The following is a 46641-nucleotide window of genomic DNA, read 5'->3' on the forward strand; positions in this document are numbered from 1 at the left end:
CCGCGAGGCCGCGGAGCTGCTTGGCTGTGGCCCGGCCCGCCTCGAGGTCTTGCACCGCAATGGTGTTGTTGACCGCGTTGCGGTGGAATTTGGGTAGGTCGTTGACGGGGATGTCGGTGTTCTCTGCAACGGTGTTGAGCGGCATCCCAAGCAGCGAACCCGGCATGCCGTTGTAGACGGCGACGGTGCCTGCCGCGGGCGCGATGTAGTAGCGGGTGCTGACGAAGCGTTCCAGGCCCCAGGCTCCCACGCCGATCACCAACGCGACCGCCATGCAGATCGACAGCAGGCCGACCCACTGCCGCCCGGAGTCCTTGGGAGCATAGCGGGCGCTCTCGTCGGGCGTTTGATCAGTGGCTTCGGGCTCGGGTGCTGGCTTCGGAGCTTCCGGGTATCCGCTCGGTTTTCCGGATTTCGCGGCCAGCGCTCCGATCTTCGGCACCTCTACCTCGACGGCGGAACCGAACAGCTCGCCGGGGCGCTCGTCGAGGGCATCGTCTTGTGGCACGAGCTCGCCGATGACGATGGTGATGTTGTCGTGCCCACCGCGTTCGTTGGCGAGACGGGCGAGCTCTTCACAGGCTTCATTAACGTCGTGGTTGGCCAGCACATCGCGGATGCGGGCGTCGTCGACGAGACCGCTCAATCCGTCGGAACAAAACAGCACGCGGTCGCCCTCGGCAGCGTCGAGGAGGGTGAGGTCGGGGTCGAAGCCCTCTTGCCCATTCAGCACCTTGAGGATGAGCGAGCGATGGGGATGGGTGGCGGCCTGCTCAGGGGTGAGTCTGCCCTCGTCAATGAGCGATTGCACCCATGAGTGGTCGTGGGTGAACTGGGTGAGTTCACCGTCGCGAAGCCGGTAGCCGCGGGAGTCACCGATGTGCCCGACGGCGAACTGCTCGCCGTTAAACTTCGCTCCGCAGAAGGTGGTGCCCATGCCGTCGATGGAGGCATCCTCTTCGATGAGGTCGCTGAGTTTTAGGTTGGCCCGGTTGATGGTGCCCGCGATGGCGGCCAGCATGTCGTCGGGATCGCTGAGCCTGCGGTCGGTGCGCTTCGCTTCGGTGGCTGCGACGGCAGAGGCCAGGTCGCCGGCTGCGGCGCCGCCCATGCCGTCGCAGACGAGGAGCATCGTCGGCGACGCGTAGGCCGCGTCTTGGTTGTTCTTACGCACGCGCCCAACCTCGGAATGGGCGGCCCAGCGGATGGAGTACATGCCTCAGGCCTCCAATCGCATCAGGGTGCGGCCAATCCGGATCACATCGCCGACGGTGACGGGAACTGGCTCGTCGCCGACGCGTTTGCCGTTGACGAACGTGCCGTTGGTGGAGTTGAGGTCGCTCAAGAGCCAGGTTTCCTCATCGCGCTGCACGAGTTGGGCGTGCCGAGCGGAGGAGAACTCGTCGTCGAGTAGCAGCGTCGAATCAGCGGACCGGCCGAGGTTGATCGTCGGCTGCACCCCGACAGCCATGCCCTGCTGCGGGCCGTTGGTGATGGCGAAGCGTGTGGGCACGTGCTGGAGGCGGTGATGTTCGGGGCGTCCGCGGTCGGCTGGGATGGCGGCGAGCGATGATGCTGGCACGCGGCGTCCGAATACGTCGGAGCGGATTGTGCCTGCCACGAAGAAGATGAACAGCCACAGTAGGAGGAGGAAGACGATTTTGGTCGTCGCGACGATGAGCTCAGACACGCGGTTACATCTCCGACGGCGCGTGCACCAGCATGCGCGTGTTGCCGATCTCGATGCGTGATCCTTCTCTCAGAGCCGTTTTCGTGACTTTCGTGCCGTTGACGGTGACACCATTGGTGGAGCCCAGATCCTCAATCGTCACCACGGGGCGCTCCGGCGTGCCAGACACCGTGATGAGCGCGTGACGACGAGACACGCCCGGGTCGTTGAGACGCAGGTCGGCGTCGGTACCGCGACCCACTATCAGGCCCGGCGGAACAAGGGGATGGCGCACGCCATGCACTTCGACGACGAGCCGCCCGCCCGATGCAGTGGTGTCGGATTTCCCTTCGACGGCCTCGCTGCGGATGGTGAACTGCCCTGTGGGGAGGTGTTCTTGCAGCTCGTACTCGATGACGATGGGGCCGCTGAATACGAAGTTGTTCTCCGCGGCGTGCTCGCGGATGCCGGGAAGGATTTCGGCGTTCAGCGTGCGAGCGTATGGGAAGAGCCGCTCGTAGTCGTGCTGTGACAGGCCGACGAGGAAGTGGTTGGGGACGAGACGCTTGCCCTTGCTGAGGAGCTTCGCCTCGGCTTCGAGCTCCCGCTGGATGCCTGCGGCGATCTCGACGGGCTGCACGTCACCTTTGAAGGCTCGCGCAAACACCTTGCCGACCACAGAATCGATCTTGCGTTCCGCCTTGTCGAAGACGCCCACGGGATCCTCCTCTCGCTCGCTATCGGCCAAATACCCAGCAAGTCTACCTACTTGCCACGCAAGGCTGCATTCTCGACGTCGCTGCGCGCCCAGCCAAGCGTGTCGACGGAGTTCGCGAACGCTGCCAATACCTGCTCAGCACCTTCGAGTGCGCTGAGCTCTTCCGTGGCGAGTTTGGCCTCGACCTCTGCCGCCACGGCCTGTACCGAAGGTGACGTGCGCAGAGCCTCCTCCAGCTCGCCGCGCACCATATTCCACAGCCACTCGCGCTGCTGCTCGAGGCGACGTCGGGTGAGGATGCCCTGTGCTTCCAGCTCTTCACGGTGTTTGACGACGGCGTCCCATACCTCGTCGAGGCCAGCGCCGGTGTAGCTGGAGCACGTGAGCACGGGGGCGCGTCGTTTCTCGGTGTCGCTGGTGACGAGCTTCATGGCGATGCTCAGGTCGCGAGCGGCGACGCGCGCCTCACCCTCGTTATCGCCGTCGGCCTTGGTGATGGCGATAACGTCGGCGAGCTCAAGGATGCCCCGCTTGATGCCCTGCAGCTGATCGCCTGTTCGCGCCACCTGAAGCATCAGGAAGGTATCGACCATGCCGGACACGGCCACCTCAGACTGGCCTACGCCCACCGTCTCGACGAGCACGACGTCGTAGCCGGCCGCCTCGAGCACCAGCATGGATTCGCGTGTGGCGCGAGCCACCCCGCCGAGATGCCCTGCCGACGGTGAAGGGCGGACGAAAGCGTCGTCGAGCGACGCGAACTCGCCCATGCGGGTGCGGTCGCCAAGGATGGAGCCGCCGGTGCGAGAGGAGCTTGGGTCGATGGCGAGCACGGCCACCTTATGGTGGCGCTCCTGGACGAGTTTGATGCCCATGGCGTTGATGAATGTGGATTTGCCTGCGCCGGGCACGCCTGAGATGCCCACGCGGAACGCCTTGCCCGTGTGGGGCGCGATGGTCCGCAGCAGCTCGTGGGCGAGCTGACGGTGCTCGGGGTTGGTGGACTCCACGAGGGTGATGGCGCGAGCAATGTGCCCTCGCGACCCTTCGCGGATGTGAGAAGCCAGTTCGTCGACGTTGATCTTGCGCACGTCATTAACCCTATCTCGGGGGCCTGACCATTCCGACGGTGGGTGCGGCTGGGCCAAGATAGCGCCGGGTAGACATCTCGTCGAGCCTCGCTGGCGTGCATCTCACCCCGGCTTGCTGCATCCAACCCGTGACACGTTTCTGGGGACGGCCCCGGGCGTCAGGTAACATCGAATGACGTGTGCCCTTGGAAGAAAGGTAGGTGCGCGATGCACATCGAACGTTCCAAGCAACATGTTCGGGTAGCCGCTGCGAGCGCCGGAGCGATGGCGTTGGCTCTCGCCTGCCTTCCCGTCCAGGCATCGGCGGCCGAGGCGCCCGTCGCGCAGGTCTCCGCCAAGCCCGACGTCGCGATGCACTACCAGTGGTCTATCAAGAACACCGCATCGAGGTCGTCGCTTGGAACGGTGCCGGGCGGATCCACCCTGTCCGTCGAGTACACCGTCCAGGCCACCCCCGACGAGTACGAGTACACCCGTGCCGTGATCGCGGGCAACGTTTCGATCACCAACCCCAGCCCTACCGAGGAGCTTTCCGTAGCAGTAACGGTGGCAGGCTCCGACGCTGCCTGGGCCTGTCAGGCGGCCACGCCGAAGGTCACCGTCAAGGCGGGCGAGAGCGCTACCGTCGCCTACGACTGCTTCCTGTCCGGAGACGCGGAACCGCACGAGCAAGGCAGCATCAACGCCGCGTTAGCATGGTCCAGCGCCGGCGAGCAGGGCGAGCAGGGCACCGTGAAGTCGAGCACCTCGTACCAGCTCAACCCCACGCAGACTAACCGCGAGGTGACCGTCGAAAGTGCGTTCGGCGGCGGTGCCCCCGTACAGCTCGGTACTGCTCGGTGGAGGGTAGACGGCCAGCCCGTCGTCTTCCGCGATGTTCGTGAGTTCACGGCCGCCAAGAAGCCCGGGAAGTACACCGTGACGAACCAGGCGCGCCTTGGGAACTCCGGTGCGAAGGCCGCAGCGGCGGTAACGTACACCGTCAAGGAGCAGGGCCCGAAGCCGTCCGCCCAGGCGCCATCGCCCAGTCAGAGCGCGGAAGCCCCGTCGCCCTCACCGAGGGTCACGCAGCCGGCCAACCTCACGACGCCGACGCCCGCCCCGGGCCACAGCGACGGGAAACGTCGCCCTTCTCCGGGGATGCCCCGAACGGGCGCCAATCAGTAGCGCTCGCCTGTGGTCTGGGTGGGTCAGCGGTTCTCGCCCAAGTACTTGAAGTGATACGTGGCACCGTCGGTGCACGTGACGATGTCGTGCTCGCCGTCGGTGCGCTGCCGCTGTGGGTAGAGCTGTTGGTGCGCCAGGAGTGCGTGGACATCATCGACGTACAACACTCGCCAAGGGGACTGTTTCGTGCCGTCGCCTGAGCGCACCATCGTGCCCAGTGCGTGCCACGCGAGCTGCTCCTCGTCGCGTGCCCGATCCTGGTCGCCGAGCGCCAGGAACCCACGCGCGAGGTAGGCGTGCACCACGGGGCTGAAGAACCCCGCTGGCAGGTGCTCTTCCAAGAGCCGGACGGCGTCGTGCTCCCTGCATTTCTCCAGGTAGATCTCCACCGCCGGCAGCCACAACAGGTAGCGGGTGTAGCGGGGGTCTTCGACGATGGCCTCGTGCAGCACGCTGAGTGAGGCGGCGTCGCCGACGCGCCGGTAGTCGGCGTACGCTGCTTCGATGGGTTCGGGCAGTGGGCTCACTGCACTCGACCTCGAACTGGCAGCGGCGGTACCCCGGCGCGTGCGTCAAGCCAACGGCTCGCCTCGGCGCCCGGCTGAAATGTGGGGAACGCGGCGATTGGTTCGCGGTGGCGGGCGTGCTGGAGTTCGTGGCGGAGGGCATCGAGTGCGGAAGGGTGCTCGAGCGTGTCGGGTGCGACGAGTATCTCGCCACGCTCCCAGTCGTAGCCAGCCCGAGCGTCGAGCGCAGTGATCTCGACGGCGGTGCCGGGGATGCCGAGCTGGCGTGCCTGGCGTTCGGCCGCCGCCACGATGACCTCCGCGGCGCGCGAGGGGGCGTCGTCGAAGAGTGAGCGCCAGCGCTCCTCGATGCTCAGTGCGGCGGCAGCTCCGTGCTCGGCGTGCGGGCTGAGGGCATCGGTGAGTGCTTCGACGGCGGCTTCCTCGATCAGGCTCAGTTCCTGGCGGGCGGCGGGGAGCAGTGCGGCGCACCAGCGGGCGCGCGTCGCTTCGTCGGTGCCCCCGAGGGCGTCGAGCTTTGTTTCGTAACGGGCGTCGAGCGCGTCGATGTCCTCGAGGGTTCGGGACACCACATCGGCCGCCTCAAGGTAGCTGTTGGCAACCATGCGCGCGTCGGCGGCGAGCTGGCGCAGCCTGGGCGCGCTGCCGTCGGGACGGGCGGTGTAGGCGGCGAACGCATCCGCCGTCGGGCTGATGTTGCTCTCGAGCACGGTGCGCGTGGCCGAGAGCACGTCGAAGGTAGCGGAGTCAGCTGCCTCGGCGAGAGCGAAGAGCGCGTCAGCGCGGGCATGAAACGCGTTGGGTGTGAGGCGAGGGACAGGCAGGCCGAGTTCGACGAGGGCGCTCATCAGATCTCCTCAGCCCACGCGTCGGCTGAGCGCGCTTCAATAGCTTCGTACGCGCGGGCCGTCTCCGTCATTCGGGCCGCATCCTCGCGGGCGAGCGCCGTCGCAGCATCCGTCCGCTGCGCCAAGGGGCCGAGGACGGCTGCGTCGAGGCGATGGGCCATAGCATCAACCCTTGATGCCTGGCCGACGAGTTCCAGCGCCTCGAGGTTGCCGTCGGGCAGCAGGGGATTGCGCAGCGAGCGCGCGCTGGCGTGCACCGCGTCGACGGCGTGCTCCACGGCTTCGCCGCCGCGGCGCCAGGCGGATGGTGTGAATCGGATCATCATGCCTCCTCAATCTTGCAGGCTAGATGCGTCGGGTGTCAGCGTAGCTGAGTTCTGATACTCAAACGCGGCTCAGAGAAGGCCTCACGCCTGCAACAACGCTGTGGGCCCGCTTCCCTTTTGAGAGGGAAGCGGGCCCACAGCGTTGCGATCAGCCGATCATTCGGCGTCGAGACGCGCGTTGAGCTTGGTCAGCAAGTCAACAGCGCACTCCGGAATGTTCGTGCCGGGCGGGTAGATCGCGTCGGCGCCGTGGTCGCGGAGCTCCTGGAAGTCCTGCGACGGGATCACGCCGCCCACGACGATCATGATGTCCTGACGGCCGAGCTTGTTCAGCTCCTCGCGTAGGGCCGGCACCAAGGTGAGGTGGCCGGCGGCGAGCGAGGAGGCGCCCACGACGTGCACGTCGGATTCGACGGCCTGGCGTGCGGTCTCCTCGGGGGTCTGGAACAGCGGGCCGACGTCGACGTCCATGCCGAGGTCGGCGTACGCCGTTGCGATCACCTTCTGGCCGCGGTCGTGGCCGTCCTGGCCCATCTTCGCGACGAGGATGCGCGGGCGTCGGCCTTCCTTCTTCTCGAACTCGGCGACGAGCTTGCGGGCCTCGTCAACGGCCTCACTGGATCCGGATTCTGCCTGGTACACACCGCTAATGGTACGGATCTGAGCGGTGTACCGCCCGAATACCTTCTCCAATGCGTCGGAAATCTCGCCGACGGAAGCCTGCGCGCGTGCTGCCTCGATGGACACCTGCAGCAGGTTGCGGTCGGGATCCGTCGGATCCGGGTTCGCCGCAGCCCACGTGACGCGCTCCAAGGCAGCCTGGCAGGCTTCCTCGTCGCGGTCAGCGCGCAGACGCTCGAGCTTCGCAATCTGCTGCTCGCGGACGGACTTGTTGTCCACCTTGAGCACCTCGAGCTCTTCGTCGTCCTCCACCTGGTACCTGTTCACACCGACGAGGCTCTGGCGCCCGGAGTCGATGCGGGCCTGGGTGCGGGCGGCGGCTTCCTCGATGCGCATCTTGGGGATGCCAGCCTCGATCGCCTTCGCCATACCGCCGGCTTCCTCAACCTCGCGAATGCGCTCCCATGCCTTGCCAGCGAGCTCGCGGGTGAGGCGCTCGACGTAGGCCGAGCCGGCCCACGGGTCGACGGTTTTGGTGGTGCCGGATTCCTGCTGGATGAACAGCTGGGTGTTTCGGGCGATGCGGGCCGAGAAGTCTGTCGGCAGCGCGATGGCCTCGTCGAGGGCGTTCGTGTGCAGCGACTGCGTGTGGCCCTGCGTCGCGGCCATGGCCTCGATGCAGGTACGCGCGACGTTGTTGTAGACGTCCTGCGCGGTCAGCGACCAGCCGGAGGTCTGCGAGTGCGTACGAAGGCTCATCGACTTCGGGTTCTTCGGGCCGAACTCCTTCACGAGCTTCGCCCACAGCATGCGCGCGGCGCGCATCTTGGCGACCTCCATGTAGAAGTTCATGCCGATCGCCCAGAAGAACGACAGACGCGGAGCGAACTGGTCTACGTTCAAGCCCACCGACTCGCCAGCGCGGATGTACTCCACGCCGTCGGCCAGGGTGTAAGCCATCTCGATATCCGCTGTCGCGCCGGCCTCCTGCATGTGGTAGCCGGAGATCGAAATAGAGTTGAACTTCGGCATGTTCGACGAAGTGAACGCGAAAATATCGGCGATGATGCGCATCGACGGCTGCGGCGGGTAGATGTACGTGTTGCGGACCATGAACTCCTTCAGAATGTCGTTCTGAATGGTTCCGGTCATCTTCTCGTACGGCACGCCCTGTTCCTGCGCCGCCACGATGTATAGCGCCAGGATGGGCAGCACCGCGCCGTTCATCGTCATCGACACCGACATCTGGTCGAGCGGGATGCCGTCGAACAGCTGACGCATGTCGAGGATGGAATCGACGGCCACACCGGCCATGCCGACGTCGCCGGCCACACGTGGGTGGTCGGAGTCGTAGCCGCGGTGCGTGGCCAAGTCGAAGGCAATCGACAGACCCTTCTGACCAGCGGCGAGGTTACGACGGTAGAACGCGTTCGACTCCTCCGCGGTGGAGAATCCGGCGTATTGACGGATGGTCCACGGTTGGTTGACGTACATCGTCGGGTAGGGGCCGCGCAGGAACGGCGGCATGCCCGGGTAGGTGTGCAGGAAGTCGAGATCGTTCAGATCCGTATCGCCGTAGAGCGGCGGGACGAGGATCTGCTCCGGTGTTTGCCAGCCCTCTGAGTAGCCGGCGGCGTCGAGGATCTCGTCGTACTTGTGGTGGTCCTTGCCGGGCACCGAATGGCCGAGATCAACAGTGTTGAAACGAGGGAAACTCACTTGGCTACTCCCATCAGATCGAAAGCGGACTCGAGCAGCTCCACCACGTCCATCCCGTCGAAGACGTTGCCGTCGAGGACGGACTCGGGGTTCTCAGCTCCGAGCTCCTTGAGTTGACCCGCGAGGAGGATGCGCTTCGCGCCCGCCTCCTTGAGGGCCTTGGCCACTGCCATGCCGTGCTCGGCGTACATGGCCGCGTTCGAGCACAGCACCGCGAGCTTGGCGCCCGATTCGGTGAACTGGCGCGCGAATTCCAGCGGGTCGGTGCTCTCCACAAGCTGCGTCTCGATGCCGCCGACGTGGAGCAGGTTCGACGTGAAACCCTCGCGGGGGCCGTAGTGGCGACGCTGGCCGATGCAGGCAAGGAACGCGGTGGGCGTGTTGCCAGCTTCCTTCGCCGCGGCTGCGCGGTCGCGCAGGGCTTCGAAGACCTCCGCGTCGCGCACGAGCTTCAGCCCGTGCAGCTGAGGTGCTTCGGGGCGGGGGCGCGCCGTCGTGACGTCACCTTCGAGGGGGTTGGGGAACGTCGAGGTGCCAGTGATGGGTAGCTTGCGGGTGGCAAGCAACTTTGCGCGCTTGGCGTTCAGCTCATCCAGCTGGGCCGCGACGGTGCCGTCGGTGAGCTTCTTTGCGAAGCCCTCGGCGTCGAGTTCCTGGAACACCTTCCACGCGGCCTCGCACATCTGCTCAGTCATGGATTCGACGAACCAGGATCCGCCAGCCGGGTCGTTGACGCGGCCGACGTTGGCTTCCTCCGACAGCAGTACCTGCACGTTGCGGGAGATGCGACGGGAGAACTCGCCCGGCAGCCCCCAGACGGTGTCGAAGGGGAGGACGGTCTGCACTTCCGCCATGCCTGCGGACGCCGCGAACGAGGCGGTCGTCGCGCGCAGGATGTTCACGTAGGCGTCCGAACGGGTCATCTCGCGCAGCGAGGTAACGGCGTGCTGGATCGCGCCGCGGTTGTCGTCGGAAACCCCCAGCACCTCGCCCACCCGGCTCCACAGGGTGCGCAGCGCGCGCAGCCGGGCGATGGTGAGGAACTGGTCGGTGGTTGCCGACACGCGGAACATGATCTGGCCGAACGCCTCGTCAGCGGTGAGACCGGCGTCGACGAGCGCGCGGACGTATTCGACGCCCACCGCGATGGCGTAGGCCAGTTCGTGCACGTCGCCTGCGCCGGCGTTGTTGTAGATCGTGGCGTCGACGACGATCGGGCGCACGTTGGCAAACGGCTTCGCGAGCTCGACGGCCTCCTTGAGGACGCTCAGATCAGGCTCGGTGCCGGCTAGCGCGGCGGCGCCGATTGGGTCGATGCCGAGGTTGCCGGCAACCTTGTTCGGGTCTCCCTTGGCGAACACCTCGACGAGGGCCTTGGCCGCGTCGAGCTGCTGCGTCTTCGAAGTGAGGTAGATGGGGGCGAGGTCGATCAGCACACCTTCGAGCACAGTTGCGACGTCGCTCGCTGCGATGGCGTCGGGGTCGACGCGCAGGAACACCGCGGTGCCGCCGCGCTCTAGGTCGGCGAGGATCTGCTTCTTGGTGAAGGCAGTATCGCCGTCCTCGTGGAGCTGGGCGATACCCCAGGCCCCTTCCATCTGGCCGGTGCGCACCGTCGAGCCGCGCGTGAAGGGGGCGACGCCGGGGTACCCCAGCTCTTCCACGCCATCTTCCTTCTTATACAGCGGCTTGATCTCGAGGCCATCGACCGTGTGACTCGTCAGGCGTTTGTACGCCTGCTCAATGTCCAGCTCTTTACCTTCTGGCCGCCTCCGGTTCAGCACCTTGAGCACTTGCTCTTCCCACTGTTCTTGGGTGGGGGTGTCGAAGTCGGCGGCCAGGTTGAAGTCTTGCGTCTCAGCGCTCATAGCTCTCCATCCGGGTCTCGGGCCCGGTCCGGGCCCACATACCCAACCCTAGTGGGTGCCAGTTTCACCGACGCCTTCGGGTATCGGTTGCGCCGAGGCCGGTACCCGACCAGCCCGCGGGATCCCGTCCAGCAGGTGCAACCTGTGCGGCTCTGTCCCGGAACATGTGTCACCTGCCTAGCTGCGACGAGGCGCCGCCGGGAAGCAGGTGACACTTGATCCGCTCAGTTGCCGCACAGGTTACGTGTGCCCGGGTGGTTGCCTCACCGCGCGAGGAGGAACTTCTCGTCGGGCGTCGACGACAATCGTGCGCGGTCGTGCGGTTCGGACCAACCTGAGAGATCCGGGCCCTTGGGGATGATCGCATCGGGTTCCAACGCGGCCGAAGTGTAGTAGCCCTGTTTGATGTGGTCGAAGTTGGTGGTGGAGCCGAACCCCGGCGTCTCGTACAGGTCCCTCGCATACCCCCACAGGTGCTCGAAATCGACGAGCCGCTGCCTGTTGGTCTTGAAACGTCCGTAATACGCCGCGTCGAATCTCGCGAGCGTGACCCACAGTCGGATGTCTGCGTCGGTGATGTGGTCGCCGAAGAGGAAGCGACGGGTGGCTAGGCGTTCTTCGATCGTGTCGAGGGCTTGGAAGAGTGCGTCGTAGGCCTGTTCGTAGGCCTCCTGCGTGCGAGCGAAGCCTGCTTTGTAGACGCCGTTGTTGATGTTGTGGAAGACGTAGTCGTTCAGATCGTCGATCTGCGTACGGAGTTCTTCCGGGTACAGGACTGGCGCGTTGGGCTTGTGGAATGGTGCCCACTCCACTTCCCAATAGTTCGTGAGTCGGTGGTAGTCGTTGTTCACCACGGCGCCGGATGCGATGTCGACGACGGCGGGCACCGTCGAGCGCTTGTCATAGTGCGGGTCCGCGCGTAGATAGGCATCGGTGACGTACTCATAGCCGAGCACTGGATCCCGGCCATCGGGGTCGAGAGTGAAACGCCAGCCGTTGTCAGTACGCACCGGCCCCGCAACGCCGACGCTGATGGCATCGGTGAGCCCGAGGAGGTTCAGGGCAATCAGCTGTCGGTGCGCCCACGGGCAGATGTTGGCAACGAGGAGCCGGTATCGACCTGCTTCGACGGGCAGGTCGCCCGGTCCGAAACCGAACGGCGTCGTGAATGAATTGGACTGTCTGGCGAATGCGCCGTCTTTCGTCGTTTCCTTGGTGAGCTCGCTTGCGGCAGCCATGTCAGGCCTCCTTCTTTCCGTCGTTGTGGCGGCGGAACTTCTCGTCGGGTGTCGTGCTGAGGTGTTCCCGCCCGTGCGGGGCATCCCAGGTGGCGAGGTCTGGGCCCTTGGGGGTGATCCCGAACTGCGACTTCACTACGGGGATCGAGTAGTAGTGGCGCTTGATGTGATCGAAGTTCGTGGTAGAGCCAAAACCGGGCGTCTGGAATAGATCCCGTGCGTAGCCCCAGAGCTGCTCGAACTCCGTCAGCCGTTGGCGGTTGCAATGGAACGCGCCGTGGTAAGCCGCGTCGAAGCGCACCAGAGTGACCCACAGTCGGATGTCTGCGTCGGTGATGTGGTCGCCGAAGAGGAAGCGACGGGTGGCTAGGCGTTCTTCGATCGTGTCGAGGGCTTGGAAGAGTGCGTCGTAGGCCTGTTCGTAGGCCTCCTGCGTGCGAGCGAAGCCTGCTTTGTAGACGCCGTTGTTGATGTTGTGGAAGACGTAGTCGTTCAGATCGTCGATCTGCGTACGGAGTTCTTCCGGGTACAGGACTGGCGCGTTGGGCTTGTGGAATGGTGCCCACTCCACTTCCCAATAGTTCGTGAGTCGGTGGTAGTCGTTGTTCACCACGGCGCCGGATGCGATGTCGACGACGGCGGGCACCGTCGGGCGCCCATCGAACGTCGGATCGCCCGCAAGATATGCCTCGCGCAACTCGTGGATGCCAAGAACCGGATCGACGCCACCCTCGTCGAGGTTGAATTCCCAGCCGTGTTCGCCGCGGATCGGATCGACGATGCCGACGCTGATCGAATGTTGGAGCCCGAGCACCTCGCGAACAATCAACTGGCGGTGCGCCCAGGGGCAGAGGTTTCCAACGATGAGTCGATACTTCCCCCGAACGACGGGCAGCTGGCGTTCGCCGTCGCCAAATGGGGTAGTGAAGCGGTTCTTCTGGCGATGGAACTCACCGCCGCTGCCCACCTCAGCCTGCAGATGGTCCTTGGTGCCGGTCATGCTTGTGCCTCCTCGAAGTGAGAGCGGGTGGAGGTGTTCTCCTTGAGATCCTTGCCGCGGGTCTCTGGAATGACGAGGGCCACGATGATGGAAATGAGCACTGCGATCGCCACGTAGACGCCGAAGTACTGCGGACCCCAGTTCGCGCCGATCCAGGTTTGCAACGCGCTGACGGTGCCGCCGAACACTGCTGTTGCGACGGCGTAGCTGAACCCAACGCCAATCGTGCGGATCGACGTCGGTACCAACTCCGCCATGAGCGCAGGCAAGATCGACAGCGGTGCGGCGAGCAGGACCATGGAGAGGGCCTGCGCGACGAACATCCTGCCAGCCGAGCCGTCGAGGAACTGCATCAACCCGAATGTTGTCACCGCCACTCCGGCAAGGCCGATCAGTACGACGGGCTTGCGGCCGATGCGGTCTGAGAGCGCGCCCCACAGAGGGAGAGACGCCATGGCGATGAGGTTGGAACCGACGGACGCCCACAGCGTCGATGAAGGATCCGCGTGGAAGACGGCAATGTGGTATCCGGTCATTGCGGCCCAGTTTTGGAAGGCAATCGTCACGCCGAGCGTGAGGCCGATGATCATGAGCGCGGGACGCCAGGCGCGCAGCATCTCACGGGCAATGCTTGGACGTTGGGCATGGTCTTGTGCCTCTTTGAACACCTCAGTTTCGGGAAGCCGCGAGACGAGCACGAGTGCGTAGATGGAACCGAGCGCACCGACGCCGAACGCGATGCGCCAGCCTCCCGTAATGAGCGCGTCGGCGCCAAGCACTGAAGTGAGGACAGCTCCGAGAAGGTTGCCGAGGAGCCCACCCGCAAGGATCGCGACGTAGACCCACGACGACCAGAGCCCACGGTTGTGCGGTTTGGCCATCTCCGAGACGTACGCTCCCGCGGCAGGCTGCTCGCCACCATGTGCCAGGCCCTGAATGATGCGGGCGGTGACCAACACGATGGCCGCGCCGATGCCGATCGTGTGCTGCGTTGGAGCGAGCGCAATCATTGCGGTGCCTAGCAGAGCTGCTGCCGACGTACCGAACAGTGACACCTTTCGGCCCCGGGTATCAGAAATATGGCCGAAGATCAGCGATCCAACCGGGCGGGCAATGAAGCCGACAGCAAAGACCAGATTGGCGCCCAAGAAGGCCGAAACGCCGTCCTTCGCGAAGAATGAAGTGGCGAAGAACGCTGCGAACGTGGAGTAGATGGCCCAGTCGAACACCTCGAACGTTGAGCCTGCCATGGCGCCATACAGATGCCGGAGTTTGCGAGGGTCTTGTGGGGTGAAATGGGTGGATGAGGGTGTGGTTGCCGTTGTGACGGACATGCAGGTTCCTTGGGTAGCTCGCCTGCGCGTAGGCAGGCGTAAGAGAGACGACTGCAGCACGGGATCAAGCGTGGTGACAGTCGAGAATTCTTGGGTGCGCTAGTGCGCTCAACCTCGTTCAGAGGGATGTGGTGCGGGGGAGCACAGCTCAAGCGACGATCATCGTCGCGGAATGTCGATCAGAGACAGCGCTGGGTAGCGACACGGAGCAGATCAATATGCCTGCGCTCCGTCAGCATCAAAGTCATGGGGCAACACTAACCCATCCATGAACCGACGGTCCACGGCTGCTCGAAGTGTGGGCACAGGTGGAGCCGGGCAGGTGGAACCTGTGCGGCTCTGTCCCGGAACAAGTGTCACTTGCCTAGCCGCGACGAGGCGCCGCCCAGAAGCAGGTGACACATGATCCGCTCAGTTGCCGCACAGGTTACAGGTGCCTAGCCGCGACGAGGCGTCGTCGGGAGATATCGCCTCGACAAGGTGGGGGCAAAGCGGGAAGACCGGCGGGCGCTATCGCCTCGGCGTCGAGAGACAGAGAAACCGTCGGCACAATTTTCCCCCAACGGCACGGCCTGCTACGCGTTGTCGTATACTCGAGTCACTACGAGTAGTAGTAGCCCGTTCAACCGTACCCGACGAGCAATAAGGGGGCAGACGATGGGCCGCTGGATCCAACGACGGTGGCACGACTTCACCCATGCCTTCACGGGGTGGATGGGCGTCACGCTCGCAGCATTGATCGGTGTGACGATCGGTGTCACGGGTTTTACCTTTCACTATTCCGGATTCTTCAACTACTTCGGAGACAGCTCGGAGACCTGCGTCGCCTGCCACGCGATGAACGAGCAATATGAGGGCTGGGCAAGGGGGTCGCATCGTGACGTCACCACCTGCAACTCCTGCCACACCCCGCACGATTCCATCGTGGCGAAATACATCAACAAGGCCGACAACGGCTTCTTCCACTCACTGTGGTTCACGACCGGCACTTACCCGGAGAACATCAAGATTCGTGACCACAACAGGGGAATCGTCGAGGATTCCTGCGTCTATTGCCATGGGGCGATGGTCGACGACATTGCCCACGGTTCGGCCGCTCGCGGCGAACAACTCTCCTGCATTCGATGCCACGACGGCGTGGGCCACAAGAGGTGAACAACATGACTGACAATGCAACCAAGAAACCTGAGCAGAAACTCTGGGTCGGTCCGAGGGCCCGCTGGGTGCCGATTATGGTGCTGGTGCTGGTCGCGGCATGTGCGGCTGCACTCACCTGGTTCCTCACCACCATCTTCGAAAACAAGCAGGATGCCAAGGCACCGTTCACCCACGTTGTGAACGTCGACGAGACCACCTACGACGCGGAGGTTTGGGGTAAGAACTTCCCGCGTGAGTACGAAGGGCACATCGCCACCAAGGAGATGAGCAACGATCCGCAGAAGACCGTCGAACACAAGCCCACCAAGAACGACCCCCGTACGCGCGTCGCGACGAGCAAACTCGAGCTGGATCCGCGATTGGTGACGATGTGGCAGGGCTATGCGTTCTCCGTCGACTACCGCAAGCCCCGTGGCCACGAGTACATGCTGGAGGATCAGCAGCTCACCCGTCGCGTGCGCGAATTCGAGCAGCCAGGCGCCTGTCTGAACTGCCACGCCTCGCTGCCTGAGGTCATGGACTCTCTCGGCAACGGCGACCGCGAGGCCGGCTGGGCTGCGATGAACAAGCTGCCTTACAACGAAGCCGTCCAGCACGCCAAGGCCCCGATCGCCTGCATCGACTGCCACGAACCCGGCACCATGAAACTGCGCGCCACCCGCCCCGCATTCATCGAGGGCATCGCCCGCTACATGGAAAATGTCAAGGGCATCAAGGACTACGACGTCAACCGCGACGCCAGCGTCCAGGAGATGCGCTCGTTCGTGTGTGCTCAGTGCCACGTCGAGTACTACTTCAAGGGTGAGGAGAAGACACTCACCTTCCCGTGGACCCACGGCCTTGAAGCCAACGACGCAATCAAGTACTACGACGAGGTGGGCTGGAGCGACTTCGAGCACAAGCTCACGGGCGCGAACGTGATCAAGGCGCAGCACCCCGACTTCGAGACGTGGTCGCAGGGCGCCCACGCGGCCAACGGTGTTGGTTGCGCGGACTGCCACATGGCCTACAAGCGCGACGGCGCACAGAAGATCACCGACCATCAGATCGCCAGCCCCATGCGCAGCAAGGAGTCGATCAACCAGACCTGCCTCACCTGCCACCACGCTACTGAGGATGAGATGCAGGCCCGCGTCGACAAGATTCAGGAACGCTGGCAGGGCTCGGTCGACGTTGCCTTCGACGCCCTCGACGCCCTCATCAAGGACATCGAGGCCAACAAGGACACGGCCGATCCGGCAGCCCTGACGAAGGCCCGTGACTTCCAGCGCAACGCCCAGTTCCTGATCGACATGAACGTCTCCGAGAACAGCCACGGCTTCCACGCCCCGCAGTATCAGACTTCGCTGCTCAACCAGGCCACCGACTACGCCCGCAAGGGTCAGCTTGCCCTCCACGGCATCGACGTTGGCCCGGTGACTGCGAGCGGACAGAACGGATGAGTGACCCTAGCGGCAGCGTCGATGTTCAGGCGCTCGACGAGTTCCTTGCTCAGGCGCCGCCTGAACTGAAGGATTGGGCTGACGCGCAGCGCGATGGGCTGTCGTCAGCGCCCGGATTGGCGGACCTCCAAGACGACGAAAGCATCGTCGCCGACGAGCCGACTGACCGGAAGCGGAAACGGGAGCCGGCCACCGTTGCGCAGGGCATCAACAAAGTCCTCGTCGCGCTGCTCGCAGCCGCGATCGTGTTGCTGGTACAGGCCTGGGGTCGTCCCGCGCCCGCACCTGCACCCGACGCGCCAGCCGGGGGCATGCCCTCGATGGGTGCGGGCCAGACCACCTTCAAGGAACTCGACACCAAACGTGTGGGCGAGTTGAAACAGCGGCTGGAGCAGAACGCCAAAGACGTCGAAGCGCTGCGCGAGCTCGGCACGCTCTATCAGGAAGCGGGCCAGTGGCAGGAAGCCTACGACTGCTGGGAGAAGCTGCTCGCCGTGAAGCCCGATGATGTTGATGCGCTGCTCTCGAGCGGCGTGTACCGCTTCAACACCGGCGACATCGCCGGTGCAGAACAGCGCTGGACGCAGGTCACAAAGATTGCCCCGGACAAGCCCGAGGGCTACTACAACCTGGGCTTCGTCCACATGGCCAAACAACCGGCCGACACCGCGAAGGCAAAGGCCGCGTGGGAGAAGCTGCTTGAGGTGGCGCCCGATTCGGAACTGGCCAAGACGGCCTCGCAGCACATCGACCGCATGGACAAGGAGGGGTGACCCATGTTGCAGCAGCATGCGCATCCCCAGGCCAGTGACGGGCTCGACGACGACATTCAAGTCGCGCCGAGCCATCTGCTGGCGAAGCTGTACGCCTTCTTCTACAACAAGTTGGTGGGCCTCATCCTCATTCTCGCGACGGGACTGCTCACCCTCCTTGGCGTCCTGGCCCGGCAGATGCCTGACTCCGCCCGCTTCGATCCGGCCCAGCGAGCCGCCTGGCTCGAACAGGTGCGCCCTATCTACGGTGGTTGGACGGACATCGTCGACGCGCTCGGCATTTTCCACATCTTCTCCTCGCCGATCTTCCTCACCGTCACCGCGCTGCTGGCGCTGTCGATCATTGCCTGCACCACCCATCGGCTACCACTGCTGTACCGCAAGGCCTACCGACCGCACACCCACGTGCGCCCCACCTTCTACGAGCACGCGAAGCTGGCCACAGAGATCCGCTCCCCGAAGAGCCAAGCCGACGCGTTGGCCGCCGCGACCGCCGCGCTGCGCAAATCTGGGCACCGGGTGATCGCGGACGAAGACGGGGAGACGCTCTACGTCGACCGTTTCCACTGGGCACCGTTCGGTACCGCGGCTGCGCACCTGGGCTACGTGGTTGTGATGGCGGGCTTCCTCGTGAGCTCGTTCGCAGGCTTCCGTATTGACAACTTCGAACTCACCGTCGGCATCCCCCGCGATGTGGGCCACGGCACTGGCCTCACCGCCGAGGCTAGGTCGTTCACCGATACCTACGACGATCAATGGGGCACCCCCATCGACTACGTCTCCGACCTCGTCGTCAGCCGCGACGGCGCCGAGCTCTCGCGGCAGATGGTCCGCGTCAACGATCCCCTCATCATTGACGGCATCTATTTCCACCAGGCATCCTTCGGGATCTCAGCGGTTATCACCGTGCGGGATGCGCAGGGCCAAGAGCTCTTCCACGACGGGGTCCCGCTTGCCTGGAACACTCCCGACGAACGCGGGCATTACGGCGTGGCCGTGCTCGAGGAACAGGGTGTGGAGGTGTTCGTCATCGCCAACGCCTCCGGCACACGGGTTCCCGGCCTCGAGGCCGGCCAGGTGCGCGTGGAAACCTACCCTGTCGACTCCCGCACCCCACTGGGGCAGGCGATCGTTGATGCCGGATCAAGTGCGCAGGTGGGGGAGCTGACCGTCGGTTTCGATCGTGAACAGCAGTACACGAGCCTCATCGTCAAGCGAGACCCGGGAACGGCCATCGTGTGGATCGGGTGCGCGCTGCTGATCGTCGGGACCTGCCTCACGATGGGGCTGCCACACCGCCGACAGTGGGTGCGCGTCACCCCCGACGGCGACGGCTCCCGCATCCAGATGGCCACCCCCGACAAGCCGGACTCGGCGCGGCGCCGGCTCTTCGACCAACTCGCCCGCTCAATCCAAGGCGCCACGGAAGGCACTGAACGAAAGGTGTAGCCATGCTCGAAACTGCACAGTTACTACTTATCGCGACGACCGTCCTGACACTGGTGTCGTTCGCGTGTTATGTGGTGGCGTTTTGGTTCTCTCACCAAGCCAAGGCGACGGCCCGCGTCAAGCAGAAGGCGCTCGTAGGCGCCGACGCCGACGCCCAGCAGTCGACGACGGACGAGCCCGAGCAGGGGAAGCGAGGGGGAACGTCGCGAGGCACCGTGTGGCTCGGATCGACGCTGATGCGTGTGAACCTGCTGCTGCTCACCGCCTCGCTCATCACACGCGCGATCTCGACGGGGCACGCTCCGTTTGCGAACCACTACGAGTTCGCCGTGTCGTTCGCGTGGGGCATGATCCTCGCGCACGTGCTTGTGGAGTGGAAGTATCGAGTGCGAACGCTCGCGCTGGGCGTTTTGCCAGTGATCTTCGGCATGTTGCTCTACGCTACAACGCTCTCCTATGAGGCGAAGCCGTTGATGCCAGCGCTGCAGAATTCACCGCTGCTCACCACGCACGTGTTCTGCGCAGCGCTCGCCTACGGTGCGGCCGCAGTCGGCTTCGGTGCCGCGGTGATGTACCTGCTCGGTCCCCACGTACCGTGGAAGGGGTGGCCGAAACAGGAGATCCTCGACGAGATCGGCTACAAGTCAGTAGTGGCGACGTTCCCGCTGCTCACCATCATGATCGTGCTGGGCGCACTGTGGGCAAACATCGCGTGGGGTCGCTACTGGAGCTGGGATCCGAAAGAGACGGCCGCGCTCGTCACCTGGCTGGTCTACGGCGCCTATCTCCATGCGCGGGTGACACGCGGCTGGACCGGGAAACGGTCGGCGTGGTTGCTGGTGCTCGGCTTCGCCGCGATCATCTTCACCTACTTCGGAAACCTCTTCTTCGGCGGATTGCACTCCTACGCATGAGCACCGCCAAGCACACGCAAGGCCGCGGCGGGCTCGTCGGACTGCTCATCGTCGTGGCGATTACAGCTGCGGCGCTGATCGTCGGCAACCAGTTCGTCGGATCTTCCGGCGGGCAGGGAGCCTCTCCGGGGGCATCGTCGACGGTGGATGTCGCAGGGGCTCAACGGCGGCCCGCAGTGGGGGAGCAGGCTCCCCGGCTGGCTGCTGCGTCACTGAACGGCGCGTTCGACCTTGCCGAGGCAGACAAGCCCACGTGGGTGGTGTTCATGGCCTCGTGGTGCCAGCAGTGTCGCGCTGAGGCGCCCGATGTCGCCGCCGCGGCGAAGGCACGCGACGACGTGGAAATCGTCGGGGTCTATCTCGGCGAGGACGAGGAGACGGTGCGGGCGTACAACGAACGGCTGGGCCTGACGTTCACGGCCATCCCAGACGAGTCGCAGAAGCTCGCGGCATCGTACGGGGTGCGCGCGATTCCGGCGCACTATTTCGTTGACGCCGATGGGGCCGTGCGGGAGCTGGCGTTCGGGGCGCTGTCCGCCGACGCGATTGAAGAGCATCTGGACCGGCTCGTGGGCGGATGAGCCGACTGGTTCTCCGTCCGCGCGCCCGCCGCGCTCAGCCCTGGGCCGCTGCCTTCGCGGCGGCAGGTAGCGCGTCGATGATCCGGCCAATGGCCTCGTCGTCGTGGGCCGCCGACAGGAACCACGCCTCGAACGCCGACGGCGGTAGCGCGACGTGTTGGCTCAGCATCGCGTGGAAGAACCGGCCGAACGCAGCGGTGTCTTGCGCCTTCGCGTCCTCGTAGTTGCGCACTGGCTCGCCGCGGAAGAACACCGAGAACAGGCTGCTCGCGTGCTGCACCACGTGCGGCACCGATGCGGCGTTGAGTGCGTCGTGCACCGCACCCTGCAGCTCCTCCGAAACACGATTGACATGGGTGTACACCTCGTCGGTGGTGAGCCGGAGCGTGGCGATGCCAGCCGCCGTTGCCAGCGGATTCCCCGACAACGTACCCGCCTGGTACACCGGCCCGACGGGGGCCAACAGCTGCATGATTTCCTCGCGCCCGGCGAGCGCCGCCAGCGGCATGCCGCCACCCACCACCTTGCCGAAGGTGATGAGGTCGGGCGTGTAGCCACCCTCAACCCCTAGCCATCCGCCCGGCGAGGTGCGGAACCCGGTGAGCACTTCGTCGACGATCATCAGCGCCCCGTGCTCCTCAGTGAGACGGCGAATCTCCAGGTTGAAGCCCTCAGACGGCGGCACCACGCCCATGTTGCACGGCACTGCCTCCGTGATGACACACGCGATCTCGCTGCCCGCCTGCGCGAATACTGCCCGCAGAGCGTCGATGTCGTTGTAGTCGACGACGATGGTGTCACCCGCCGCGGCTGGCGTCACGCCGGCAGACCCGGGCAACCCCTGGGTAGCCAACCCCGACCCGGCGGCGGCGAGGAGCGCGTCGGAGTGTCCGTGGTAGCAGCCCGCGAACTTCACGATCTTGCTGCGCTGTGTCGCGCCGCGTGCCAGGCGGATGGCCGTCATCGTTGCTTCGGTGCCCGTCGACACGAACCGTACCTGCTGGGCGGCGGGCACCCGTTCGCGGATGAGCTCGGCCAGCTCCACTTCGGCGCTGGTGGGGGCGCCGAACGACAGCCCCTTCGCCGCAGCGTCCTGCACCGCGGCCACCACCTCGGGGTGCGCGTGGCCCAGCAGCGCCGGCCCCCACGAACATACGAGGTCGACGTAGTCCTGGCCGTTCACGTCGAAGATGTGCGGCCCTCGTGCCTTGGCGACGAACACCGGCGTGCCACCCACGGAACCGAACGCACGCACCGGCGACGACACACCGCCCGGGATGACCCCCTTCGCGCGACGAAACAGCGTGTCCATGTCGATTACTTCAGCCATGAGGCCATCTCCAATCCCCAGTAGGTGAGCACAATATCGGCGCCCGCGCGCACGATGGCGATAACGGATTCGTCGATGGCGCGCTCGCGGTCAATCCAGCCGTTCGCGGCGGCCGCCTCGATCATGGCGTACTCGCCCGACACCTGATACGCCGCGACGGGCACGTCGGAGATCTCCGCCACGTCGGCCAGCACATCGAGGTAGTAACCGGCGGGCTTCACCATCACCATGTCGGCGCCTTCTGCCAAGTCGAGGTCGGTTTCGCGCACGCCCTCGCGGCGGTTGGCTGGGTCTTGTTGGTAGGTGCGGCGGTCGCCCTGCAGCGTCGAAGTGACCGCCTCGCGGAACGGGCCGTAGAAGCTCGACGCGTACTTTGCCGAGTAGGCGAGGATGGCGGTGTCGATATGGCCCTCGCCGTCGAGCGCAGCGCGGATGGCTTCGATCTGGCCGTCCATCATGCCGGAGGGTGCGACGACGTGCGCGCCCGCGTTGGCCTGCGCGATCGCCATCGACGCGTAGGCGGCGAGGGTGGCGTCGTTGTCGACGGTGCCGTCGTCGGCGAGGAATCCGCAGTGTCCGTGCGAGGTGAACTCGTCGAGGCAGGTGTCGGCCATGACGACGGTGTCGTCGCCCACCGCGTCGCGACAGGCGGCGATGCCGCGCTGCAAGATGCCGTCCTCGGCCCACGCCTGCGACCCGCGATCGTCTTTGACCTCGTCTAAGGGGACACCGAACAGCATGATGCCGCCGAGGCCGGCGTTCGCAACGTCTTCGGCTACGCGCTTGATGCCCTCGGTGGTGTGGCGGCGGACGCCGGGCATGGAAGAGATTTCGCCTTCGTCGTCGGCCACGAAGGCAGGGAGTACGAGCTGGCTGGGATGGACGCGGGTCTCGCGGACCAGACTGCGCATGGCCGAAGTGGTGCGCAAGCGGCGCGGGCGAAGGGAAATGTGGGTCATGGCATCCACGTTACCGCGGAAAACCTGACCGTTATCCTCCACGAGAAGCTAATGGCCCCTTGTTTTGGCGGCTTTTCTTCGCGCGTGGAGGAAAACGGTCAAAACGGGCGGGATTGTGGCGCCGCGCCGGACGGATGGGGCCGGGCGTGCTGGTAGGGCGGGCAGCTGTGCGAGGGCAGCGGGCTGCGGGGCCGTCGCCGAATGACCGTTATCCTCCACGCCTGCAGAAAACACTCGAAAAGCGGGTCTCGTTCGCTTCTCGTGGAGGATAACGGTCAACTTTCGTGGATGCTCCCGATGGCCTCGACGAGCCCAGCCACGTCTTGCGTGGCCGCGGTGGCCGCGACGGGGACGCCTGCGGCGGCGAGCGCGCGCCGCGACGGCTCACCGAACGCGACGACGCGCACGTCGTCGCGCCACCCGAACAGCTGGGCGAACGCCCTCCCGACGGACCCCGACGTGACCACCACCACGTCGAATTGCCCGGAACCCCAGGCGCGAATGGCCTCGCCAGGCGCACTATCCAGCGCTGCCATGGTGTAGACGGGCACGACGTCGACCGCCCACCCCTTCGCGCGCAGCCCGTCGGCCAGCGTGGGGGAGGAGAGCTTCGAGCCTGGAATCAGCACTCGGCCGGGCCCCTCGGGGAAGGAAGCCGCCAGCGCACGTCCGCTCGATTCCCACTCCGGGACGAGATCGACGACGTATCCCGCCGCCTCGAGCGCCCTCGCTGTCACCGCTCCGACCGCAGCCACGCGCGCTCCTTCTGGCAGCCGGATCCCGCGCTTGGACAGGGATCGCACGGTGTTTGCCGAAGTCACGGCCACCCAGTCGGCGTCCCGCAGCGGCTGGCTGAGCGGCACATCCACCGCTTCCTGCACGGGCTGGCAGAACACCTCCGCACCCGTGGCCCTCAACCCGTCCGCGAGCGCCCCATCGGCGCGCGGCAGGAACACCTGCACCCCCGCGAGCGGCGTGTTCCCTCTCCAGAGCGAGGCATCGTCATGCAGGTTGGCTAGCCGCGACGGGCGCGTCGCATCCAGTTCGGCGACGTCGGCCGCGCCGCCGTCGAGCAGCGCGCGCACCACGTCGTCAGCCGCATTGCCAGTAAGCTGCCGCTCCACCAACACCGACGATCGCCCGTCGAGCGCGAACACCCCGGCGCGCAGCACACCGTCGGTTACCAGCGCCGCGATGGGCGCCGCACAGCCGCCGCCCAATCCGGCGAGCACCGCTCGCTCGGCTTCCACCGCCTGTCGGGCCTCGGCGTCGTTGACGGCGGCCAGGGTCTGCAGCACTTCGGCGTTGTCAGCGCGGCATTCGAGCGCCAGCGCGCCTTGGCCTGGCGCGGGCAGGATGGGGAGTAGTTCGTCGATCTGGTCTGCCATGCCCAACCGACGAAGCCCCGCCGCCGCAAGCACGACAGCGTTGAGATCGCCGTCGGCGACCCGCGCCAGGCGCGTGCCGACGTTGCCGCGGATGTCGACGTACTGCAGGTCGGGCCGCAGCGCGCGCAGCTGGGCAACCCGCCGGGGCGACCCGGTGCCCACCTTCGCGCCGGCGGGCAGATCGTCGAGCCGGCGCCCGGCGGCGCAGAGCGCGTCGTGGGGGCAGGCTCGCTCAGGTACGGCGGCGACGGCGAGCCCTGGCACTGCTGCGGTGGGGAGGTCTTTCAGCGAGTGGACGGCGAAGTCGCAGCGCCCGTCGAGGATGGCGGTGCGCAGCTCCGCGGCGAACACGCCGAGCGTGCCGAGCCTAGTGAGCGACCCACGCTCCACGTCGCCGCCGGTGCGGATGCGCACCAGCTCGACGGTGTGCCCGAGCGCCCGCAGTTGGTCAGCCACGAGCTCCGATTGGGTCACCGCTAGCAGCGACGCCCGCGTGCCAAGCCTCAAATGCATGCCAGCTCCTCACCGAATCCGTTGCGCGGCCTCAACCACCGGCCCGATGCCGTTGCCGTCGAGCCACGCGCCCACCACATCGACGCCAACCGACGCCGCCGCCTCCAGCACGGCCTCGCGCGCATCAGCGGCGATCCGCCCGGGCATCTCGTGGGGGATGGCGACGACGTCGCGGATGTGGCCGCTCAAATCCAGTTTGGGCAGCGCCGATGCATCCGCCGCCACCACCTCACGAGACGGCGCCTCCGCCCCGCCGTACGACAGCCGCAACACATGCACGCCCTCCACCCACGGCCACTTGCGCGAGTAGTGAGTGAGCGCCCGGGCGACGATGGCGTCGTCGCGCTCACCCATCAGCAGCCCAGATCCGACGGGGTCCGCGCCGAGTCCTGGGTGGTCGCTCGCCACCAGCACAACCTGCGATGGCGTGGTGGCCGCTGGCTCCGACACCGTCGCGCCCAGCCCCGCCAGCAGTCGCGCTGTCACCGCACCGGGGGTGGCGAGCACGACGCGATCGGCCCGCAACTGTCCATCACTCGTAGCCACGACGAACTCAGCGCCGTCGCGCTTCACCGCGGACACGGCGCATCCGCACCGTACCTCCAGCGGCGCCGCCAGCTCCTGGATCAGGCGGAACATCCCTCCGACGGGCTGCGCCACCGCCGCCTGCCCGGGGCGCCTGAGCGATGCCACCGCGCCCAACAGCGACCCCTCCGCCGCCAACGCCCCCAACAGCTTCGGCGCGAACACGTCGAGCCGCACATCCATCGGGTCCGAGCGGTACACGCCGCGCGTCAGCGGCGCCATGAGTTTCCGGACGACGCCTTGCCCCATGCGCGCCTCCGCAAGCTGGCCTGCGGTGGTGGCGTCGGCGCCGACGCTGCGATCGAGGCTCAGATCTCGCTCCACCTGCGCGCGCTCATCCGCGGTCAGTACCCTGAGCGCCGGGTCGTCGAGCGATCCCGGGATGCCCAGCACCCCGTCGGCGAGTGGCACGATGCAATCGCTCCACCACACGTGCGGCTGTCCGGCCGGCCCGGCCACTGTCAGGCCGAGCTCATCGCACAGCGCCTGCGCGGCCGCGCTGCGGGTGGCGAACGCCTCGGCTCCCGCGTCGACGCGCACCCCGCCCACCTCGACGGGCGCGATCATCCCACCCGGCGCGTTCGCCGCTTCGAGCACCACCACGTCGTGCCCGGAGTCGACGAGATTCCGCGCGGCGAGCAGCCCCGCCAGGCCGCCTCCGACGACAACGGCGCTCATAGTTCGTGGATGAGCGCGACGAGGTCGGTCAGCACGCTCGGGTCGGTGGTGGGAGGAACGCCGTGGCCGAGGTTCACAACGTGTGCGGGAGCGGCCTTGCCGCGCTCGACGACGTCGCGGGCATGGGCCTCCAGCGCGTCCCAGCCGGCGGCCAGCATGGCGGGGTCGATGTTGCCCTGCAGCGGCAGACCGGGCACGAGCTGGGCTGCCTCGTCGAGGGGCGTGCGGTAGTCCACACCGATGGCCTCGACGCCGCATTGGGCCATGTCAGGAAGGATGTGGCGCGTGCCGACACCGAAGTGAATGCGCGGCACCCGCCCCTCAACCGCGGCCAGCGCGTGTGCCGAATGCGGCGCGACGGAAGAGACGTAGTCCGCCCGGCTGAGCGCCCCTGCCCACGAGTCGAATAGCTGCGCCGCCCGCGCACCGGCGTCGACTTGCACCTGCAGGAACTGGCCCGACAGCTCCGCGCACCACGCGAGCAGCCGCTCCCACGAGGCGGGGTCGGCGTGCATCATGGTGCGGGCCGTGAGGTGATCGCGTGATCCCTTTCCTTCGACGAGGTACGCCGCCAGCGTGAACGGCGCGCCCGCAAACCCGATGAGCGGCACCTCGCCCAACTCGCCGACGAGCAGCCGCACGGCCTCGGTGATCGCCGACGGGTCGTCCATGCGGTGCGACGTGATCCGGTCCACGTCGGCTGCGCTGCGCACCGGCTCGTCGATCACGGGCCCCACGCCGGGCACGATGTCGACGTCGACGCCAGCCAACACCAGGGGCGTCATGATGTCAGAGAAGAAGATCGCCGCGTCCACCCCGTGCCGCCTGACGGGCTGCATCGTGATCTCGGCAGCGAGCTCCGGCCGCAGGCACGCCTCCAAGATGGTGGTGCCTTGGCGTACTTCTTTGTACTCCGGTAGCGAGCGGCCTGCCTGGCGCATGAACCATACGGGTAACCGACGGGGGCGGGCCCCGCTCAGGGCTTCGAGAAACGTGCTCATACTCCCTGATTCTGCCGTATTGCTTCAAGGTGGTTGAATGGACCCATATGTCTCTGCAGATTTTCTCTCTCGAACACCACCGTCACGGTCTGCCGGTGGTGGAACAGGCCGCAGCGAATGTCGACGGAGTCGCCGAGCGGATCGCCCACCACGACGGCGTGCGGGGGGTTGTTCTGCTACACACCTGCAACCGGGTTGAGCTGGTGCTGGAGGTAGACGACGCCGGCCTGGCAATCCCGTCCCTGCTGCGTGAACACTTCGGCGCAGAGTTCCCGTGGCGCATCTACCGAGGCGAGCAGGCCCTCGACCACATCTTCCGTGTGACCGCAGGGCTCGAATCCATGGTGATGGGGGAGCGCGAGATCGCTGGCCAGTACCGCCGCGCGCTGCAGGAGGCGCAGGCTAGTGGGCACGCCTCGCTCGCCATCAGCACCGCCATCGAGGAGGCGCTGCGGACTTCCAAGAAGGTGGCCAGCCACACGCACCTCGACGGCGCCGGGCGCTCGGTCGTCTCCGTCGGCCTGGATCTGCTCACCGTCGACGACTGGTCGGAGTCACGGGCGCTCCTCGTCGGCACCGGCAGCTACGCCGGCGCGGTGGTGGCCGCGTTGAAAGCCCGCGGGGTGCGCAGCATCGGCGTGCACTCCGCTACGGGCCGCGCGGCTTCGTTCGCTGACGCCCACGCCATCGATCCCGTCGACGACCTCTCCGACGCCCTCGGCGCCGCCGACGTGGTCGTCACCTGCCGCGGGCGGGGTGCAGTGATTGGCCCCGACGATGTCCGCTCCGGCATGAAGTTCCTCGACCTCGCGCTCGTCCGCGACGTCGACCGCGCGGTGGAAGCGGTACCCGGCGTGCAGGTGGTGAACCTGGAGACCGTCCAGCTGAACGTCGACCCGAAATACGACGGCGACCTCGCCACCGCTGAGCGTCTCATTGACGCCGGACGCACGGCCGCGCTGACGAAGATCCGCGCCCGCGTCGTCGACCCAGCCGTCACCTCCTTGCGTGAGACGGTGATGCACCTCGTCGAGGAAGAAACCGACCGTCTGCCGAATCGCCCGCTGACGAAGGAGGACGCCTCCCGGGCACTCGAGCGCCTCGCCGTCCGGCTGCTCCACATTCCCTCCGCGCGCGCCCGTGAGGCCGCGCAGTTGGGGCGCACCAACGAATATCTCATCGCCATGCATGAGCTCTACGGCATCGGAGAGCCACTCGCCGCGTACGAGGTGGAGGAGGGGCGCTGCCCCGTCACCGGACTCGGCATGGACGACGTCGCTAGCCAGAACCCCCAACGCACCATCGCATCATGAATATCGAACCTTATAGCGCCATCATGGTGGCCTCGTATGGCGGCCCCAACGAGCCCGACGACGTGTTGCCGTTCATGCGCAACGCCACCCGCGGCAAGGGGATTCCCGACGAGCGCCTCTTGGAAGTCTCCGAGCACTACATGCTGTTCGGCGGTAAGTCGCCCATCAACGAATTGAACGCACAACTCGTCGACGCGCTCCAGGCCGAGCTGCACCGTCGCGGCGCCGACGTGCCCGTGGTGATCGGCAACCGCAACTGGGAGCCGTACATGGTAGATGTGGTGCGCGAACTCGTCGACGGTGGGCACGAACGGGTGCTCGCCGTCGCGACGAGCGCGTACCAGTCGTACTCCAACTGCCGGCAGTACCACGAAGACCTCGTGCAAGCCTGCGATGAGCAGCCCATCGTCGTCGACAAGCTGGACCCCTTCTGGTGGGCCCCCGAGTTCGCGAGCGCCAACGCCCGGCGCGTAGTCGCCTCGTGGAGGAAGCTTCGGGAGCGGATCGGCGACGGGAAAGCCCGCCTGGTGTTCGTCACGCACTCCATCCCGGTGGCGATGGAGGAGCGCTCCGGCCCGGGTGCGCCGTCGCCGCTGTATCAGGCGCAACACCTCCAAGTGGCGCAACAGGTGGCGGAGCTCGCCGCCGACGAGCTGGGTGAGGCGCTCACCTGGGATCTCGCCTTCTGCTCCCGCTCCGGGCCGCCGCACGTGCCATGGCTGGAACCCGACGTGAACGACCACCTCGAGGCGATCATCGACGAGGTAGACGGCGTCGTCGTAGCCCCCATCGGTTTCATCGCCGACCACATGGAAGTGGCCTTCGACCTCGACACCGAGGCCGCCAAAACCGCCCGCAGCTTGGGGCTCGCCTACGAGCGTGCGGGCACCGTTGGCGTGGACGACGAGTTCGTCGGCATGCTGGTGGATCACATCGAAGACGCCGCTCGGCGTGCCAGCGAGGGCAAGCCGGTGGATGAGTACTGTCATTTCGCGGGCGGCACGTGCTGCCTGCCACCCCAACGTCCCACCCGAACAGGAGCACCATCGTGAAGCACCCCAGCCGCGACGAGCGTGACGAGGAAAACGTCGACTACAAGGCCATTAACCGCGGATCGCACTACTCCATGCACGCTGTGTTCGCCACGTGCATGCCGCTCGCCAGCGACGCCGATGCGCAGGCGACCGCGCTGCGCGAAGAGATCGAAGCCACCGGCGTGACCATCCGCGGCTTCTACGACGTCAGTGGGTTCCGCGCTGACGCCGACCTCATGGTGTGGATGCTCTCCGACGATCCCCACGCACTCCAGCGTGCCTACCACACCATCCGCAATAGCGAGCTGGGTGCGGCGCTGGGGCCGGTGTGGTCCGCCGTCGCCGTGCACCGCGCCGCTGAGTTCAACAAGGCGCACGTGCCGAGCTGCTTCGCCGGGATCGCGCCGCGCCCCTGGGCGACGGTGTACCCGTTCGTGCGCAGCTACGACTGGTACGTGCTCGACGATGCCCACCGCTCCAAGATGTTGCGCGAGCACGGCATGGCAGGGCGCGAATATCCCGACGTGATCGCGTCGACGATGTCCGCTTTCGCCCTCGGCGACTACGAGTGGATCCTCACCTTCGAAGCCGACGAGCTCCACCGCCTCACGGACGCGATGCGCCACCAGCGCGGGGTCGAGGCGCGCCTGCACGTGCGCGAGGAGACGCCGTTCTTCACCGGCCCGCTCGTCACCCTCGACGAGTGGGTCGCCCGCCAACCGCGCGCCTGACGCCCTCCTGCTGGCCGGGCCTCCGTCGGGCATACGTAACCTGTGCGGCTCAGTTCCGGATCAAGTGTCACTTGCCCAGCTGCGACGAGGCGCCGTCGGGAGACAGGTGACACTTGATCCGCTCAGTTGCCGCACAGGTTGCACCTGCTGGGGCGAGCCCAGCACCCGTCAGACAGGCACAGGATAGATCAAGTTCGTGGTGGGTAGACGAGCCACCAACTTGATCTATGATTCGGCGTCGGCCAGCCACGCATCGGGTTGGTAGATGCAGGTGGGGTCGGAGGCGAGCGGGTCGCCCAGCATGGCGTGGGCGCGGGCCCTCGAGCCGCCGCAGATCCAGTTGAAGTCGCACACGCTGCACTTGCCGGAATAGCTCGACGGGTCGCGCAACGCCTGCATCATGGGCGCGTTCGAGTAGATGTCGTGGAACGACTGCTCCTTCACCGATCCACAGCGATACGGCAGGAATCCCGACGGGTACACGTCGCCGATGTGATCCACGAACGCAAAGCCCCGGCCCGAGTTCACCCCGATGGGTGGGCGGGGCGGACGTCGATGCGTCACCTCGCCCAGCAGCCGGTCGGTCTCGGCCATCAGCCACCGGTGCAGCTCGCCGCGCTCGGGCATGGGGAGCCCGGCCTGGCGGGCCTCGTCGCGCTGGATCGCCACGCGACGGTAGTTCGGCGCCTCGGTGACCTTCACCGCGATGCGGTCGGAGACATCGTGCAACCAGTGCAGCACGTCCTCCATCTGCTCCGGGTCGAGGGGCTCGAGGTTCGAGCCGCGCCCCATCGGCACGAGGAACAGCAGGTACCACATGTGCGCCTGCATGGCGATGGTGTTCGCCAGCAGCTGCGGCAGTTCCTGCAGGTTGTTCTTGCAGATCGTGGTGTTCACCTGGAAGCGGAATCCATGCTTGACAACGAGTTTTGCTGCCTGCATCGTGGCGTCGTAGGTGCCTGCGATGCCGCGGAATGAGTCGTGCGTGGCGGCGGTGGCGCCGTCGAGGGAGAGCGAGAACGCCTTCACGCCGGCCTCGCGCACGGACGCGAGTCGTTCGTCGGTGAGCAGCGGAGTCACCGACGGCGACAGCGCGATCGGCAAGCCGATGCTGGTGCCGTATGCGATGAGCTCCTCCAGATCGGGTCGCTCGAACGCGTCGCCGCCGGAGAGGATCACGATGGGGCGAGGCGTACCGTAGGACGCGAACTCGTCGAGCAATTTCTTGCCCTCGGCGGTGGTGAGTTGGCGGGGGTCGGGCTTCGTGAACGCGTCGGCGCGGCAATGCTTGCACGCCAGCTGGCAGGCCCTGGTCACCTCCCACACGATGACGTGCGGTCGCTCGCCGGCGTCGTGATGCAGGGTACGAACGACGCCCTTGCGGGCCTCGTGAGGATGCGAACCAGGATGCGCAGACATGTCCCCGACGATAACCGCCTGCCACCGGGGCACCTGAAGCGGGGTCCGCTACCGGGGACGCAAGACAGTCCTGCCGCACATACTGAGCAAGGAGGGAGGGGGCCACAACAGGTCTCCTGCATGGTGTTATGATGACCGCACTTCTTCGGAGGCGGATGGCGTCATCGAAGATGCCCCTAGCCAGGGAATTCCGGTGAGAATCCGGAGCTGTCGCGCAACGGTATGGCCAAGAGCTAAGCCCGATCACTGGCGAAGGGCTGTGTATTTCCCGGTCGCGCGAAACGACCCTGACAGGAAGTTCAGACATTGCCCGTTCCTGAACGTGACGAATCGCCCAGGCAGCGCTTGGCCGCGAGACGTCGTCGGCTGTTCGGACGCATCCTCGTGCTTGCGGTGCTGCTGATGGTCTCGCCTGCCCTCACCATTGCGTTGGGCCCTGCGGGAGTGCCGATCCCAGAGGTGCTCGGGGTGATTGCGAGCCACATCCCTGGGTTGGACGTGGACATCACTTGGTCGCAGACGGCTGACGCTATCGTCTGGCAGACCCGGGCGCCCCGCATCGTTGGGGCGGTGGTGGTAGGCGCCGTGCTAGGCACGTCTGGGGTCGTGTTACAAGCCATTGTCCGAAACCCTCTCGCCGAGCCGTACGTGCTGGGAGTCAGCTCAGGAGCGTCCACGGGAGCAGCGGTCGGCATGGTCATCATCGGGACGACGAGTGCTGTTGGCGTCAGCGGGCTGGCGTTCATTGGTGCACTGATCGCCACCGGTTTGGTGCTTCTGATCGGAGGGCGCCAGGGCTCGTCGTTGCATCTTGTGTTGGGCGGTCTGGCGGTCGGTTTTGGGTTTCAGGCCGTGACCAACCTCATTGTGTTTTCATCAGGAAGCCCAGAGACGTCGAGAGCCGTGATGTTTTGGATGCTCGGATCTCTCGGGCGGATCTCGTGGAGCGATCTCCCGGTGGTGAGCGTGGTTGCTGTGGTACTCGTCGCGCTGATGATGCTCTTCGGCCCGGTTCTCGATGCCCTGAGTAGCGGAGATAACACGGCACGCTCCGTAGGGGTGGAGCCTGGACCTGCCCGGGCAATCCTGTTAGTGCTCGTCTCGGCCGCAGTGGGTGTCGCGGTCGCGACAGCGGGGAGCATCGGGTTCGTAGGGCTCGTGATCCCGCACATGATGCGTTCTTTCGTCGGGCATTCGCACCGCATGTTGGTGCTCGCGAGCGCTCTCGCGTCCTCACTGTTTCTCGTCTGGGCGGACGCGTTCGCCCGCATTGCTTTCGCCCCCGCCGAGCTGCCTCTGGGCGTTGTCACTGGACTCGTCGGGGCACCCATCCTCGTTGTACTCGTACGTCGATTGGCTCCGGGTCGCTGAAGCCAAACAACAACTATCGAAAGGTTCAACAATGACGAAACGATTGCTGGTACCACTGGCGCTACTCTCCCTGGCCGTTGCCGCGTGCGGCACATCTGCGGCTGACAAAGCAAATCAGGCCGCCTCGCAAGCGAGCGAGCCGAGCGCATCCACCTCGCAAGCCAGCGAGCCGAGCGCGGCGACGGGGTTTCCTGCGCGTATCACCAACTGCGGCCATGAGCTGACAGTTGAAAAGGCTCCGGAACGCGTGCTGATGTTTTCCGGAACAGCGGCACCTGTGTTGGATGAGCTGGGTTTGTTGGACAAGGTGACGGCGCACGCCGGTGCGCAGAGGTTTGGCGAGGCAGCCGGCGACCTCGATCAGAAACTCAGAGCCATCAAGCAGGTTTCCAGTGAGGAATTGGAGACTGGAGGCGCCTCGATGTCCACCGAGGCGATCCTCGCTGTCAACCCAGACCTCGTGCTCGCCTACGACCAAGGCGTTGATCGGGAGGCCCTTGCCAAACTGGGGATCCCGTTCTACTCACCGGAAGCGCTGTGCCCCAATTATGAGGTCAAGCAGGCATCGTGGGAGCTGGTGGACGAGGAGTTTGAACGGATTGCCACCATCTTTGGGGTGACCGATCGCTTGCCGCAGGCGTTGGAGCGCCTGCATTCGCAGGTCAATGAGCTCCAGCAGCACAGCGACGCCGTCGCTGGTTCGACTGGGGCGGCGTTGTACGTCACCCCAGGATCGTCCACCTTCTACGCGTACGGGACCTCGTCGATGGTGCAGCCAATCTTCTCGGCGGTGGGGCTGAAGAACTCATTCGACGACGAGACCACCCGGGTGTTCGACATGACGATGGAGACCTTGCTGAAACGGGATCCAGAGTGGATCGTACTGCTTTCCCAGGACGCGACCGAGCAGGAAGCGAAGGACACCTTCATGGGGTTCCCCGGCGTGGATGCGCTGCAGGCGGTAACCAAGAACCAGGTTGTTGTCTTGCCATTCGCGCTGACTGACCCGCCAAGCAACCTCTCGGTTGAGGGTGCTGTGCGACTTGCGAAGGCGTTGCATCAGTAGTGCTCGACGTTCGAGACGTTCGGATCGAGCGTGGTGGGAAGGTCGTGCTCGATGGGGTGAGCCTCGTGGCACGCCAAGGCGAGACCGTCGGCATTCTAGGGCCGAACGGTTCGGGCAAGTCTTCGCTCCTGCTGGCTCTGCAAAAGGCGTTGCAGATGAGGGAAGGGCAGGTTCTCCTGGACGGCACCGACGTGCAATTGCTTGGGCGACGCGCGATCGCTCAAGCAATTGCCGTGGTGGCGCAGGAAACGGGGACGACGTTGCCGCTTTCGGTGCGCGACTCCGTGATGCTCGGGCGTCTCGCGTCGTCTGGGATCCTGCGTTACGGCGCGTCTGCAGAGGAAGGTATCGTCGAGGAGGCGCTCGAGAGGGTGGGGCTCGCCGGCTACTCGGAGCGGCTCATCACACAACTCTCAGGAGGGGAACGGCAGCGCGCGCTGATAGCCCGGGCCATCGCACAGCAGGCTACGCATCTGCTTCTCGACGAACCCACGAATCATCTGGATTTGCGTCACCAATTCGCGCTACTCGACCTGATCGCCTCCCTCGATTGCGCCACCGTGATTGTGCTGCACGACCTGAATCTTGCAGCGCGCTGCTGCGATCGGCTACTCCTACTCGACGAAGGGCAGCTCGTCGCGGCGGGGACACCCGACGAAGTACTGCAACCGGCCCTGATCGAGCAGGTGTACGGGGTCTCGGTGGAGCGAATTGAGAGCGGGGGGAAGGTGCATCTCATCTTCGGACCTCCCCGCAGCAGCACTTCAGCCTGATGTTTGTTACTGCAGGATGCCACCGCGAGCATCACGGCTGGCCGATGATCCGGGAGACGCGGTGAGGATCATGATGCCTTCGACGATTCCCCAGATCGAGCTTATGAATGCGAGGAATCCGAAGGACAGCACAGTGATGAGCAACTGCGTGATGGCCTTCCCCGTGTAGCCGAGGTAGAAGTTGTGGATGCCGAAGGCGCCCAGAAAGATGGCAAGCAGACCAGCGGCCACCTTCGACTTGGTGCTGGGCGCCATGTTGCTGTACGGCCCCGGCTGGGCGGCGTAGCCATAGGGCGGTGGCGCACTCGGGTCGTATCCGGGCTGGGAAGCGTAGGGCTGCGGAGCGTAGGGCTGAGGCATCGCCACCGACGCGTCGCTATGGGCCTGGAGAGGTTGACCCATCGGGTCCGTATACCCGGCGGCATAGGGTGCGACGGGTTCCGGGCCGCGCGGCATCGGCTCCTGGAAGCCGCTGGGAGGTGCAGGCATCTCGAACTGAGGCGGCGCGGCAGGCGCGGGCGTGGGGCTCGGCGTCGGTGTGGGTTCAGGGGCCGAGTTGTCGGTGTATGGAGCCGTTGCCTCTGTCTCAGGGTCGGACTCGACTGAGTCGACATCGTCCCACGCGTCCTGCTCCTCGGACGAGGCGTAGGGGTCGTCGTAGGGATTGCTGCTCATCGGTTTCCTCCCGTTGTGTACAAGAACTCTTCCCCCCATGGTACGGCGTCGACGGTAATGCACGCGCATCGTGCGTTGCGCGCCGCAGCTACTGGTGCGTACCGACGTTGGAATACGACGGCGCGCCCCCGCTCGGCACGCTCACCTGTACGCGCTCGTCGGTGACGTGGCACGCATGCGAGGGCACGGCGCAGCGGCTGCGAGGGGCAGAAGACGTGGGTGCGTGGGCGCCATTGTGTCAGGTGAGGTTAGTGCGTCTTGTCCGCGGGGAGGTCTGGAGACAGCACCACGAGGCGCTCATTGATGGTGGCGAGTAGCGCGGCGGTCTCATCGTCGAGCTGGCGCATTGCCGCGCGCCGCTGAGAACCCCGTCGCGACGTCCACGCGAGCTCCCCGCGCATCCGCAGGGACGCTGCCTTCTGGCGCCACACTCTTGCATCCTCGGTATCCGGGAAAGCCTCGTCGACGGCATCCGCGCACGCCTCGATGGCGTCGATTTTGGCGTCGAATCGCACCTTCATGCTCGTGCTGTGGAGCGCGGACTTGATGTTGTCGACGGTGGCCTTCGCCGCTTCGGTGATTTTGGGCGCGTCTTTGAGTGCCGCGAGGAGGGCCGCCGACGCAGCCAACGCGCTGGTGGCGGCTTTGATGACGGGGACTGGATTGGCCATTGCCTAATCCTACGGGGTAGTGCCGAATCGGGAGGGAGGAGCGCTCAGGCGTCGTCTGCGGCGATGTCCGCGCCGGCCCAGCGAACGACCTTCCAGCCGTCAGCGGTTGACCCTTCCAGCACGATCCATTCCGTATTGTGCAAGGGCTGGGCGGTTTCGAGGTTGAGCGCTGGGGTGATGGTGAGCCCGAACACGCGTATGGCGGCACCGTGGCTCACCACTGCCGCGACGTCGTGCCCCGCGGCCTCAATCTCCTGCACGGCACCGGAGTAACGGTCGAGAAATTCGCGGGCGGTCTCGCCTCCCGGCAGGCCGACATCGAGGTTGTCGGGCGCCCAGCTTTCCAGCACTGCGACGTAGCGCTTCCAATCCGGGCTCATCTCATCGTCGCCTGCCGAGATTTCGGTGAGCCCCTCGAGCACGGTGGGGGTGAGCCCAAGCTTGTCAGCGAGTGGTTCCGCCGTCTGCTTCGCGCGCGTGAGGTGAGACGTGTAGAGCGCCTCGATGGGCTCATCCGCAATACGCTCGACGAGGTCTCGCGCCTGCTGGAGACCGAGCTCGTTGAGCGGCGCCCCCGGCGCTTGCGTGTCAAGAAGATGCTGCACGTTGGAATCGGTTTGTCCGTGACGAATGAGAATGAGGCGCATGATGCCAGGGTACTCAAGCTGTGGCGGAAGCGTTCCTTCGTTGCCGAATTGGTCAGAACTCGGCAATTTCCCCGCAGCAAAGCGCGTGTGCTACTGTTTCTCGGCGGACCAAATGTGTCCCACGCGCGAGTGGCGGAATGGCAGACGCGCCGGCTTCAGGTGCCGGTGCCCGCAAGGGCGTGGAGGTTCAACTCCTCTCTCGCGCACGGAACAAAACCCCGTCTGACTAGGCAAAACACCGAATCAGGCGGGGTTTTTTCGGCCCTTCCCCCACTTTTCCCCCACTTCAGTTTTTCGACCCCCACTTTTGCGTGCATGATGAGGGCATGGCTGACGACAAGGACAAGGCGACCCCTGACTTGCACATCGGCGCGGTGCAGTTGGTGCTGTGCGCAGTGTTCGGACTGCTTGGTGCCGTGCTATTCCCCGAACTGTCAGGCTTGGGCAGGGTCGCGTTCATCTTGGCCATGTTCCAGGCCGGCGCAGGTGTCGGTGCACTGGTTGCGGCCCACCATCGCGACGACAGCCTCGGGTATGTCCCGGCTTAGCACTCGGAGCTATCACCGCCGCGACGCTCTAGGCCTTATTTGCGGCGGCTGCTTTCGCCTTGGCAATGACGCGGCAGACACTCGAGACGTGGGCGATTCCTGCGGCCCGCCCCAGTTCCGCAAGTGTCGCCACCTTCGACTCATGTAGGCGTGCCAGCAACAACCCCCGGGCGGTCGCGGCGTTGTTGTACTCGGTCTCGGCATCCTCCAGTCGCTGGGTAGCCGCCCGGACGGATTCCAGCGCGGCGGCTTTCGTGTTCGGTGTCGTAGTCATGCCCCCAGTGTAGCACCACCTGCTAACACTTGGGGGCCGTCTGCTTGACGTACTGATTAAGCAGACGGCCCGGGTGGTGTCAGGTGTCAGGTGTCAGGCGGCGAGCAGCTCCTCCTCCCTGTCAGCCTTGCGCACGGCATCAGCGGCCACCGTCAAGTAGACGTAGGCATAGTTCTCGTTTATTGGGTCCACATCCCACACGGCATCGGCCCCGACCTGCTCAATCAGGGTCCGGGCTTCCTTAAGGCTCAGCTTCAGCCGCATGTACTCAGCCAGTCGGTAGAGGCCGGGCTCGATTTCGGCTTCGAGGATTAGCGGAGTGTGTGCGAGCTCCTCTTCAGTGAACAGGCAAGCGGTGGCGTAAGGGCGGCGCACGGGCTCGCCGGACATGTGGAGGGGAAAGTCGTAGGTCATGGTGGCAACGGCCGGGAGTTCGAGGCCGGGCTCAGCGGTTGCGGTCTCGAGGCCAATCAGTACAGCGGTGATGGTTTCGGGGTTCATGGTTTCGTCCTTCCTTCTGGTTCTAGTATAGCACCCCCTGCTAACTTTTCTGAGTGTTTGGGCGAAGTACGCGGCGAATTGTCCGGTCACTACACCCCAGCCGCCGCCCAATCCGCGCATAACTCCAGCCATCCGCTCGCCACTGCCTCGCCCGCTCGACATCGTCCGGCGTCAGTAACGAGGGCCTGCCCAGTACTACACCCTCGCGGCGTCGGTGTTCGAGGGCCTCACGTGTCCGGGCGCTGATGATTGCCCGCTCCCACGAGGCCACCGCGCCAAGAATCGAGCGTGTCAGTTCTCCGGTCGGGCTGTTGTCGCGGGTGTCTATGCTGCCGTCGAGGGCGCGGATACTGATACCCCGCTCCAGCAGCTCGTGGGTTGCAGCCAGCAAGTCGGGCAAACTCCGAAACGCGCGGTCGAGTTTGGTGACGAGCACGACATCACCGGGGGCCGCGACATCGAGCAACTCACGCATTGCCGGACGGTCGAGCAGTGGTGTGCCTCCGCTGACGCCGGTATCTGTCCAGCAGCGCCTCGCCCCTGCTGTGGTGAGTGCGTCCTGCTGAGCCTCGGCGTGCTGGTCGAGCGTGGATACCCGGCAGTAACCCCAAGCGATGGAGTTTTGGCCGGTTGAGTTTTGGCCAGCGTTTCTGCCGGGTTCGGGGCTGCGTGGTTTGTCGGTCATGGCTCTACAGTGTCGGTCTGCGGCACATACGAACGTTTTTGTCCCATTTGTCCAACAAGCCCGGACAAACCGGACAAAGAAGGCCCCCACCCAAGCAAGGGACCACGGACTCGCTCAGGTGGGGGCGGCTATAGGGGCGGCGGTTACTGCGTGGTGAACCGGTCGCGGATGGTGACGTGCGAGAACCCGGAGAGGCGAGCAACCTGTCGCAGGGGCACACCGGCGCGAAGGGCAGAGTCGATGGCGCTGTCTTGCTGTTGCTCGGCCTCCTCTCGATGGCGTGTTGCCTCAATCAGGGCGAGGGTTGCGGTCGCGTGCGCCTCGGCTGTGCGAACCACACGCGGGTCGATGGTGCTCATGATGGCTCCTCCAGTGTTACTACGGTGGTGGCTGGGTTATGGCTTGCAGGGTGCGGTTACGCGGAACACGGCACCGGCGAGGGGTAGCGGCGCACCGACCACCGCTACCCCCGAACATGCGAGGATGGCGGCGGTCACTGCGATAGCGGCTACACACCCGCTTCCGGCAGGTCAGGCTTCGGCTTGTCCGGGGTCGGCTCAGGCGTCGGCTCCGGCTTCGGCGTAGGCGTAGGCTTCGGCTCATCCGGCTTATCCGGCGTGCGTTCGTTCACCACGGTAAGCGTGCGCACGAGGTCAGTGTCATCGTCCGTGGTCTGCGGCTCGACGGTCACGGGCTCGGTCAGCAACTCGTAACCAGCCGGTGCCTCGGTCTCTGTCATGGTGCTGGTGATGCTCGCGGCCTCGCACTGATTCCCCAGTAGCACGTTCGGGTTCCAGACGGCATAGGTCATAGCCCCGGACTCGTCACTGGTTACCGTCGCAGTTGAGGTGTAGCGGGCAACGATAGCGGCGCGAGCGTCGGTGTCCTGCTGCTTCTCGGCCTCGGTCATTTCGGGCGGGTCGATGAAGGCGCTAGCAGAAACAGCCTCGTACATGGCCTTGTGCGCAGTCACCCAGTCCGCGTAACTGATGCTCGGGTCCATGGTGCGCTCGAGGGCGTCCAGTCCGGCCCGCTGTGCTGCGGCAAACTCAGCGGCGGCTTCACCCATGCCCTCCGCAATCTCGGCGCGCTTGGTCAGAGCCTCGCGGTATTCGCCTGCCTCGTCCGAATCTCGCCACGACTCCATGTACAGGGCCTGGCGCTCGGGCTCGGCGTTGTACCAGTGGCTCCAGTCCTGAGTCGGCACCGTGACCTGCTCGAGCTTGTTCCGGGTCTCGACAAATGGGGCGATGCGCTTGAGGTATGCGTCCTCGCCGGGTCTAGCATCCAGGTGCTCCTCAAAGATTTCGTAGTACCGGTCGGCGGGCACGATTACCGAGCCATTGGGTGCGGCCACGTCGAAGGTTGCGCCTGCGAGCGGCTGGCCGTCGGTGTCGGTCTTGGTGGCCTTGACCACGGCAACACAGGGGCGCGGGTCGGAGGCTTGGGCAGTCTGCGGAACGGCTGCAATCGTCGCTGCACCGGTGGCCGCGATAGCAAGGGCGGCGGCGGTCAGCTTCTTAATGGTGGTCATCTGTGTATTCCTTTCGGTCAGTAGGTAGAGGGGACGGACTGCACAACATGGCGGCATCAGTCCCAGAGGTCATCGGCGGGCGGTGGCGGTTGCTCCACCAGTGCGGACAAGTCGGTCGACGGGGTGCCGTTGGTGTCGCTGTCGAGGGTGAACTCGGCATCCTCGAATGGGTCGAACTCGGCGGGGGTGGTTTGGTTGCCGAATGGGTCGAGCACCACGGCCTGCCATTCCGGCTCAGCGTTCGGGTCTTTGATGCCTGTCCATGGGGTTGCCTCGGGGACACCGCGCTCGACCAGCAGCTCAGGAATCGTGCGAGCGGGCGCGTAGGCCACCCGCATACCCCGGGCTTGTCCGCCGTCTGCTGCAATGACACCGAGGCCACGGCTGCGTCCATCATCAAGGGTGCGGATTGCTTCGTCCACGTACACCGCTGTCTCGCCGGGAAACAGCATCGTCAGCGCTTCACGGCTCGGTGGCTTGCCCGGTGCACTGAGCTGTACGCCACTGGTCAGGTTGCTGCGCATTTCGCCGGACACAATCGAGGCGTCCGGGCGTTGGAGGCCGATGCTCAGATGGATACCGACAAACCGAGCCTCGCGCGCAATCCGGCCAGTAATCGAGGCAATAATGGAGCGGGCGGCGTTACGCTCGTTTGCCTCAGTCACGTACGGATGGTCTTTTTCTAGCCCCTTCGGTACCGGCTCCTGCATCACGAGGCTGCCGTACTCGTCCACAATCACCGTCGTGGGGTGTATCCGCTCCGCACGCCGGACTTCGGGGTTCAGGTCGCTCCACTTCACCTCGCCGTACTGCTGGAGCACGGACTTGCGGCGGGTGACCTCGGCATAGACGCGCTCCATGACGGCCTGCGCAAGAGGTAGCGAGTCCGCCCACGCCACCGTCCACGGCTTGATTGCGGCGAAGTCGAGCCCGGCCTTGGTCGGGTCTACGACGATAACCTCATGGCCGCGCATCAGGGCCTGCGTCACCCAAGTGAGCAGCAGGATGGTGTTGTGGGTGGGGACGAAGCCCTCGGTCAGGTAGGTGTGCCGGGGGTTGTCCACGAGCACGCACCGCATCGGGGTGACCATGCCAGTGGGGTAGGCGTCCACAATGTAGAGCTGCTCCTCCTGCATCCTGCGCACGCGCTTGCCGGTTCGCTTGGCTTTCCTGCCCTGTGAACGCACAAGCCACGTCGCACGCTCGGCTGCCTCCTCACTGTCGAACTCCCACACGGTCGCGTCAGGGTCGAGGTTATGGCTTGCCAGCAGGTCGGCCAGCTCCCGCTCTCGCTGCTCACGCTCACCTTGCTGGTGGAGGTCGAGTACGTACCCGTCGTATATCTCGTGGTACCACATATCCGGCAGCGAGATACTCACGTTGTGGCCCATCTGGAGCATCTGCTGGAGCTTGCGTGTGGTGCGCACCATCCGACGACCAAGCCGTGGCCCTTCCACGAGGCACCGGAGGGCTTCATCGACTGGATACAGCGTCTCCCCATTCGGCCCCTCAATGGTCTGGATGAGGTCGGCGGTCTCGAGGTCTCCGATTTCGTTGAGGTCAAAACATACGAGGCGGGAGATGTCGGAGGCCGTCGCGTAGGTGCCCGGGGTCGTGGCCTTGATGACTTTTCTGACTTTGTCCCAGTCTGATTTGTCCATGTGCCTGCGGTATTTCCAGAGCCAGTCCCGGTGCTCGGGCTTCTGGAACTCCTCGTCGTCCACAACCCACAAATGGTCGCCGGAGCACTCCAGCACCTGCCCGTCGTCCAGCACCACCTCCCAGATTTCGTAGTCGCGGGTGTCGCTGAATGCCACGATTTTGGTCGGCAGCAGTCCCTCGTCGTACAGGTAGTCGCCCACCTCGAGGTCACCCCAGCGCGCCCAGCCGTCAGGGAAACGCTCGGATACGGGCACAGGCACACGCGAGTACAGAGGCTGCGACTTGCCAGAGCCGGTCGGTCCCACCACGAGTCCGTGTGGCCCGGCTGCCAGGTTGATGCTGACCGGTTCGCCATCACTGCCCAGACCGACGGGGAGTTCTGCCCAGTCATCGGGGCGTACGGCATCAGGCAGGATGTCCGCAAGCGGCACAAGGTCGGGCAGGCGTTCGGGTGCGCCATAGACAAGGAACACTCGCTCATGTTGCGGGTCGTCGGTCACACGCCAGCCAGACGTGCCACCGGGAATCACCGAGGTGATGGCCTCTGTCCATGTCTTGATGCGCTTGTCTGCGTTACCCATGGTCGGGGCGCGGTCAACCACGACGAGCGCAATGTCGCCGTCTTCGTCGTAGCCCAGCACCACGTCGATGTCCCACGGGCGCACACCGATGTGGTCAGCCAGACGCGCCCGGAGCTTGCGGGTGGGGCCGTCAAGCAGAGCCGTGACTGCGCGCCTTGCCCAAGCATCGAACCGTACGAGGCTCAACCCTTCGCGTCCGAGGGTGGCGTCGAGGCGCTCCCCGTCGGTCGGGCGGATGTCGCGGGCAAGGGTCAGGTGCCGCTCGGGTCGAGGCCGCACCACCCAGCGACCGTCGACCACGTCGAGGCGGGCGGGGACGGCACCGAGTCGTTCCTCGCTGGCCGTGATGATTTTGTCCCAGTCGCGCGCGGGTTCAGCATCCGGCGGCAAGGTCAGGCGGGTGGGTGCCTTGGCCTCGATGCGCTCGGGCGGAATCAGTCCGTCGGTGTTCCTGCCGTTGCGTTCGGCCCATGCAATCAGCGCGGCGTGCCCTTTGCTCAGGCTGCCGTACAAGGTGCGCAGGTGTTCGTCGCCCTCGTCCATGCGTGCCATGTCGCGGCGGGTGTAGGCATTCCAGACGGCCTCGAGGAACTCGTCCTCGTTGAACTTGTCGCTGCGCTTGCGTCGCTTCAGCATGATGTCACCAGCCCTCCATCACGTCGGAGTCGATGCTCGGGTGGCGGGGCTGTGGCTCGTCAATGCCGGCAATCAGGCCTCCGGTTTCGGCCATAGTTGCGCGGGCGTTGGCGGTGGCGACACTCACCGGGGCCAGCACGATGCGGTTAGCCGAGGCACTGGCGACCTCATACTCAGGCATCATCTGCGCCACCAAGCCATCGATGCGGTCGAGGCGGGCAACGGTGGCGCTGTGTACGCGGCCTATGGTGATGGTGCCGTCGTCTGCCACAACCGGGGCCGAGTCGAGGATGCGCTCCTCTGCGATACCGAGGACAGCGGCCAGCGAGGAGGCAACGGCTCCGAGGCGCTGCTCTTGTACCGAGCCCGTGTGTACCTGTCGCCATGCTGCGGTGCCCAGTGCGGCGGCGGCAACGGCGAAGGCGGCGTACGTGCCCACGGTCAGCAGGCCACCGAGTACGACGACTCCGGCGGCAATCGGCCAAAACAGACGCGGCAGGTTGCCGAACATGGACACCGGGCGAGGGCAAGCCCAAGCCTTGACCATGGGCTCCACACTGACGAGGCCGAGGACACCGATAGGCACGATGTACAGCCAGTCGGTCGGGGTCAGCAGGGTGGTGACGACGCCGATACCCAGCGGCACCACGGAGTACACGTATCCGGTGCCGGTCGATGTGCCGTAGCGGTAGTTGTCGTTGAGGGTGCCGATAGCGATACGGCCAATGAGCCACGTTACGGCAATGGCTCCGAGGATGATTGCGAACATTTGAGTGGTCCTAACTGGTTAGCGGTTACAGGTAGTAGTGGTGGTTAGCTCGACGCCGTTACTGAGTTCGACATCGATTTGCACGGGTTTGTGGGGTTCGGCGGGGGTGACGTGGAACCGCTCGAACGTCGTGTCGGGGTAGCCAAAGATTGGGGACTGGCGGCTGCTGTTGACGGTGCCGACTGCTCGAATACGCAGGTCTTCGTTCACCGGCTCGACACTGACCATGAGCTTGCCGTCGTGGCGGCAGACCGTGCGGATAGTGGGCGAGGCAGCGGGGGTAGCGGTACAGCTTGCGGTCAGCATCAGTACGGCCATGGCGAGGGTTGCAGTTGTCGTGGTCTTCATCGGAGTGCTCCTAGTGCGGCGTTGAAGGTTGAGCAGGAAATCTGCGTGTACTTGGCCTGCTTCACACCGACCAAGCAACGGGCTGCGGCGGATGCGAACCGTTCGCTGGGCTTGTTGTAGTAGTTGCCCGCCCGGTAGCCAGCCTCAGTGGTGCCCAGTGCGCGGTAGTGAGCGGCGCGGGCTTCGGCAGAGGCGGGATAAACATGCAGGTGGGCGATTTCGTGGACGGCCAAACCAACGATTTGCTTGTCGGTCGCGCCCCCCTTCCGTGCGGCCTTAATGTCAACGGTTGCCCAGAGGCGCAGGTTGTCGCGGCTGCCATCGGGGAGTTCGCGCCAACGTCCCCTCGCCTTACCCTGTCCAAACGAGCCAGTGGGGACGCATTCGAGGACGGCACCAGCTGGGGCGGCGAGGTAGGTTTGTGCTTCTGCCCAGACCTGAGCGCAGGACAGGCGCGACTTCGACTTCTGCTTCGGCTTGGTCGCCTTGGCCTTGGCGGGGGCTGCGTTCTTCTTCGCTGGCTTCGACTTGGCGGGGGTCGCGGTCGCCTTCTTGGTCGACTTCTTCGGCTTGCTCGTGGCCTTGGTCTTCTTCACCTCTGGCTTCGGCTTGGTCGCCTTGGCCTTAGTCGCGGCGGGCTTCGGGGTTGCCTCGGCGGTCTTCTTCGCCACTGCCTTAGCCTTCTGCGTCGGCTTCGGGGTGGCTGCCTTCTGCGTCGCCTTAGCCTTCACCGTCGGCTTGCTCGTGGCTGCCTTGGTCACGGTCGGCGTCGGCTTCGGGGTCGTGGTCTTATTCACCGCTGGCTTCGGCTTGGGCGTTGGCGTGAGGCCCGGAGTCGCAGGGTTTTGCGTTTTGGAGGGAACAGACACCCCCTGCGACTCCGGGCGGTCTTGAGCCATCGAGGAAGGCGCGGTAGAAGGACGAAGATTCGCGGCTTCTTCCTCGACGGCGGCTTGTGGGGCGCATCCGGCCAGCAGCGCAACAATGGCTACGACTGCGGCGGTGGTGCGGTGTGGTGTCCTGTTCATGATTCCCTCCGGTATTCGTGGTCACTAGGTAAGGGGGACGGATTGCAAAGTGCTGCGGCGACCGTGGTGCGGTGCGGTGTCCATGCCCAGTAGAGGGGACGGACTGCAAACGATGGCGGCGGTCATCATGGGTGCCCCCAGCGCTCCCCCAGCACCATGGGCTCGGCGGTCAGTTGCACGCCGTCGAGGTCAAACTCCATCGCTGCCCGGAGATGTTCGAGGCACGGCTCGACTCGGTCACGGGGCACGCTCAGGGTCAACTCGTCATGTACCGCCATCCACACGGTGTCCACGCCGAGCTTGGGGTCGTCCACCACGCGCAACACCGCCTGTACGAGCAAATCGCGGGCGGTGGACTGCACCACGTAGTTGACTTTCCGGTGCGGTTCGGGGATGGGTAGCTGACGTTGCCCGACTCCCGAGCAGTACACGGCCTCGTCATGGGTTCGAGCCACGGTTCGCATCCACTGGCGAAGTTTGCGATACGGGCCGAAGATGTGCTCGCGTACCTCGGCAGCCTCGGCCTCAGTCATCCCCAGCGATTGCCCGAGCCCGGCGTCTCCTTGGCCATACAGCGGGGCCAGCAGTACGCGCTTGGCCACTGCTCGGTCGATGCCGAGGTTGGCGGCGATGGTGGCGTAGATGTCCCCGGTGGCCAAGTCCGCGCGCATCCGGGGGTCACCGCTCAGCCATGCCGCGACCTTGACCTCGCACGCGCTCCAATCGGCACCAATCAGCACCTCGTCGGGTTCTGCCATCAGGTACCGACGCAGCCCGCCCCTCATGTTGTGGAGTGCGGGGGCGGATACGGTCATACGCCAAGTCGCGGCCCCGGCGGCGTTAATGGTCGGATGTACGCGGCCCCCGGAGGCATGACGTAGCAGCTCCCGGGCTTTGGTGATGTCTGCCTTTGCCTCGCCTGCCTCAATCAGGGCAGTGACGAGCGGGGTTTGGGGCTCCAGCTTGCGCAGGTCTGGCAAGCGCACGGATTCGAGGCCCAGCTCGGAGGCGGTGGCACTGGTGAGGTCGGTGTCCCAGCTGGTGTTCAGGGTGTCGATGCGCGCGGTCAGGGTATCCACGAGGGCGCGCAGGCCGTCGGTGTCTACCAGCCAACCTCGAGCTTCCCGGTGTAGCCACAAATCCCGCCAGCGACACTCTGACTCGACCCAGCCCCAGCCTCGGTGCTCGGTCTGTGCCGGTCGCTTGGGGTATCCGGTGCATTCTTCGGCGGCGGTCAAGTCTTTGATGCCGCGAATAGCCACCCCTCGATTGCGTAGGGCGGTGACTGTCTCGCGGTGGGTCGGGCTCCACAACGGGATGCCGGACTTCACCAGCTCAGACAAGGTGGCCACGAGTTCGGCAGGAGGCACGGGCTCGCCGTCAACCAGCACCCGGTCGGCGTTAGCTTCGATGATTCGGTAGTCGTTCATGCCCCTTGAGGTGTCGGACGAGGCCCCAACTGTCCGAAGATTTTTCGG

At 65.5% G+C, this 46641-nt stretch carries 46 protein-coding genes, 1 tRNA gene, 1 pseudogene and 1 riboswitch; of the genes and pseudogenes, 15 read left to right on the top strand and 33 right to left on the bottom strand.

The genetic code is table 11. The features are described from left to right. The 4 genes from Q0X61_RS05470 to meaB all read right to left on the bottom strand — a co-directional run. Nucleotides 1-1216: PP2C family serine/threonine-protein phosphatase (locus tag Q0X61_RS05470; protein ID WP_297741128.1), on the bottom strand; the 1216-nt coding region annotated here is incomplete at its 3' end. A gap of 3 nt (nucleotides 1217-1219) precedes the next feature. Beyond that, nucleotides 1220-1690: an FHA domain-containing protein gene (locus Q0X61_RS05475; protein ID WP_297741130.1), complete on the bottom strand. Its 471-nt coding sequence runs from the start codon at nucleotides 1688-1690 to the stop codon at nucleotides 1220-1222. 4 nt (nucleotides 1691-1694) lie between these two features. Continuing rightward, nucleotides 1695-2387, bottom strand: coding sequence for a DUF3662 and FHA domain-containing protein (locus Q0X61_RS05480; RefSeq protein ID WP_297741132.1), 693 nt, complete (start codon nucleotides 2385-2387; stop codon nucleotides 1695-1697). 47 nt (nucleotides 2388-2434) lie between these two features. Continuing rightward, complete coding sequence (meaB, locus tag Q0X61_RS05485; RefSeq protein ID WP_297741134.1) at nucleotides 2435-3478, bottom strand: methylmalonyl Co-A mutase-associated GTPase MeaB; 1044 nt, start codon at nucleotides 3476-3478, stop codon at nucleotides 2435-2437. Nucleotides 3479-3685: 207 nt separating this feature from the next. Here meaB and Q0X61_RS05490 point away from each other — a divergent pair, with 207 nt between their 5' ends. Further along, nucleotides 3686-4645: a hypothetical protein gene (locus Q0X61_RS05490; protein ID WP_297741135.1), complete on the top strand. Its 960-nt coding sequence runs from the start codon at nucleotides 3686-3688 to the stop codon at nucleotides 4643-4645. 23 nt (nucleotides 4646-4668) lie between these two features. Here the strand turns inward: Q0X61_RS05490 and Q0X61_RS05495 are convergent, their stop codons facing one another. From Q0X61_RS05495 to Q0X61_RS13365, 9 genes are all read right to left on the bottom strand, one after another. Further along, nucleotides 4669-5172, bottom strand: coding sequence for a hypothetical protein (locus Q0X61_RS05495; RefSeq protein WP_297741137.1), 504 nt, complete (start codon nucleotides 5170-5172; stop codon nucleotides 4669-4671). Beyond that, entirely contained in the window at nucleotides 5169-6020 is an 852-nt protein-coding gene (locus tag Q0X61_RS05500; RefSeq protein ID WP_297741139.1) for a hypothetical protein, read from the bottom strand. The genes Q0X61_RS05495 and Q0X61_RS05500 overlap by 4 nt, the downstream gene beginning before the upstream one ends. Further along, a complete protein-coding gene (locus Q0X61_RS05505; protein ID WP_297741140.1) occupies nucleotides 6020-6346 on the bottom strand; it encodes a hypothetical protein in 327 nt (108 codons plus the stop codon). The genes Q0X61_RS05500 and Q0X61_RS05505 overlap by 1 nt, the downstream gene beginning before the upstream one ends. A gap of 156 nt (nucleotides 6347-6502) precedes the next feature. Continuing rightward, nucleotides 6503-8686: a methylmalonyl-CoA mutase gene (scpA, locus tag Q0X61_RS05510; protein ID WP_297741142.1), complete on the bottom strand. Its 2184-nt coding sequence runs from the start codon at nucleotides 8684-8686 to the stop codon at nucleotides 6503-6505. Beyond that, a complete protein-coding gene (gene mutA / locus Q0X61_RS05515; protein ID WP_297741144.1) occupies nucleotides 8683-10554 on the bottom strand; it encodes a methylmalonyl-CoA mutase small subunit in 1872 nt (623 codons plus the stop codon). The genes scpA and mutA overlap by 4 nt, the downstream gene beginning before the upstream one ends. 263 nt (nucleotides 10555-10817) lie before the next feature. Beyond that, complete coding sequence (locus tag Q0X61_RS05520; RefSeq protein ID WP_297741145.1) at nucleotides 10818-11792, bottom strand: glutathione S-transferase family protein; 975 nt, start codon at nucleotides 11790-11792, stop codon at nucleotides 10818-10820. 1 nt (nucleotide 11793) lies between these two features. Continuing rightward, a complete protein-coding gene (locus tag Q0X61_RS05525) occupies nucleotides 11794-12792 on the bottom strand; it encodes a glutathione S-transferase family protein (protein WP_297741147.1) in 999 nt (332 codons plus the stop codon). After that, nucleotides 12789-14126: an MFS transporter gene (locus Q0X61_RS05530; RefSeq protein WP_297741149.1), complete on the bottom strand. Its 1338-nt coding sequence runs from the start codon at nucleotides 14124-14126 to the stop codon at nucleotides 12789-12791. Before Q0X61_RS05530 ends, Q0X61_RS05525 begins: the two co-directional genes overlap by 4 nt. Before the next feature lie 179 nt (nucleotides 14127-14305). Then, the gene (locus tag Q0X61_RS13365) at nucleotides 14306-14374 is read right to left on the bottom strand and encodes a putative leader peptide (RefSeq protein ID WP_367270707.1); all 69 of its coding nucleotides are present in this window, start codon (nucleotides 14372-14374) and stop codon (nucleotides 14306-14308) included. Between the two features lie 409 nt (nucleotides 14375-14783). Between Q0X61_RS13365 and nrfH the strand changes: the two genes are divergently transcribed. Genes nrfH through Q0X61_RS05560 form a run of 6 tightly spaced genes read left to right on the top strand, consistent with a single transcriptional unit; the run spans nucleotide 14784 to nucleotide 20443 of the window. Continuing rightward, nucleotides 14784-15281, top strand: coding sequence for a cytochrome c nitrite reductase small subunit (nrfH, locus tag Q0X61_RS05535; RefSeq protein WP_297741151.1), 498 nt, complete (start codon nucleotides 14784-14786; stop codon nucleotides 15279-15281). Nucleotides 15282-15286: 5 nt separating this feature from the next. Next, nucleotides 15287-16726 (top strand): ammonia-forming cytochrome c nitrite reductase subunit c552, encoded by a 1440-nt coding sequence (locus tag Q0X61_RS05540; protein ID WP_297741152.1) that lies wholly within the window; start codon nucleotides 15287-15289, stop codon nucleotides 16724-16726. Further along, nucleotides 16723-17499, top strand: coding sequence for a tetratricopeptide repeat protein (locus Q0X61_RS05545; RefSeq protein ID WP_297741154.1), 777 nt, complete (start codon nucleotides 16723-16725; stop codon nucleotides 17497-17499). Before Q0X61_RS05540 ends, Q0X61_RS05545 begins: the two co-directional genes overlap by 4 nt. A gap of 3 nt (nucleotides 17500-17502) precedes the next feature. Further along, nucleotides 17503-18948 (top strand): cytochrome c biogenesis protein ResB, encoded by a 1446-nt coding sequence (locus tag Q0X61_RS05550; RefSeq protein WP_297741155.1) that lies wholly within the window; start codon nucleotides 17503-17505, stop codon nucleotides 18946-18948. Nucleotides 18949-18950: 2 nt separating this feature from the next. Beyond that, on the top strand, nucleotides 18951-19862 hold the full coding sequence (gene ccsB / locus Q0X61_RS05555; RefSeq protein WP_297741157.1) for a c-type cytochrome biogenesis protein CcsB: 912 nt from the start codon (nucleotides 18951-18953) through the stop codon (nucleotides 19860-19862). Continuing rightward, nucleotides 19859-20443 (top strand): TlpA disulfide reductase family protein, encoded by a 585-nt coding sequence (locus tag Q0X61_RS05560; RefSeq protein ID WP_297741159.1) that lies wholly within the window; start codon nucleotides 19859-19861, stop codon nucleotides 20441-20443. Before ccsB ends, Q0X61_RS05560 begins: the two co-directional genes overlap by 4 nt. A 34-nt stretch (nucleotides 20444-20477) precedes the next feature. On the opposite strand, the gene hemL is transcribed toward Q0X61_RS05560, so the two are convergent. The 6 genes and pseudogenes from hemL to hemE all read right to left on the bottom strand — a co-directional run bounded on the left by hemL (nucleotide 20478) and on the right by hemE (nucleotide 26897). Further along, complete coding sequence (hemL, locus tag Q0X61_RS05565; protein WP_297741160.1) at nucleotides 20478-21773, bottom strand: glutamate-1-semialdehyde 2,1-aminomutase; 1296 nt, start codon at nucleotides 21771-21773, stop codon at nucleotides 20478-20480. Next, nucleotides 21761-22684: a porphobilinogen synthase gene (hemB, locus tag Q0X61_RS05570; RefSeq protein ID WP_297741202.1), complete on the bottom strand. Its 924-nt coding sequence runs from the start codon at nucleotides 22682-22684 to the stop codon at nucleotides 21761-21763. Before hemB ends, hemL begins: the two co-directional genes overlap by 13 nt. A gap of 323 nt (nucleotides 22685-23007) precedes the next feature. After that, nucleotides 23008-23694, bottom strand: a complete 687-nt coding sequence (locus Q0X61_RS13370; protein ID WP_367270708.1) for a uroporphyrinogen-III synthase — start codon at nucleotides 23692-23694, stop codon at nucleotides 23008-23010. Between the two features lie 57 nt (nucleotides 23695-23751). Beyond that, nucleotides 23752-24633: pseudogene (gene hemC / locus Q0X61_RS13375) on the bottom strand (hydroxymethylbilane synthase); the annotation flags it as partial. A 9-nt stretch (nucleotides 24634-24642) separates the two neighbouring features. Beyond that, the gene (locus tag Q0X61_RS05580; RefSeq protein WP_297741164.1) at nucleotides 24643-25896 is read right to left on the bottom strand and encodes an NAD(P)/FAD-dependent oxidoreductase; all 1254 of its coding nucleotides are present in this window, start codon (nucleotides 25894-25896) and stop codon (nucleotides 24643-24645) included. Further along, on the bottom strand, nucleotides 25893-26897 hold the full coding sequence (gene hemE / locus Q0X61_RS05585) for a uroporphyrinogen decarboxylase (RefSeq protein ID WP_297741166.1): 1005 nt from the start codon (nucleotides 26895-26897) through the stop codon (nucleotides 25893-25895). The genes Q0X61_RS05580 and hemE overlap by 4 nt, the downstream gene beginning before the upstream one ends. A 47-nt stretch (nucleotides 26898-26944) precedes the next feature. On the opposite strand from hemE, the gene Q0X61_RS05590 reads away from it, so the two are divergent. From Q0X61_RS05590 to hemQ, 3 genes are read left to right on the top strand one after another with little or no spacing between them, the layout of a single operon-like run. Further along, nucleotides 26945-28210 (top strand): glutamyl-tRNA reductase, encoded by a 1266-nt coding sequence (locus Q0X61_RS05590; RefSeq protein WP_297741168.1) that lies wholly within the window; start codon nucleotides 26945-26947, stop codon nucleotides 28208-28210. Further along, on the top strand, nucleotides 28207-29262 hold the full coding sequence (locus Q0X61_RS05595) for a ferrochelatase (protein WP_297741169.1): 1056 nt from the start codon (nucleotides 28207-28209) through the stop codon (nucleotides 29260-29262). The genes Q0X61_RS05590 and Q0X61_RS05595 overlap by 4 nt, the downstream gene beginning before the upstream one ends. Further along, on the top strand, nucleotides 29259-29975 hold the full coding sequence (hemQ, locus tag Q0X61_RS05600; protein ID WP_297741171.1) for a hydrogen peroxide-dependent heme synthase: 717 nt from the start codon (nucleotides 29259-29261) through the stop codon (nucleotides 29973-29975). The genes Q0X61_RS05595 and hemQ overlap by 4 nt, the downstream gene beginning before the upstream one ends. A 225-nt stretch (nucleotides 29976-30200) precedes the next feature. Here the strand turns inward: hemQ and Q0X61_RS05605 are convergent, their stop codons facing one another. Beyond that, the gene (locus tag Q0X61_RS05605) at nucleotides 30201-31394 is read right to left on the bottom strand and encodes a TIGR04053 family radical SAM/SPASM domain-containing protein (protein ID WP_297741173.1); all 1194 of its coding nucleotides are present in this window, start codon (nucleotides 31392-31394) and stop codon (nucleotides 30201-30203) included. 128 nt (nucleotides 31395-31522) lie between these two features. Beyond that, nucleotides 31523-31664, top strand: a riboswitch (cobalamin riboswitch). Nucleotides 31665-31796: 132 nt separating this feature from the next. On the opposite strand from Q0X61_RS05605, the gene Q0X61_RS05610 reads away from it, so the two are divergent. Genes Q0X61_RS05610 through Q0X61_RS05620 form a run of 3 tightly spaced genes read left to right on the top strand, consistent with a single transcriptional unit; the run spans nucleotide 31797 to nucleotide 34604 of the window. Next, entirely contained in the window at nucleotides 31797-32765 is a 969-nt protein-coding gene (locus Q0X61_RS05610; RefSeq protein WP_297741203.1) for an iron ABC transporter permease, read from the top strand. 31 nt (nucleotides 32766-32796) lie between these two features. Then, on the top strand, nucleotides 32797-33831 hold the full coding sequence (locus Q0X61_RS05615) for an ABC transporter substrate-binding protein (RefSeq protein WP_297741175.1): 1035 nt from the start codon (nucleotides 32797-32799) through the stop codon (nucleotides 33829-33831). Beyond that, entirely contained in the window at nucleotides 33831-34604 is a 774-nt protein-coding gene (locus Q0X61_RS05620) for an ABC transporter ATP-binding protein (protein WP_297741176.1), read from the top strand. The genes Q0X61_RS05615 and Q0X61_RS05620 overlap by 1 nt, the downstream gene beginning before the upstream one ends. Nucleotides 34605-34610: 6 nt before the next feature. Here the strand turns inward: Q0X61_RS05620 and Q0X61_RS05625 are convergent, their stop codons facing one another. The 3 genes from Q0X61_RS05625 to Q0X61_RS05635 all read right to left on the bottom strand — a co-directional run bounded on the left by Q0X61_RS05625 (nucleotide 34611) and on the right by Q0X61_RS05635 (nucleotide 36597). Further along, a complete protein-coding gene (locus Q0X61_RS05625; protein ID WP_297741178.1) occupies nucleotides 34611-35279 on the bottom strand; it encodes a TM2 domain-containing protein in 669 nt (222 codons plus the stop codon). A 248-nt stretch (nucleotides 35280-35527) separates the two neighbouring features. Beyond that, nucleotides 35528-35950, bottom strand: coding sequence for a hypothetical protein (locus Q0X61_RS05630; protein WP_297741180.1), 423 nt, complete (start codon nucleotides 35948-35950; stop codon nucleotides 35528-35530). Nucleotides 35951-35994: 44 nt separating this feature from the next. Continuing rightward, complete coding sequence (locus Q0X61_RS05635) at nucleotides 35995-36597, bottom strand: histidine phosphatase family protein (RefSeq protein WP_297741181.1); 603 nt, start codon at nucleotides 36595-36597, stop codon at nucleotides 35995-35997. A 123-nt stretch (nucleotides 36598-36720) separates the two neighbouring features. Here Q0X61_RS05635 and Q0X61_RS05640 point away from each other — a divergent pair. Together Q0X61_RS05640 and Q0X61_RS05645 are read left to right on the top strand one after the other, a co-directional pair. Beyond that, nucleotides 36721-36803, top strand: a tRNA-Leu gene (locus Q0X61_RS05640). Between the two features lie 120 nt (nucleotides 36804-36923). Continuing rightward, on the top strand, nucleotides 36924-37145 hold the full coding sequence (locus Q0X61_RS05645) for a hypothetical protein (RefSeq protein WP_297741183.1): 222 nt from the start codon (nucleotides 36924-36926) through the stop codon (nucleotides 37143-37145). 28 nt (nucleotides 37146-37173) lie between these two features. On the opposite strand, the gene Q0X61_RS05650 is transcribed toward Q0X61_RS05645, so the two are convergent. The 10 genes from Q0X61_RS05650 to Q0X61_RS05695 form a co-directional block, all read right to left on the bottom strand. After that, nucleotides 37174-37419 carry a hypothetical protein gene (locus Q0X61_RS05650; RefSeq protein WP_297741185.1) on the bottom strand — a complete coding sequence of 82 codons (246 nt, stop codon included), beginning with the start codon at nucleotides 37417-37419 and terminating at the stop codon, nucleotides 37174-37176. 93 nt (nucleotides 37420-37512) lie between these two features. Further along, nucleotides 37513-37920 (bottom strand): hypothetical protein, encoded by a 408-nt coding sequence (locus Q0X61_RS05655; RefSeq protein WP_297741186.1) that lies wholly within the window; start codon nucleotides 37918-37920, stop codon nucleotides 37513-37515. 40 nt (nucleotides 37921-37960) lie between these two features. Further along, a complete protein-coding gene (locus tag Q0X61_RS05660; RefSeq protein WP_297741188.1) occupies nucleotides 37961-38605 on the bottom strand; it encodes a recombinase family protein in 645 nt (214 codons plus the stop codon). A gap of 143 nt (nucleotides 38606-38748) precedes the next feature. Then, the gene (locus Q0X61_RS05665; protein WP_297741190.1) at nucleotides 38749-38964 is read right to left on the bottom strand and encodes a hypothetical protein; all 216 of its coding nucleotides are present in this window, start codon (nucleotides 38962-38964) and stop codon (nucleotides 38749-38751) included. 149 nt (nucleotides 38965-39113) lie between these two features. Further along, entirely contained in the window at nucleotides 39114-40139 is a 1026-nt protein-coding gene (locus Q0X61_RS05670) for a hypothetical protein (protein WP_297741191.1), read from the bottom strand. 56 nt (nucleotides 40140-40195) lie between these two features. Beyond that, entirely contained in the window at nucleotides 40196-43018 is a 2823-nt protein-coding gene (locus tag Q0X61_RS05675; protein ID WP_297741193.1) for an FtsK/SpoIIIE domain-containing protein, read from the bottom strand. Nucleotides 43019-43022: 4 nt separating this feature from the next. After that, the gene (locus Q0X61_RS05680; protein ID WP_297741195.1) at nucleotides 43023-43787 is read right to left on the bottom strand and encodes a hypothetical protein; all 765 of its coding nucleotides are present in this window, start codon (nucleotides 43785-43787) and stop codon (nucleotides 43023-43025) included. Nucleotides 43788-43805: 18 nt separating this feature from the next. Continuing rightward, complete coding sequence (locus Q0X61_RS05685; protein ID WP_297741196.1) at nucleotides 43806-44135, bottom strand: hypothetical protein; 330 nt, start codon at nucleotides 44133-44135, stop codon at nucleotides 43806-43808. Continuing rightward, nucleotides 44132-45163: a hypothetical protein gene (locus Q0X61_RS05690; RefSeq protein WP_297741198.1), complete on the bottom strand. Its 1032-nt coding sequence runs from the start codon at nucleotides 45161-45163 to the stop codon at nucleotides 44132-44134. The genes Q0X61_RS05685 and Q0X61_RS05690 overlap by 4 nt, the downstream gene beginning before the upstream one ends. 125 nt (nucleotides 45164-45288) lie before the next feature. Continuing rightward, nucleotides 45289-46641, bottom strand: a 1353-nt coding sequence (locus Q0X61_RS05695; protein WP_297741200.1) for a DNA polymerase, incomplete at its 5' end; no start/stop codon positions are given.

This window comes from uncultured Tessaracoccus sp. (assembly GCF_947255005.1).
Classification (GTDB): Bacteria; Actinomycetota; Actinomycetes; order Propionibacteriales; family Propionibacteriaceae; genus Arachnia.

Excerpts from the sequence above, each read along its gene's own strand:
- Q0X61_RS05490 (WP_297741135.1), top strand. The coding sequence starts at position 3,686 with ATGCACATCGAACGTTCCAAGCAACATGTTCGGGTAGCCGCTGCGAGC.
- Q0X61_RS05500 (WP_297741139.1), bottom strand. The coding sequence starts at position 6,020 with ATGAGCGCCCTCGTCGAACTCGGCCTGCCTGTCCCTCGCCTCACACCC.
- Q0X61_RS05505 (WP_297741140.1), bottom strand. The coding sequence starts at position 6,346 with ATGATGATCCGATTCACACCATCCGCCTGGCGCCGCGGCGGCGAAGCC.
- mutA (WP_297741144.1), bottom strand. The coding sequence starts at position 10,554 with ATGAGCGCTGAGACGCAAGACTTCAACCTGGCCGCCGACTTCGACACC.
- Q0X61_RS05520 (WP_297741145.1), bottom strand. The coding sequence starts at position 11,792 with ATGGCTGCCGCAAGCGAGCTCACCAAGGAAACGACGAAAGACGGCGCA.
- Q0X61_RS05525 (WP_297741147.1), bottom strand. The coding sequence starts at position 12,792 with ATGACCGGCACCAAGGACCATCTGCAGGCTGAGGTGGGCAGCGGCGGT.
- Q0X61_RS05530 (WP_297741149.1), bottom strand. The coding sequence starts at position 14,126 with ATGTCCGTCACAACGGCAACCACACCCTCATCCACCCATTTCACCCCA.
- nrfH (WP_297741151.1), top strand. The coding sequence starts at position 14,784 with ATGGGCCGCTGGATCCAACGACGGTGGCACGACTTCACCCATGCCTTC.
- Q0X61_RS05540 (WP_297741152.1), top strand. The coding sequence starts at position 15,287 with ATGACTGACAATGCAACCAAGAAACCTGAGCAGAAACTCTGGGTCGGT.
- Q0X61_RS05545 (WP_297741154.1), top strand. The coding sequence starts at position 16,723 with ATGAGTGACCCTAGCGGCAGCGTCGATGTTCAGGCGCTCGACGAGTTC.
- Q0X61_RS05550 (WP_297741155.1), top strand. The coding sequence starts at position 17,503 with ATGTTGCAGCAGCATGCGCATCCCCAGGCCAGTGACGGGCTCGACGAC.
- ccsB (WP_297741157.1), top strand. The coding sequence starts at position 18,951 with ATGCTCGAAACTGCACAGTTACTACTTATCGCGACGACCGTCCTGACA.
- Q0X61_RS05560 (WP_297741159.1), top strand. The coding sequence starts at position 19,859 with ATGAGCACCGCCAAGCACACGCAAGGCCGCGGCGGGCTCGTCGGACTG.
- hemL (WP_297741160.1), bottom strand. The coding sequence starts at position 21,773 with ATGGCTGAAGTAATCGACATGGACACGCTGTTTCGTCGCGCGAAGGGG.
- hemB (WP_297741202.1), bottom strand. The coding sequence starts at position 22,684 with ATGCGCAGTCTGGTCCGCGAGACCCGCGTCCATCCCAGCCAGCTCGTA.
- Q0X61_RS05580 (WP_297741164.1), bottom strand. The coding sequence starts at position 25,896 with ATGAGCGCCGTTGTCGTCGGAGGCGGCCTGGCGGGGCTGCTCGCCGCG.
- hemE (WP_297741166.1), bottom strand. The coding sequence starts at position 26,897 with ATGAGCACGTTTCTCGAAGCCCTGAGCGGGGCCCGCCCCCGTCGGTTA.
- Q0X61_RS05590 (WP_297741168.1), top strand. The coding sequence starts at position 26,945 with ATGTCTCTGCAGATTTTCTCTCTCGAACACCACCGTCACGGTCTGCCG.
- Q0X61_RS05595 (WP_297741169.1), top strand. The coding sequence starts at position 28,207 with ATGAATATCGAACCTTATAGCGCCATCATGGTGGCCTCGTATGGCGGC.
- Q0X61_RS05605 (WP_297741173.1), bottom strand. The coding sequence starts at position 31,394 with ATGTCTGCGCATCCTGGTTCGCATCCTCACGAGGCCCGCAAGGGCGTC.
- Q0X61_RS05610 (WP_297741203.1), top strand. The coding sequence starts at position 31,797 with ATGGTCTCGCCTGCCCTCACCATTGCGTTGGGCCCTGCGGGAGTGCCG.
- Q0X61_RS05615 (WP_297741175.1), top strand. The coding sequence starts at position 32,797 with ATGACGAAACGATTGCTGGTACCACTGGCGCTACTCTCCCTGGCCGTT.
- Q0X61_RS05625 (WP_297741178.1), bottom strand. The coding sequence starts at position 35,279 with ATGAGCAGCAATCCCTACGACGACCCCTACGCCTCGTCCGAGGAGCAG.
- Q0X61_RS05630 (WP_297741180.1), bottom strand. The coding sequence starts at position 35,950 with ATGGCCAATCCAGTCCCCGTCATCAAAGCCGCCACCAGCGCGTTGGCT.
- Q0X61_RS05635 (WP_297741181.1), bottom strand. The coding sequence starts at position 36,597 with ATGCGCCTCATTCTCATTCGTCACGGACAAACCGATTCCAACGTGCAG.
- Q0X61_RS05645 (WP_297741183.1), top strand. The coding sequence starts at position 36,924 with ATGGCTGACGACAAGGACAAGGCGACCCCTGACTTGCACATCGGCGCG.
- Q0X61_RS05650 (WP_297741185.1), bottom strand. The coding sequence starts at position 37,419 with ATGACTACGACACCGAACACGAAAGCCGCCGCGCTGGAATCCGTCCGG.
- Q0X61_RS05655 (WP_297741186.1), bottom strand. The coding sequence starts at position 37,920 with ATGAACCCCGAAACCATCACCGCTGTACTGATTGGCCTCGAGACCGCA.
- Q0X61_RS05660 (WP_297741188.1), bottom strand. The coding sequence starts at position 38,605 with ATGACCGACAAACCACGCAGCCCCGAACCCGGCAGAAACGCTGGCCAA.
- Q0X61_RS05665 (WP_297741190.1), bottom strand. The coding sequence starts at position 38,964 with ATGAGCACCATCGACCCGCGTGTGGTTCGCACAGCCGAGGCGCACGCG.
- Q0X61_RS05670 (WP_297741191.1), bottom strand. The coding sequence starts at position 40,139 with ATGACCACCATTAAGAAGCTGACCGCCGCCGCCCTTGCTATCGCGGCC.
- Q0X61_RS05675 (WP_297741193.1), bottom strand. The coding sequence starts at position 43,018 with ATGCTGAAGCGACGCAAGCGCAGCGACAAGTTCAACGAGGACGAGTTC.
- Q0X61_RS05680 (WP_297741195.1), bottom strand. The coding sequence starts at position 43,787 with ATGTTCGCAATCATCCTCGGAGCCATTGCCGTAACGTGGCTCATTGGC.
- Q0X61_RS05685 (WP_297741196.1), bottom strand. The coding sequence starts at position 44,135 with ATGAAGACCACGACAACTGCAACCCTCGCCATGGCCGTACTGATGCTG.
- Q0X61_RS05690 (WP_297741198.1), bottom strand. The coding sequence starts at position 45,163 with ATGAACAGGACACCACACCGCACCACCGCCGCAGTCGTAGCCATTGTT.